46 protein-coding genes and 1 pseudogene are annotated in these 46,618 nt (G+C 72.8%); 21 read left to right on the forward strand and 26 right to left on the reverse strand.

The genetic code is table 11. The features are described from left to right. Together K7862_RS37965 and K7862_RS31350 are read right to left on the reverse strand one after the other, a co-directional pair. On the reverse strand, window positions 1-867 hold an 867-nt coding region (locus tag K7862_RS37965; protein ID WP_504740065.1), incomplete at its 3' end, for a helix-turn-helix domain-containing protein. Between the two features lie 243 nt (window positions 868-1,110). Continuing rightward, entirely contained in the window at window positions 1,111-1,560 is a 450-nt protein-coding gene (locus K7862_RS31350) for an HIT family protein (protein WP_222968259.1), read from the reverse strand. 44 nt (window positions 1,561-1,604) lie between these two features. Between K7862_RS31350 and K7862_RS31355 the strand changes: the two genes are divergently transcribed. Both K7862_RS31355 and K7862_RS31360 read left to right on the forward strand, forming a co-directional pair. Next, entirely contained in the window at window positions 1,605-2,318 is a 714-nt protein-coding gene (locus tag K7862_RS31355; RefSeq protein ID WP_308012294.1) for a histidine phosphatase family protein, read from the forward strand. Window positions 2,319-2,391: 73 nt separating this feature from the next. Continuing rightward, window positions 2,392-2,580: a hypothetical protein gene (locus K7862_RS31360; RefSeq protein ID WP_222968261.1), complete on the forward strand. Its 189-nt coding sequence runs from the start codon at window positions 2,392-2,394 to the stop codon at window positions 2,578-2,580. 45 nt (window positions 2,581-2,625) lie between these two features. On the opposite strand, the gene K7862_RS31365 is transcribed toward K7862_RS31360, so the two are convergent. From K7862_RS31365 to K7862_RS31375, 3 genes are read right to left on the reverse strand one after another with little or no spacing between them, the layout of a single operon-like run. Next, window positions 2,626-3,117, reverse strand: a complete 492-nt coding sequence (locus tag K7862_RS31365) for a nucleotidyltransferase domain-containing protein (RefSeq protein ID WP_222968263.1) — start codon at window positions 3,115-3,117, stop codon at window positions 2,626-2,628. Then, a complete protein-coding gene (locus tag K7862_RS31370) occupies window positions 3,107-3,766 on the reverse strand; it encodes an HD domain-containing protein (RefSeq protein ID WP_222968265.1) in 660 nt (219 codons plus the stop codon). Before K7862_RS31370 ends, K7862_RS31365 begins: the two co-directional genes overlap by 11 nt. Window positions 3,767-3,810: 44 nt before the next feature. Beyond that, window positions 3,811-4,380 carry a TetR/AcrR family transcriptional regulator gene (locus tag K7862_RS31375; RefSeq protein ID WP_222968267.1) on the reverse strand — a complete coding sequence of 190 codons (570 nt, stop codon included), beginning with the start codon at window positions 4,378-4,380 and terminating at the stop codon, window positions 3,811-3,813. Window positions 4,381-4,492: 112 nt separating this feature from the next. On the opposite strand from K7862_RS31375, the gene K7862_RS31380 reads away from it, so the two are divergent. Further along, window positions 4,493-5,362 carry an SDR family NAD(P)-dependent oxidoreductase gene (locus tag K7862_RS31380; RefSeq protein ID WP_222968268.1) on the forward strand — a complete coding sequence of 290 codons (870 nt, stop codon included), beginning with the start codon at window positions 4,493-4,495 and terminating at the stop codon, window positions 5,360-5,362. Window positions 5,363-5,436: 74 nt separating this feature from the next. Here K7862_RS31380 and K7862_RS31385 read toward each other — a convergent pair whose 3' ends face one another. The 5 genes and pseudogenes from K7862_RS31385 to K7862_RS31405 form a co-directional block, all read right to left on the reverse strand. Further along, window positions 5,437-5,895 carry an Asp23/Gls24 family envelope stress response protein gene (locus K7862_RS31385; RefSeq protein ID WP_222968269.1) on the reverse strand — a complete coding sequence of 153 codons (459 nt, stop codon included), beginning with the start codon at window positions 5,893-5,895 and terminating at the stop codon, window positions 5,437-5,439. 414 nt (window positions 5,896-6,309) lie between these two features. Beyond that, window positions 6,310-8,115 carry an ABC transporter permease/substrate binding protein gene (locus tag K7862_RS31390; RefSeq protein WP_222968270.1) on the reverse strand — a complete coding sequence of 602 codons (1,806 nt, stop codon included), beginning with the start codon at window positions 8,113-8,115 and terminating at the stop codon, window positions 6,310-6,312. 13 nt (window positions 8,116-8,128) lie between these two features. Next, window positions 8,129-9,001 (reverse strand): annotated as a pseudogene (locus K7862_RS31395) (quaternary amine ABC transporter ATP-binding protein); the annotation flags it as partial. Between the two features lie 139 nt (window positions 9,002-9,140). Further along, window positions 9,141-10,268, reverse strand: a complete 1,128-nt coding sequence (locus K7862_RS31400) for a PP2C family protein-serine/threonine phosphatase (protein WP_308012295.1) — start codon at window positions 10,266-10,268, stop codon at window positions 9,141-9,143. A 65-nt stretch (window positions 10,269-10,333) separates the two neighbouring features. After that, window positions 10,334-11,053 carry a LysE family translocator gene (locus tag K7862_RS31405; RefSeq protein WP_222968271.1) on the reverse strand — a complete coding sequence of 240 codons (720 nt, stop codon included), beginning with the start codon at window positions 11,051-11,053 and terminating at the stop codon, window positions 10,334-10,336. Window positions 11,054-11,243: 190 nt separating this feature from the next. On the opposite strand from K7862_RS31405, the gene K7862_RS31410 reads away from it, so the two are divergent. Further along, window positions 11,244-11,678 carry a cupin domain-containing protein gene (locus K7862_RS31410; RefSeq protein WP_372461704.1) on the forward strand — a complete coding sequence of 145 codons (435 nt, stop codon included), beginning with the start codon at window positions 11,244-11,246 and terminating at the stop codon, window positions 11,676-11,678. A gap of 75 nt (window positions 11,679-11,753) precedes the next feature. On the opposite strand, the gene K7862_RS31415 is transcribed toward K7862_RS31410, so the two are convergent. Then, the gene (locus K7862_RS31415; RefSeq protein WP_222968272.1) at window positions 11,754-12,248 is read right to left on the reverse strand and encodes a peptidylprolyl isomerase; all 495 of its coding nucleotides are present in this window, start codon (window positions 12,246-12,248) and stop codon (window positions 11,754-11,756) included. A gap of 132 nt (window positions 12,249-12,380) precedes the next feature. Here K7862_RS31415 and K7862_RS31420 point away from each other — a divergent pair, with 132 nt between their 5' ends. The 4 genes from K7862_RS31420 to K7862_RS31435 all read left to right on the forward strand — a co-directional run bounded on the left by K7862_RS31420 (window position 12,381) and on the right by K7862_RS31435 (window position 18,740). After that, window positions 12,381-13,349, forward strand: a complete 969-nt coding sequence (locus tag K7862_RS31420) for a phosphotransferase (RefSeq protein WP_222968273.1) — start codon at window positions 12,381-12,383, stop codon at window positions 13,347-13,349. A 222-nt stretch (window positions 13,350-13,571) separates the two neighbouring features. Beyond that, a complete protein-coding gene (locus tag K7862_RS31425) occupies window positions 13,572-16,001 on the forward strand; it encodes an ATP-binding SpoIIE family protein phosphatase (protein WP_222968274.1) in 2,430 nt (809 codons plus the stop codon). A gap of 132 nt (window positions 16,002-16,133) precedes the next feature. Next, window positions 16,134-18,167: an NADPH-dependent 2,4-dienoyl-CoA reductase gene (locus K7862_RS31430; protein ID WP_222968276.1), complete on the forward strand. Its 2,034-nt coding sequence runs from the start codon at window positions 16,134-16,136 to the stop codon at window positions 18,165-18,167. 36 nt (window positions 18,168-18,203) lie between these two features. Then, on the forward strand, window positions 18,204-18,740 hold the full coding sequence (locus K7862_RS31435; RefSeq protein WP_222968278.1) for a PadR family transcriptional regulator: 537 nt from the start codon (window positions 18,204-18,206) through the stop codon (window positions 18,738-18,740). Window positions 18,741-18,816: 76 nt separating this feature from the next. On the opposite strand, the gene K7862_RS31440 is transcribed toward K7862_RS31435, so the two are convergent. Then, window positions 18,817-20,664 carry a pectate lyase-like domain-containing protein gene (locus K7862_RS31440; protein ID WP_222968280.1) on the reverse strand — a complete coding sequence of 616 codons (1,848 nt, stop codon included), beginning with the start codon at window positions 20,662-20,664 and terminating at the stop codon, window positions 18,817-18,819. A 419-nt stretch (window positions 20,665-21,083) separates the two neighbouring features. Here K7862_RS31440 and K7862_RS31445 point away from each other — a divergent pair, with 419 nt between their 5' ends. Next, window positions 21,084-24,275 (forward strand): lectin, encoded by a 3,192-nt coding sequence (locus K7862_RS31445; RefSeq protein ID WP_222968282.1) that lies wholly within the window; start codon window positions 21,084-21,086, stop codon window positions 24,273-24,275. 107 nt (window positions 24,276-24,382) lie between these two features. On the opposite strand, the gene K7862_RS31450 is transcribed toward K7862_RS31445, so the two are convergent. Beyond that, window positions 24,383-25,366, reverse strand: a complete 984-nt coding sequence (locus K7862_RS31450) for a zinc-binding dehydrogenase (RefSeq protein WP_222968283.1) — start codon at window positions 25,364-25,366, stop codon at window positions 24,383-24,385. 159 nt (window positions 25,367-25,525) lie between these two features. On the opposite strand from K7862_RS31450, the gene K7862_RS31455 reads away from it, so the two are divergent. The 5 genes from K7862_RS31455 (at window position 25,526) to K7862_RS31475 (ending at window position 29,615) form a co-directional block, all read left to right on the forward strand. Further along, window positions 25,526-26,119, forward strand: coding sequence for a TetR/AcrR family transcriptional regulator (locus K7862_RS31455; RefSeq protein ID WP_222968285.1), 594 nt, complete (start codon window positions 25,526-25,528; stop codon window positions 26,117-26,119). Between the two features lie 426 nt (window positions 26,120-26,545). Then, a complete protein-coding gene (locus tag K7862_RS31460; protein WP_222968286.1) occupies window positions 26,546-27,646 on the forward strand; it encodes an LLM class flavin-dependent oxidoreductase in 1,101 nt (366 codons plus the stop codon). 96 nt (window positions 27,647-27,742) lie between these two features. Next, entirely contained in the window at window positions 27,743-28,450 is a 708-nt protein-coding gene (locus K7862_RS31465) for an SDR family NAD(P)-dependent oxidoreductase (RefSeq protein ID WP_222968287.1), read from the forward strand. Window positions 28,451-28,515: 65 nt separating this feature from the next. Beyond that, window positions 28,516-29,157 carry a TetR/AcrR family transcriptional regulator gene (locus K7862_RS31470; protein WP_222968288.1) on the forward strand — a complete coding sequence of 214 codons (642 nt, stop codon included), beginning with the start codon at window positions 28,516-28,518 and terminating at the stop codon, window positions 29,155-29,157. A 20-nt stretch (window positions 29,158-29,177) separates the two neighbouring features. Beyond that, a complete protein-coding gene (locus K7862_RS31475; protein ID WP_222968289.1) occupies window positions 29,178-29,615 on the forward strand; it encodes a GNAT family N-acetyltransferase in 438 nt (145 codons plus the stop codon). Window positions 29,616-29,640: 25 nt separating this feature from the next. Here the strand turns inward: K7862_RS31475 and K7862_RS31480 are convergent, their stop codons facing one another. Continuing rightward, a complete protein-coding gene (locus tag K7862_RS31480) occupies window positions 29,641-30,615 on the reverse strand; it encodes an alpha/beta hydrolase family protein (RefSeq protein WP_222968290.1) in 975 nt (324 codons plus the stop codon). A gap of 257 nt (window positions 30,616-30,872) precedes the next feature. Between K7862_RS31480 and K7862_RS31485 the strand changes: the two genes are divergently transcribed. The 3 genes from K7862_RS31485 to K7862_RS31495 all read left to right on the forward strand — a co-directional run bounded on the left by K7862_RS31485 (window position 30,873) and on the right by K7862_RS31495 (window position 33,814). Continuing rightward, window positions 30,873-31,418: a TetR/AcrR family transcriptional regulator gene (locus K7862_RS31485; RefSeq protein ID WP_262414125.1), complete on the forward strand. Its 546-nt coding sequence runs from the start codon at window positions 30,873-30,875 to the stop codon at window positions 31,416-31,418. 15 nt (window positions 31,419-31,433) lie between these two features. After that, a complete protein-coding gene (locus K7862_RS31490) occupies window positions 31,434-32,048 on the forward strand; it encodes a TetR/AcrR family transcriptional regulator (RefSeq protein ID WP_222968291.1) in 615 nt (204 codons plus the stop codon). Between the two features lie 107 nt (window positions 32,049-32,155). Further along, a complete protein-coding gene (locus K7862_RS31495) occupies window positions 32,156-33,814 on the forward strand; it encodes an acyl-CoA dehydrogenase family protein (RefSeq protein WP_222968293.1) in 1,659 nt (552 codons plus the stop codon). A 32-nt stretch (window positions 33,815-33,846) separates the two neighbouring features. Here the strand turns inward: K7862_RS31495 and K7862_RS31500 are convergent, their stop codons facing one another. Further along, entirely contained in the window at window positions 33,847-34,794 is a 948-nt protein-coding gene (locus K7862_RS31500) for a GNAT family N-acetyltransferase (protein WP_222968295.1), read from the reverse strand. 246 nt (window positions 34,795-35,040) lie between these two features. Between K7862_RS31500 and K7862_RS31505 the strand changes: the two genes are divergently transcribed. Then, a complete protein-coding gene (locus tag K7862_RS31505; protein WP_222968297.1) occupies window positions 35,041-35,862 on the forward strand; it encodes an SDR family oxidoreductase in 822 nt (273 codons plus the stop codon). A 176-nt stretch (window positions 35,863-36,038) separates the two neighbouring features. Here K7862_RS31505 and dxr read toward each other — a convergent pair whose 3' ends face one another. The 9 genes from dxr to K7862_RS31550 form a co-directional block, all read right to left on the reverse strand. Next, entirely contained in the window at window positions 36,039-37,247 is a 1,209-nt protein-coding gene (gene dxr / locus K7862_RS31510; RefSeq protein WP_222968299.1) for a 1-deoxy-D-xylulose-5-phosphate reductoisomerase, read from the reverse strand. 65 nt (window positions 37,248-37,312) lie between these two features. Further along, on the reverse strand, window positions 37,313-37,867 hold the full coding sequence (locus K7862_RS31515) for an HAD domain-containing protein (RefSeq protein WP_222968301.1): 555 nt from the start codon (window positions 37,865-37,867) through the stop codon (window positions 37,313-37,315). A 230-nt stretch (window positions 37,868-38,097) separates the two neighbouring features. Further along, on the reverse strand, window positions 38,098-38,472 hold the full coding sequence (locus tag K7862_RS31520; RefSeq protein ID WP_222968302.1) for a hypothetical protein: 375 nt from the start codon (window positions 38,470-38,472) through the stop codon (window positions 38,098-38,100). Window positions 38,473-38,606: 134 nt separating this feature from the next. Beyond that, window positions 38,607-39,002, reverse strand: a complete 396-nt coding sequence (locus K7862_RS31525) for a roadblock/LC7 domain-containing protein (protein WP_372461705.1) — start codon at window positions 39,000-39,002, stop codon at window positions 38,607-38,609. Between the two features lie 79 nt (window positions 39,003-39,081). Further along, window positions 39,082-39,945, reverse strand: a complete 864-nt coding sequence (locus K7862_RS31530) for a transcriptional regulator (RefSeq protein ID WP_262414122.1) — start codon at window positions 39,943-39,945, stop codon at window positions 39,082-39,084. Beyond that, complete coding sequence (locus K7862_RS31535) at window positions 39,942-40,421, reverse strand: hypothetical protein (RefSeq protein ID WP_262414126.1); 480 nt, start codon at window positions 40,419-40,421, stop codon at window positions 39,942-39,944. The genes K7862_RS31530 and K7862_RS31535 overlap by 4 nt, the downstream gene beginning before the upstream one ends. Window positions 40,422-40,617: 196 nt before the next feature. Then, window positions 40,618-41,550 (reverse strand): ADP-ribosylglycohydrolase family protein, encoded by a 933-nt coding sequence (locus K7862_RS31540; RefSeq protein ID WP_222968304.1) that lies wholly within the window; start codon window positions 41,548-41,550, stop codon window positions 40,618-40,620. A gap of 197 nt (window positions 41,551-41,747) precedes the next feature. After that, a complete protein-coding gene (locus tag K7862_RS31545; protein ID WP_222968305.1) occupies window positions 41,748-42,512 on the reverse strand; it encodes a hypothetical protein in 765 nt (254 codons plus the stop codon). Then, a complete protein-coding gene (locus K7862_RS31550) occupies window positions 42,509-42,820 on the reverse strand; it encodes a PadR family transcriptional regulator (RefSeq protein WP_222968306.1) in 312 nt (103 codons plus the stop codon). The genes K7862_RS31545 and K7862_RS31550 overlap by 4 nt, the downstream gene beginning before the upstream one ends. A gap of 84 nt (window positions 42,821-42,904) precedes the next feature. On the opposite strand from K7862_RS31550, the gene K7862_RS31555 reads away from it, so the two are divergent. Further along, window positions 42,905-43,873: a hypothetical protein gene (locus K7862_RS31555; RefSeq protein ID WP_222968307.1), complete on the forward strand. Its 969-nt coding sequence runs from the start codon at window positions 42,905-42,907 to the stop codon at window positions 43,871-43,873. 36 nt (window positions 43,874-43,909) lie between these two features. Here K7862_RS31555 and K7862_RS31560 read toward each other — a convergent pair whose 3' ends face one another. Further along, complete coding sequence (locus K7862_RS31560; protein WP_372461706.1) at window positions 43,910-44,860, reverse strand: GlxA family transcriptional regulator; 951 nt, start codon at window positions 44,858-44,860, stop codon at window positions 43,910-43,912. A gap of 306 nt (window positions 44,861-45,166) precedes the next feature. Here K7862_RS31560 and K7862_RS31565 point away from each other — a divergent pair, with 306 nt between their 5' ends. After that, window positions 45,167-45,631 (forward strand): DUF2269 family protein, encoded by a 465-nt coding sequence (locus tag K7862_RS31565; protein ID WP_222968310.1) that lies wholly within the window; start codon window positions 45,167-45,169, stop codon window positions 45,629-45,631. 150 nt (window positions 45,632-45,781) lie between these two features. Here K7862_RS31565 and K7862_RS31570 read toward each other — a convergent pair whose 3' ends face one another. Beyond that, on the reverse strand, window positions 45,782-46,072 hold the full coding sequence (locus tag K7862_RS31570; protein WP_222968312.1) for an STAS domain-containing protein: 291 nt from the start codon (window positions 46,070-46,072) through the stop codon (window positions 45,782-45,784). A 277-nt stretch (window positions 46,073-46,349) separates the two neighbouring features. Between K7862_RS31570 and K7862_RS31575 the strand changes: the two genes are divergently transcribed. Continuing rightward, a partial coding sequence (locus K7862_RS31575; protein ID WP_222968313.1) for a helix-turn-helix transcriptional regulator occupies window positions 46,350-46,618 on the forward strand: 269 nt, incomplete at its 3' end.

Consider the following 46,618-nt stretch of genomic DNA (forward strand, 5'->3'; position numbering starts at 1 on the left):
CAGACGCGGCGCTCCCAACCGGGCTTCGGCCAGCGTCCATTCCACGAGCTCGGGCAGCGTCTTCGCCGGGCACTCCAGAACGAGACCGCCCGCGCAGTACAGCGATCCGTCGCCGGCCAGCACGCCGAGGGGGCCGTGGGCGAACCGTGTGTCGTCGGCGGCCCGCTGCTCCGGAGCACGCTCGGCCTGCGCCTGCCGGGAGGACCGCGGCGACCCTGCGGCGGCCGGGCGGCGAACGCTGCCTCTTGCCGCCCGATCGCGGGCGGGACGCGGCATTACGTCCGGTGCGGGTACGGGCACGGGATCGGCCCCTGACAGCGGCACGGGGGCGGCGGGCAACGGCGACTGGTCGTCCTCGGCCGACCGAGCCGGGCCGGGCTCGGCTGCGCGCCCGGTCGACGGCTCCGAACCGTTCGCGGGTGACCATTCGGGCTCGGCCTCCGGCGACCTCCCCGCATCAACTTCGGACCGGAGCCCGGCCACCGGTTCGTGCGCCGATACGACGCTCGCACCGCGCGCCCGCTCCGGACCGGGTTCGGCGGACGTGCCCGCGGGAAAACGGGCCGCGAGTCCTTCCAGCAGGTGCCGGTACGCCTCGCGCTTGTCCCCCGCCGGCTCACTGCGTCCGGCTTCCCAGGCGATCACGCTGGCGGAACGCACCTTGAGGGCCTGGGCCACGGCCGCTTCGGTCAGCCCGGCCGCCTCGCGCAGCCGCACGCGCTCGGCCGGCGGCGGCAGGACGCGGCCGGTCTCGACGGCGTGGAGAAGGGCCTCGACGGCTCCCAGCAGCTCGCCCGAACCACCGTGGCGTGAGCCCGCGTCCTCCGCCGGGCCGCGGCCGGTCCGCTCGGACGGTCGCCGCGTCACCGCCGCACTCCGTCGCCCTGGCTGCGATTCCGGGCCGAGGCCACGGTCCGCGCTCCGCGGTCGCTCACACCCGCATCCTTCTGTTCCCGCACCGGACTTCCCTGTTCACCGCAGCGTATCAACGGCGCCTGACAGTCCCGCCCGCCGCGCCACGGTCGACCCCCGGCCGGCGCGACGGCCCTGGCGCGGCGCGCGCGTCGCGCCCCAGCCGGGTGCCGCGCACCCACAGCGGCGAACCGTGCCTCAGCCGAGGGCGTCCCGCACGGCGAGCGCCACCTCGTCCGCGTGCTCGGGTGTCACCCGTTCCGGCTCCGGCCTGCGCAGCAGCGCGAAGACACGCGCTCCTCGATGTTCCAGGGGCATGTCGTGCATGCGGGGCACGATGTGGAAGTGCACATGTGCGAAGCCTTCGGCCTCCGCGAACTGGACGACGTACGTCTTGGCGCAGCCGGTCACGGCCAGGAGGGCCCGGGACAGCCGGACCTGCCACTGTCCGAGCGCGCCCGCCTCCGCGTCGGTCAGGTCGTGCACCGCTGTCACATGGCGGCGTGGCAGCAGCACCAGCCAGCCGGGAAGCGCGGTGTTGAAGTCGTGGGCCACGCGCCACAGCCCGTCGTGGGCCACCCGCTCGCGCGGGGGAAGGTCGTCGAACAGTGCTTCGTGGCGGCACGCGTAGCAGTCCGAAGGCGTCATGGCCGGGATCCTAGAGCCGTGCCGCCCCTCAGGAAGGTGTCATCGTGACGGAACCCCTGGGCTTTCGCTGCTCGCTGCGGCGGGTCACCGCCGTCCGGCACGGGCAGAGCAGCGCGAACGTCGTGTTCGCGCGGGCCGTCCGGACCGGGGACACCGCGGAGGCGGTGCCCGAGCCGTGCGACGCCGTGGTGCCGCTCTCTCCGCTGGGCGTGGCCCAGGCGCGGGCGGCCGGGCAGTGGCTGGGCGACCTCTACGGCGTGGACCGGCCGACCGTGGTGGTGTGCTCCCCCTACATGCGGGCGGTGCAGACCTGGGAGGTGATGGCCGGGGCGGCCGGGAAGCTCGGCGTGGTCCCCGCCGAGGCGTTGCTGGACGAGCGGCTGCGCGACCGGGAGATGGGCGTGCTGGAACTGATGACGCCACCGGCGATGCGGGCTCACGCGCCCGAGGAGGCGGAACGCCGCGAGCGGGTGGGTGAATGGTTCTACCGGCCGCCCGGGGGCGAGTCGATGGCCGACGTCCTGCTGCGGGTGCGGGACTTCCTCAACGAGGTGTCCGTCAACGCGCCCGGTGAGCACCTGCTGATCGTCGCCCATGACGCGGTGGTCCTGGCGGTGCGTCAGATCCTGGCGGGCATCGGCGCGCCGGTGCCCGGGCTCCTGCCGATCCCCAACGCCTCCGTCTCCCGCTGGGACAGCGACGGTTCCCTCATGCGGATGACGGAGTTCGGCGCGATCGACCACCTCTCACACCTCTGAACCCACCGCATCAAGCCGCTGAACCCCGCCGCGCGAACCGACCGGGCCGGACCTCTTGAGAGGACTTCTTTGCATGGGTGTCATGCCGCCGGCGTCGCTGGGCGCGGGGTGGCTGCTGACGGTCGCGGGCGCGCGCTCGTCGGTGCTCGTGCTGGCGGCGGTCATGCTGGGCTGCGCGGTCGCCGCCTCGCTGAGCCCGGCCGTCCGGCGCGCGCCGGCGCTGCCGGCGGCGGGCCCGCCGGACGCCGGCGGCCGGCCATGACGACCAGCCCGGCAGGGGCACGCCCACGGCCGCGCCACGCCGCTGTCAGAAATGCGTGGCGATGCCGAACCGCTCACGCAGCCGCGCCATGTCGTGCAGGTCGCGGTCGGACGGGTCGTATCCCTGGTGGAAGAACACCTGCTGTTCGGCCGACAGGCACGGCACGGTGGTTCCGCCGATCGTGCCGGTGACGAAGCACGAGGCGGGATAGGCGAACGGCACGCCGGGGTCGAGCGAGGCCTGGAGGGCGGATCCGTCGTCGGCGAAGACGAGCGGGTGCAGATCGATCTCGCGGCCGTCGGGGTGACTGACCACGAAGCGGACCGGGCGCCAGTCGAGCGTCTCGGTGAAACCGGCGGCGGCCAGCGCGGCGACCAGCGCGGATTCCTGCTCCTGACGGTGCATCAGGTCCACGTCGCGGTGCGGGCGGGTCTGCTCGCCGAGCAGGGCGTCGATTCCCCACCCGCCCCCGATCCAGATGTCTGCGCCGGCCTGCCGCGCCACGGCGACGACGGACAGCACGTCCTCAGCGGTCATCACCCGGCGCACGGTAGCGAGCCCTCTCGGCGGGGGCGAGCGAATTCCGCCCCTCCTGCACCGCGTGGCCGTAGGAGCGTGCCAGGCCGTCGAGTTCGGGCTCGCCGAACTTCGCGCGGAGCCGCGCGAAATCCTCCACCTTGTCCTCGCCGAACCGGCGGACGTGCTCGGCGTAGCTGTCGGCGTTGACAAACCGGGGCGGACTGGTCTTGCTGTGGAACTTGTCGGCGTACATGACCAACTGCTCCTCCGTCGTCACGGCGACGTAGTCCCCCTCGGGGAGCGGCAGTTGCTGCACCACGATGTCCTGGCGGGTGAGTCCGACGCCGGTGTGGCAGGAGCAGAACCGGCACAGTTCCTCGGGGAATCCCGCGCCGCGCAGGATCTCGTGGCCGAGCAGCCCGTGGAGCAGGTAGCTCTCGTCGCTCCTGCGGCCGGAGGCGTCGTAGAGGCGGTAGACGCCGATGTCGTGGAGCAGGCAGCCGGCCCGGACCAGGTCGCGGTCGGCGGCGGTACCCGTGGTCTCGGCGAGCTGGTCCGCGATCTTCGCGACGATCTCGCAGTGCGTGTAGACGCTGTCGAAGAGTTCGGGGGACGGGGCGTGGCGCTGGTGGAGCGCGCGGATCTCGTCGGTGGTGGGCAGGCGCATTCCCGTCACCGTACCGGGGTCCGTGCGCGGGCCGGCGTTCGGCGTCACGGTGAGGCGACCAGGGCGGCGACCGCCTCGACGACGACCTGCCGCCGGCGGTCGGCCGTGTCGTCGGCGAGGCGGGCGTCGAGTTCGGGGGTGTGCGAGCTCCAGAAGCCGGAGAGGTGCAGGACCAGGCCCAGCAGCTCGGGTGCGGTGAACCGGGTCGGCAGCAGGCCCTGGCGCTGCGCTGCGGCGACCGCGTCGATCTTCGCGGCGTTGCTCTCCAGGACGATGGGCAGCAGCGTGCCGCTTCCGGCGCGCTCCAGCCGGTACCAGGCGGCGAGCCGCTGCACCCAGGGGCGGGCCTGGTAGGAGTCGAAGAGGCGGCCGGCGTACTCGGGCAGTTTCGCCGGGTCGATGGGGACGGCGTCGAGCGTCTCACGGCACATGAGGTCGAAGACGGCGTCGAAGAGACCGTCCTTGCTGCCGAAGTAGTGGTAGATCTGCGCCTTGTTGCTCGCGGCCGCGGCCGCGATGCGGTCCACGCGGGCCCCCGCGATGCCGTAGGCGGCGAACTCCTCCGTCGCCGCCCGCAGCAGCCGTCGGCGCGTCGCCTCCGCGTCCCTGTTCATGACAGCCACTGTAGCAACTAACCGGATAGTTGACAGCGGACCGTTTCAGGTGTCCCATGGAAGAAAGAAGCTAACCAACCAGTTAGTGGGCTGAGCGGACAGGAGTCCTCACATGTCGTACGTCTTTCTCGTCAGCGGGGCCTCCCGCGGCCTCGGACGCGAGATCGTCCGCGCCGCGGCCCAGGCCGGCCACCGAGTGGTCGCCGGTGTGCGGTCGCCGTCCGCCCTGGCCGACCTCGTGGCGGAGCACGGGGAACGCATCGCGGTCGTCCCGCTCGACGTCACCGACGCGGACCAGGTGCAGGTCGCCGTGCGCACTGCCGTCGACCGGTTCGGCCGACTCGACGTGCTCGTCAACAACGCCGGGTACGCCAACGTGTCCTCGGTCGAGGACGTCCCCTTCGACGACTTCAGCGCCCAGGTGGACACCAATCTCTTCGGGGTCGTGCGGCTGACGCAGGCCGCCCTCCCGCTGTTCCGCGAGCAGCGGTCGGGCCACATCGTCCAGGTGTCCTCGGTCGGCGGCCGGATGTCCACGCCGGGGCTGTCGGCCTACCAGGCGGCCAAGTGGGCCGTCGGCGGCTTCTCCTCGGTGCTGGCCAAGGAGGTGGCGCCGCTGGGTGTCAAGGTCACCGTGCTGGAGCCCGGAGGCATGTCGACGGACTGGGCGGGTTCGTCGATGCGGGTCGACCCCGTGCGGCCGGAGTACGCCCCGACCGTCGGCGCCATGGCGGCCATGCACGGTTCGGGAAGCACCTCGGCCAGCGATCCGGTCAAGGTCGCCCGGCTGGTGCTGGACGTCGTGGCGCTCGACGAACCGCCGGTGCGGCTGCTGGTCGGCCCGGACGCGTACGCCTACGCGACCGCGGCCGGGCGTGACCTGCTGGCCGAGGACGAGCGCTGGCGCGAACTGAGCGAGTCCACCACGGCCGACGGCGCGACGGCGGAGCACATCGACCCGCTCGGGCACTCCGCGCGCTGAGCCGCCGGCCGCCGGGAACGCGGTAGGACGTCGGGGCTTGCCCGGAGGGGCGGGCCCCGGAGGGAAGCCGCGGGTCAGCGGACCCGGACTTCCTCCTCCTCGTCGGTCTCCTCACCGGGGACGTGCACGTCGCGGACGTTGACGTTGACCTCGACGACCTCGAGGCCGGTCATCCGCTCGACGGTACTGGCCACGTGAGAGCGGATCCCGGCCGCCGCGTCCGCTATCTCGGTGCCGTAGAGGACGACGATGTCCAGGTCGATCGCGGCCTGCTTCTCACCGACCTCGACCGACACCCCGCGGGTGTGGTCGGCGGAACGCGCGACCCGGTCGCGGACGGCCCCCATCGCGCGGGTGGTACCGCCGCCCATGGCATAGACGCCCTCCACCTCGCGGGTCGCGATGCCGGCGATGGTGGCGACGACACTGTCGGCGATGACGACTTTTCCGTTGACGCCGCCCTTGTGCCGGTTGGTGTTGGAGGAGTCCGAGGACGTGGACGAATTCGACGAGAACGTGTCCGTGGCTGCCATGGGGAAGGTCCCCTTCGCTGGAGGGTGGTACGGGCGGTGAACCGCCGGGCTCTGGGGCCGCACGGCGGCTCGGGAACCGGCGCCGCGGCGCCGAACCGGCCTGCTGGCCGGGGGCGTGGAACGAACCGGCCTTCCCTGCCACTGTGCAGCCGTTCGGGCGACCCCGCCACTCCACGTCCGGTCCGCGCAGCCGTCCCGCTCGGCCGGATCACCCCGCGTCCGGCCCTCCCCACACCTCCGCCGCGCACCCACCCTCACCGTGCGGTTCAGCTTCACCCTCACCCTTTACCTGAGGTTCCATCTTGGGCCTGGGGAGGCAGCGCAACGGCCCCGCCCGTGCCCGCCGGGTGCGGCGGGACGGGCGGGGCCGTGGAGCGTGACAGGCCGGGTGCGGCCGGCCGCGCGCGGTCCGGGTCAGGAGCCGACCGGCGCCAGCTTGTCGACGATCCCCGGGTTCTGCTTCAACCAGGCGTGCACACCGTCCTGTTCGTGGCCCTGTCCGGCCTTGTGCACGGCGGCCTCGAGCGAGGTCAGCTGCTTGTCCGTGAGGTGGAAGCCCTTGAGCCAGGCCGCGACCTTGGGCTCCTTGGCGCTGAAGCCCTTGTGCGCGAGGGTGTGCACACCGTCGCCGCTGCCCCAGGCGTTCAGCGGGTCCTTCAGCTTCTTCAGGCTGTGGGTGTCGTACGCCCAGTGCGGCGACCACAGCGTCACCACGACCGGCTCCTTCGCCTTGATGGAGCGGTCGAGCTGGGCCAGCATTCCCGCGGTCGAGCCGGCCACGACCTGGTACTGGCCCTTGAGTCCGTACTTGGCCAGCACCGTGTCGTTGAGCAGCTTCATCTCGCCCGCGCCGGGCTCGATGCCGATGATGCGGCCCTTGAACTCGCCGCTCTTGCCCTTGAGGTCGGCCAGCGAGTTGACGTCCTTGACGTACGACGGGACGGTCAGCTCCAGGGACGTCGGGCCGTACCAGGAACCGAGGTCCTCCAGGCTGTCGCGGTACTTCGCCCAGTACGAGGCGTGCGTGGTCGGCAGCCAGGAGTCGGTCTCGAAGTCGATCTTCCCGGTGGACATGCCGGTGTAGAGGGCGCCGACGTCGTACTGCGTGACCTTCGGGTCGAAGCCGCGCTCCTTGAGGATCTCCTGCCACAGGAAGGTGGTGGCGACGCCCTCGTCCCACGGGATGTAGCCCATGTCGATGGAGCGGCCCTTGCCCACGTCGTCCTTGGCGGGGACGGTCGCCTCGTTGGTGCCGCTGCCCGCGAAGACGTTCATGCCGCCGGCCACCAGGGCCAGGGCGACCACGCCGACCACGGCGAGGGACGCCTGCGGCCGGTAGGCGAGGACCCGCCGGCCGGCGCGCTGCGGCAGCGCGGCGGCGGCCCGGCGGCCGACGGCGGTGACCCGGCCGCCCAGCGCACCGGTCATCCGGTCCAGGTACATCGCGAGGATGACCACGGACACGCCGCCCTCGAAGCCGAGGCCGATGTCGACCTGGCTGATGGCGGTGAACACCGACTGGCCGAGGCCGCCGCTGCCGACCATGCCGGCGACGACCACCATCGACAGGCCCAGCATGATGACCTGGTTGACGCCCGCCATGATGGTCGGCAGGGCCAGCGGGAGCTGCACCCGCAGCAGCGTCCTGGCCGGCGGTGTGCCGAACGCCTCGGCCGCCTCGACCAGTTCGGCGTCGACCTGGCGGATGCCCAGCTCCGTCATACGGACGCCGGGCGCCAGTGCGAAGACGATGCACGCGATGATGCCGGGCACGACGCCGACGCCGAAGAAGAAGATGCCGGGGATCAGGTAGACGAACGCCGGCATGGTCTGCATGAGGTCCAGGGCCGGGCGCAGCACGGAGCTCACCGTGCGGTTGCGCGCCGCCCAGACGCCCAGCGGCAGCGCGACCACCAGCGTCACGACGGTGGCGACCAGCACCAGGGACAGGGTGTCCATGGCCTGGTGCCACTGCTGCACCGAGTCGATGAGCGCGAAGCCGGCGAAGGCCAGTACGGCCGCCAGCGGCCCGCGCAGCCACAGCGCGAGCACGGCGAGGATCCCGGCGAGCAGCAGCGGCTGCGGGCCGGTGAGCACGGCGTCCACGCCGTCGTACATCCCCGACACGATGCTCGAGACGACGTCGAAGAGGCCGCTGAAGTGGTCGCGCAGGAAGGAGACGACGTTGTCGGCCCAGTCTCCGAGGGGAATCCTAGGCATGCGCCTTCACCCCCGCGGCGGGACGCCGGTCCGCGAAGGCGGCGCCGCGGTCGACGTCGGCCATGAACGAGGCGACGTAGTCGTCGGCGGGCCGCAGCAGCAGGTCCTCGACGCTGCCGTTCTGCACGATGCGGCCGTCGCGCATGACGGCGATGCGGTCGCCGATGCGGACGGCCTCGTGCGGGTCGTGGGTGATGAAGACGATGGTCTTGCGCAGCGTCCGCTGCAGTTCCAGGAGCTGTTCCTGCATCTCGCGCCGGATCAGCGGGTCGAGCGCGCTGAACGCCTCGTCCATGAGCAGCACGTCGGCGTCGGTGGCCAGGGCGCGGGCGAGTCCGACGCGCTGCTGCATGCCGCCGGACAGCTCGTCGGGCCAGGACTGCTCCCAGCCCTCCAGACCGGTCAGCCGCAGGGCCTCCTCGGCCCGTTCCTGGCGCTCCGGGCGCGGCACGCCCTGCACCTCGAGGCCGTAGGCGGCGTTGTCGACCACGGTCCGGTGCGGGAAGAGCGCGAAGTGCTGGAAGACCATGCTGATGCCGTGGGCCCGCACGTGGCGGAGCTCGGCGGCGTCCAGTGCCGTGAGGTCGCGTCCCTCGTAGTGCACGCTGCCCGCGGTCGGGGGAAGCAGCCCGTTCAGGGTGCGCAGCAGCGTGGACTTGCCCGAGCCGGACAAGCCCATGACGACGAAGATCTCGCCTTCAGCCACCTCGAACGACGCGTCGATCACCGCCGCGGTGTCACCGCTCTCGCGCAGTTCCGTCTTTCCGGCGCCGGCCCTGAGCCGTTGCACCGCTTCCTCCGGTCGTGGCCCGAACACCTTGTACAGATGCTCGACCTGCAGCCTTGACACATACACCTCACGGGTCGCGCGAAGAGCGACCCGCATCCCCCGCGGGCGGATCGCTCACTGTCCAGCCGCCGCTGCCCGTGAAATCTCGATGCAAACTACACCGTGTTCCAGATCACATCCGTCCCGTACAACCAAAGTCGGCACACACGCATCAGGCGGCGGGCGCCGGAGGGCTTCAGACGGCCGTCGCGGGCCCGTCCACGCGGATCACCATCGCGGCGATGTCGTCGTCCAGCGCACCGCGGCTGTAGCGGACGAGCCGGTGGTGGAGGGCGTCCAGGAGGGCGCGGGGCGACGCGGCGTCCTGGGTGCCGGCCCACTCGGCGAGCGGGAAGAACACGCCCGCCCGGTCGCGGGTCTCGGTGACACCGTCGGTGTACAGCAGCAGCCGGTCACCGGCGGCCAGCGGCAGCGTGTCGACGGTGTACGCGTCGCCGATCAGCGCGGCCATGGTGATCGGCGGGGAGGCGTCGGTCGGATCCAGGACGCGGACGCCGCCGTCGTGCAGCAGCAGGGGCGGCGGGTGACCGCAGTTCAGCAGGTCGAGGCTGCGGCTCCCCGGGGGGATCTGGGCGAACACGGCGGTGGCGAAACGTTCCGCGGACGCGGTGGGGTCGTTGCGGGTCTGGCTGTAGCGGGTCATGCAGCGGTCCAGCCGGCGCGCGATCGCGACGAGGTCGGGCTCCTCGAAGGCCGCATCGCGGAAGGCGTTGGTGATGGCGCCGGCCGTTCCCACGGCTGACAGGCCCTTGCCCCGGACGTCACCCATGAGCAGCCGCACCCCGTGGGGTGTGTCGAGAGCCTCGTAGAAGTCGCCGCCGACCCTGGCCTCTTCTGCGGCCGCCAGGTACAGCGTCTCGATGCCGAGGTCACGCAGGCGGTGCGGCATCGGGCGGAGCACCACGGACTGCGCGGCCATGGCGACCGACCGCACCTGGCTCAGCGTGCGTTCCCGCTGCAGGCGCACATGGCCGGCGTAGGCGGCCGCGGCGGTGACGGCGAGGATGGCGGCCGCGGTGAACGAGGTGGCGTCGGGGTTGTAGACGATCTCGATGATCAGCACGACGGCGAGAGCGAGCAGGCCCAGGGCGACGGTCGCGGCCACCGACCACATCGATGCGGCCAGCGCGGGCGCGGCGGGCAGCAGGCGGCTGACCGCGAAGTCCTTCGGCGTCATGAGCGCCAGCCCGCAGATCACCCCGGCCAGCACCAGCGGCGCCCAGAAGGCGCGCGGCCGCGGCTGCCGCCCCGTCCGGGGACGGCGGTGCCAGGGCTCGTCCTCGGGGGGATCGTCGCTCGCCACCAGCCGAGCGTAAACCGGATGATCAGAACATTCCGCCCCAACGGCGCGGCCATACCTCCGTGCTTTCAGCCCTCCACGGCCAGCCGCAGGCCCAGCAGCACCAGCACTCCCCCGGAGATCTGCTCCAGCCGGCGGCGGACCCCGGCCCGGGAGATCAGGGAACGCATCCGCCCCACGAACCAGACGTAGAGCCCGTAGTAGCCGACCTCGAACACCGCCCAGATGGCCGCCAGGGCGATCATCGCCGGCAGTTCGGGGTCCCCTGCGGGCACGAACTGCGGCAGGAAGGACAGCGCGAAGACGGCGGCCTTCGGGTTCGCCAGGTTCAGCAGCAGCCCCGAGCGGTAGGCCCGGAAACCGGCGCGCCGCTCCGGAGGCCTCGACCGGGCGGCCTCCGGGAGCGGATCGCCGCCGGCGGCGGCGTTCGCGCTCACGTTCGCGTTCTCCGCGGCGGGTGCCGCGTCGCCGTCGGAGTGGCGGGCCGCCCGCGCGGCCCGGAGCGTCTGGACGCCGAAGCCGACGAGGACGACCGCGCCGACGATCCGCATCGCGTCGTAGGCGGCCTGGGACGCGGCGAGCAGCGCGGTGAGCCCGCAGGCGGCGACGATGCCCCACAGGAAGACCCCGGTCTCGTTGCCGAGCACGGTGAGGAAGCCCGCGCGGCGGCTGCGCAGCGACTGACGGATGATCAGCATGGTGCTGGGACCGGGCGACGCGGCGATCAGCACGCAGGCGCCGAGGAAGGCGGGGAGGACCGCGAGGAAGGCGGGGACGGTTGCGGGCATGGCGTCATCGTGCGGCCCGGGCGCCGGTCTGTCCATCACGATGTCCCGCCGGATGCCGGCGCCGGCCGCCGGGGGGCGGCTCGCCCGTCCGGACCGCCGGAAAGAACCGCGGCGGGCCCGGGAGAGGATCTAGGATCCTGCGCGGGCGGCGACGCCGTGTCGCCGGCCGGGTACCGGGAGGAGTCACGACGTGCGCAGGTCATGGCGGTCGGGTTGCGCGGTGGCGGCGGGAGTGCTGGCGGTGGTGGCGATGCCGGCGACGGCGCACGCCACTCCGGCCTCGGGGGTGAGCGCGGTCGTCCTCGCCCAGCAGACCGTGGGCGGCAAGGACTACATCCTGCGGGAGATCACGCTCCAGCCGGGCGGCAGCACCGGCTGGCACTACCACGACGGAACGCTGTACGCGTACGTCCGCCAGGGCACGCTCACGCACAGCGACCACACCTGCGCCACCGACGGGACGTACGCGGCGGGAACGGCGTTCGTCGAGCCGAGCGGGCCCGGACGTGTGCACATCGGGCGCAACCTCGGGACGACCCCGGTGGTGCTGGACGTGCTCTACGTCGACCCCGCGGGCAGCCCCTTGTCGGAGGACGCGCCGAACCCGGGATGCCCGTTCCGGTGACGGCCCCGGACGCGGACACGCCGGCCGTTCCCGCCGCGGTGCGCGGTGGGAGCGGCCGGCGTGTCCGGCAGCGGGTCAGGCCGCGACGGTGCCCGACTCGGCGATGACGACCTTGGAGCTGGTGCGTCCGCTCTGCGAGCCCTTGCTCTCGATGAGGCTGACCAGGTCCTGGCCCTCGACGACCTCGCCGAAGACGACGTGCTTGCCGTCGAGCCACGGCGTCGCCACGGTGGTGACGAAGAACTGCGAGCCGTTGGTGTTCTTGCCGGCGTTGGCCATGGACAGCAGGAACGGGCGGTCGTGCCTGAGCTGGAAGTTCTCGTCCGCGAACTTCTCGCCGTAGATGCTCTTGCCGCCCGTGCCGTCGCCACGGGTGAAGTCACCGCCCTGCAGCATGAACTGGGGGATGACACGGTGGAAGGCCGAGCCGGCGTAGCCGAAGCCGTGCTGGCCGGTCGCCAGCTCACGGAAGTTCTGAGCGGTCTTGGGAACGACGTCGTCGAAGAGCCGGAAGACGATCCGTCCGGCCGGCGCGCCGTCGATGGTGATGTCGAAGTACACGTTGTCCATGACCCCCATCCTGGCATCCCCTCCCCGTGTGACCGAATCGCGGCGTGCCCGGGCCGGGCGTTTCGCCGGACTCGGCCGCACACCGGTTATCGCCTGGCCGTGCGCGAGGGGGTTCGGGGATACTCACCGGCCATGAAGGACAGACCCCCGGGTGTCCGCGACGACGACCTCGTCGCCGCGCTGGCGGACGGATGGGGGCTCACCGCGCGGGCGGTCGCGTACCGGCCGGTGGGCTTCGGCAGCCACCACTGGACCGCCGAGGTCGCGGACCCGGGCCGGGGCGGCTCGACGCGCCAACTCTTCGTCACCGTGGACGTGTTGAGCGGCGAGCGCCCGGCCGCCCTGGCACGGCTCACTGCGGCCCTCGACACCGCGCTGGCGCTGCGCCGGGACGCCGGCCTGGAGTTCGTGGTGGCGCCCGTCCCCGACCGGACCGGGGCGACCGTCCGGCTCCTGGGCGAGCGGCACACCGTCGCCGTGTTCCCGCTCGTGGACGGCGTGGCCGGGGACTTCGGCCGGCATCGCCGCGAGGACGTGCCCGCCGTGCTGGACCTGCTGGTCCGGCTGCACGGGGCGGCCGTCGCGAAGGCGCCGCGGGGGGATCTGGTCCTGCCCGGCAGGAACGACCTCGAGGCCGCCCTGCTGGACGTCGGCCGGCCCTGGTCCGGTGGCCCCTTCGCGGAACCCGCGAGGGCGCTGCTGACCCGCCGAACCGACCTACTGCGCACGATGCTCGGCGCGTTCGACCGGCTGGCCGAAGAGGTGCGGGAGGCCTCCGGCACCTGGGTCGTCACCCATGGCGAACCGCATCCCGGCAACGTGATCCGCGGCGCGACGGGCCTGTGCCTCATCGACTGGGACACCGTCCGGCTGGCCCCGCCGGAGCGGGACCTGTGGATGCTCGACGGCGACGCGGAGTTGCTCGCCCGCTACACCCGCGAAACCGGCCACCCCGTCTCCCCCACGGCGCTGGCGCTGTACCGCCTGTGGTGGGACCTCGCCGACATCGCGGTCTATGTGGCCGAACTGCGCGGCCCGCACGAGGCGGGCGAGGACACCACGGCGGCGTGGACGTATCTCCAGGGCCACCTGGCCGGCTGACCCCGGCGGCCGTCAGCGGTCCCGCCCATGGAGGCGGGCGAGGCGGGCCGCCTGGGCTTTCGTCCGCCGACGGGCGCCCTCCGCGCGCCGTCGCGCCACCCCGCACCACCCCATGCCCCTTGCGCCGCCCGGCCGTCGCCGGCCGGGCGGCGCACAGCAGAAGCGTCACATCGTGATAGCCCGTACGGTGAAAGGTGAGGAGGGTCTCAGCCTGGAGGCGCGATGACCGTGTCCAGCCTTGGCGACGGCGCCCTGCCGATCGGTGACGAGGGCCTGGCCGCCGTCGTGGTCGACAGCCGGGGCACCGTACTGCGGTGGACCGCTACCGCGCAGATGCTCACGGGTTTCACCGCCGGTGAGATCTGCGGACGCCATGTGACCGAGCTGCTGGCCGGAAGCAACGGCGGCCCGGGCGCGGCCCCCAGCGCCGAGCAGGCCGTGATCCCGGCGTCCGGGAGGGTGCCGCTGCGGCACCGGCCGGGGGGAACGGTCGACACCGTCTTCCGCGCCACCCCGATGGACGGCCCCGGCGGTTCGCTGATCCTGGCGGCCTCGGCGCGGCAGGTGACCGGCCGTGAGCAGGAGGTCGCGCTCTTCGACGCCGTCTCCGGCAACCGCGGTATCCGCATCGCCCTCCACGACGCCGACCTGGCCGTCGTCCAGACCGGCGCGACGCCCGACGGCGCCTTCGGCCCCCAGTTGCTGCCTGGCAGCCGGCTGGGGGACGTGGCCGTCGCCGAGGACGCCGAACGCGTCGAGAGGCTGCTGCGGCACGTGCTCCACACCGGCGTGCCGATCATGCGGAACAAGGAACGCCTCACATCACGGCACGACCCGCGGCGGGAGTGGGTCCTGTGCTGGTCGGCGCTGCGTCTGGAGGACGAGCAGGGCCGGCCCGCGGGTGTGGCGTCCGTGTTCGTGGACGGCGGGCGGCCGCCCGGCCCCGAGCGGCTGACCGATCTCGTCCGGGAGACGGCCGAGCGCGTCGGGGACTCGCTGGACGTGCCGCGCACCGCGCAGGAACTCGTCGGCGTGCTGGCCCCCGGGTTCGCCGACGCCGCGGCCGTCGACCTGGTGCAGGCGGTCCTCGTCGGCGAGGAGCCGCCGCGGTGGACCGGTGACGGCGAGGGGCTGCGGGGTGTCGCCACGGCGCCCGCGGGCGCCCCCTGGGGACCGCGCCCCGACCAGGGCGACCCGGTGCTGCGGCACCCGGGCTACCTCGGGCTGCGCCACGGCAGGTACGGGGAGGCCGTCTCCCTGACCCGGGACGAGGTGGCGGCGGCGCTGGGCGCGCGCATGGCCGACGCGGTCTTCCCTGACGGCTTCCATTCCGTCGCGGTGGCCCCCATCGCGGCCCGTGGCCTGGTGCTGGGGGCCGTCTCCGCGTGGCGGGTGGGCCCGTCGGAGCCGTTCACCGCGGACGACGCGGCCCTGCTGCAGGCGGCGGCCGCGCGCGGCGCGCTCGCCCTGGACAACGCGCGCCGCTACACCCACGAGCACCGGGCGGCCGGTGTGCTCCAGCAGCGGCTGCTGCCGCCGTCGACGACCGACACGCCCGCGGCCGAGACGGCCGGCGTGTACCTTCCCGCGGGCCGTGGTGCGGCGGTGGGCGGTGACTGGTTCGACGCCATCCCCCTGCCGTCGTTCCGGCTGGCGCTGGTCGCCGGGGACGTCGTCGGCCACGGCATCCAGGCCAGCGCCACCATGGGCCGGCTGCGCACGGCCATCCAGACCCTCGCCGACCTGGAACTCGATCCCGAGGAACTCCTCACGCGGGTGGGTGACCTCGTGCAGCGGCTGGCGCACGAGTCGGAGCCGCACTCGCACGACGTGGTCGGCGCCACCTGCCTGTACGCGATCCACGACGCCGTGACCCGGCGCTGCACCATGGCGAGCGCCGGTCATCCGCCGCCCGTGCTGCTGCGCCCCGGCAAGGAGGCGGAGATCGTCGATGTCTCCCAGGGACCGCCGTTCCCCGTGGCCGGGGCGCCCTACGAATCGGCCACGATCGGGCTCGAACCCGGTGACGTCCTCGCCCTCTACACCGACGGTCTGATCGAGCAGGACGCACAGGGGCGGCTCCTGGCCGACCTCGGCGAGGGAACACGGCGGCTGGCCGCGGCACTGACCTCCGTCTACGACCCGGACCGCCCGCTCGCCGAGACCGGCCGGGCGATCATCGCCGAACTCGGCATCGACGCCCCGCACGACGACGTGGCGCTGATGCTGGCGCGGGCCCGGGCCGTGTCCGAGGACTCGATGGCGAGCTGGGACTTCGCGGCCGATCTGGAGGCGGTGGCGCACGCGCGCGAGGCGACCGCCCGCCAGCTCGCCGACTGGGGTCTGGAGGACCTCGCGTTCACCACCGAACTGATCGTCAGCGAGCTGGTCACGAACGCCGTGCGGCACGCCCGGCCGCCGATCGGGCTGCGGCTGATCAAGAACGGCGTGCTGGTATGCGAGGTCTGCGACGCGAGCCCGACCCAGCCGCGGATGCGGCGGGCGCGCACCACCGACGAGGGCGGCCGCGGCCTGTTCATCGTCGCCCAGCTCTCCTCGCGCTGGGGCTGCCGGTACGGGCGGGACGGCAAGACGATCTGGGCCGAGCAGCCGATTCCGGACGAGCCGGAGGACGGCATTCCGTCCGGCTGACCGGCGAGGGCGATCCGCGGGCTGACCGGGGAGTCACCGGGGCAGGCTTGAGCCGACCCTGGCGCTTCCCCTCTTTTGCACTTAGTTGCATAATGACCGGGCCACGACGCCGCGCCCGAGAGGAAGCCCGCGATGACCCAGGTCGCGACCGCCTACCCCCGTCTGCTCAGCCCGCTGGATCTGGGCTTCACCACGCTGCCCAACCGCGTGATCATGGGCTCGATGCACGTCGGCCTGGAGGAGGCGCCGGACGGCTTCGCGCGGATGGCCGCGTTCTACGCCGAGCGGGCCCGCGGCGGCGTCGGCCTCATCGTCACCGGCGGCATCGCCCCCAACGAGGAGGGGCGCCCCTGGGAACAGGGCGCCAAGCTCACCACCGAGGAGGAGGCGGAAGCCCACCGCGCGGTCACCGACGCGGTGCACGCCGCCGGCGGCCGGATCGCCCTGCAGATCCTCCACTTCGGCCGCTACGCCTACCACCGGGCTCTGGTCGCGCCCAGCCCGCTGCAGGCCCCCATCAGCCCCCACGTCCCCCGCGAACTGACGGCCGACCAGGTGGAGCGCACCATCGAGGATTTCGTCCGCTGCGCGGTGCTGGCGCGCCGGGCCGGCTACGACGGAGTCGAGATCATGGGCTCCGAGGGCTACCTGATCAACGAGTTCGTCGCCGCGCCCACCAACCGCCGCACCGACGCGTGGGGCGGCTCGTACGAGAACCGGATGCGGTTCCCCGTGGAGATCGTGCGCCGGACCCGCGAGCGCGTCGGGCCCGACTTCATCCTGATGTACCGGCTGTCGATGCTGGACCTGATCCCGGGCGGCTCCACGCTCGACGAGGTGACGGCCCTGGCGCAGGCCGTCGAGGCGGCGGGCGCGAGCCTGATCAGCACCGGCATCGGCTGGCACGAGGCGCGCATCCCGACCATCGCCGCCTCGGTGCCGCGCGGCGCGTGGGCGTGGGTGACGAAGAAGCTGATGGGCGCGGTGTCGGTGCCTCTGGTGACCAGCAACCGCATCAACACCCCGGAGCTGGGCGAGCAGTTGCTCGCCGACGGATACGCCGACCTGGTGTCGCTCGCGCGGCCGCTGCTGGCCGATCCGGACTTCGTGGCGAAGGCGGCGGACGGCCGGCCCGAGGCGATCAACACCTGCATCGGCTGCAACCAGGCGTGCCTGGACCACACCTTCAGCGGCAGGATCACCTCCTGTCTGGTGAACCCGCGGGCCTGCCACGAAACCGAACTGGTCCTCTCCCCCACCCGGCTGCGCAAGCGGATCGCCGTCGTCGGCGCCGGCCCGGCCGGTCTGGCCTGCGCGGTGGCGGCCGCCGAACGCGGGCACGCCGTCACCCTGTACGACAGCGCCCCCGAGATCGGCGGCCAGCTCAACCTCGCACGGCGGGTCCCGGGCAAGCAGGAGTTCGACGAGACCGTCCGCTACTACGGCCACCGGCTGCGAACGCTCGGCGTGGACCTGCGGCTCGGTACGCACGCCACCGCCGACGATCTCAGTGCCGCCGGCTACGACGACATCGTGCTGGCCACCGGCGTCACCCCGCGCGACCCCGCGATACCCGGCTCCGACCACCCCAGCGTGCTCGGTTACCTCGATGTCCTGCGCGACAGGGCGGAGGTCGGCCGGCGGGTCGCGATCCTCGGTGCGGGCGGGATCGGCTTCGACGTCGCCGAGTACCTCACCGACCCCGGCCAGGAGACCGCGCTGGACCGCGACGCCTTCCTCGCCCAGTGGGGCGTCGACGGCGCGCACCGCACCCCCGGCGGCCTGGTGGAGCCGGTCCGCCGCGCGGCGCCGCGCACGGTGCACCTGCTGCAGCGCCGGACGACCAAGGTCGGCGCCGGGCTGGGCAGGACCACCGGCTGGATCCACCGCACCGAACTGCGGCACCGCGGCGTCACCATGACCGGCGGTGTCACGTACCGGCGGATCGACGACGACGGCCTCCACATCACCGTCGACGGCGAGCCGCGGGTACTGGCCGTCGACACGGTGGTGCTGTGCACCGGCCAGGAACCGAACCGGGCGCTGGACGCCGAACTGCGGGCGCGGGCGCTGCGCCCGCATGTGATCGGCGGGGCCGACACCGCGGCGGAACTGGACGCCAAGCGGGCGATCGACCAGGGCACCCGGCTGGCGGCACGGCTGTAGAGGGACGGTGATGATCGCGGACCCTAGGATCGCCTCATGTCGCTGCCGCACGCCATCCTGACCGCGTTGCTGGAGAAACCGTCCTCGGGCCTGGAGTTGACGCGGCGGTTCGACAAGTCCATCGGATTCTTCTGGTCGGCGACGCACCAGCAGATCTACCGCGAGCTGAACCGGCTGGAGCGCGACGGCCTGATCCACGCGCTGCCGCAGCCGCCGAGCCGCGGGCAGCGCAAGGAGTACGAAGTGCTGGCGGCCGGCCGGGCGGAGCTGACGCGGTGGGTCGCCGAGAACCAGGACCCCAAGCCGATCCGGGATCCCCTGCTGCTGCGGCTGCGTGCCGCGACGGTGGTCGGTTCCGGCGGTCTTGCCGACGAGCTGCGCCGCCATCTGGGCCTGCACCGGCAGCAGTTGGCGCTGTACGAGGAGATCGAGCGGCACGACTTCCCCGCGGAGGAGGAAGCGGACGAGAACCGGCTGCAGCACCACATCCTGCGGGCGGGGCTCAGCCTGGAGACCTTCTGGGTCGAGTGGCTGACCCGCACCCTGGCCGACCTTCCTCCGGAGGGCGGCTGACAGCCCCGGGCGCTGACGCCGGACGGGACCGGGCGAGTCGTGGGACGCGCCCGGTCCCGTCCGGGACCGGCGGTGGTCAGACGGTGGCCACGCCGTTGGAGTACCGCTTCATGTTGTAGACGGCGAAGCCGTTCTGCACCGGGTCACCGGAGTTGTTGATGCAGTGCAGCATGCCGCCGCCGCCCGGGCCGTTGAGGCAGACGGTCATCAGGTCGGTGAAGACGACACCGGGCCGGTCGGGGACCTCGTAGGTCCGGTCGGTGTAGATGTCCGCGTTGAGGTTGAAGAAGCAGTAGCTTCCCAGGCCCCACGCCAGGTGGTCGCGGACGTCGTCGGCGACCTTGTAGGCCGCGTAGCCCTTGGTGGAGCCGTGGACCCACGCCGACTGGGTGGGCACGTCGTACGGGTTCTCGTTCTGGAAGAAGTAGGTGCGGCCGTGCTCGCCGTTCCACAGCACCTCGTACTTCTGGTAGTGCTCAACGAAGAGCCCGTACGTGGTGACGCGGTCGCCGTTGACGACGATGCCGGTGTCGGCCGGGTTCACCGCCCAGCCCACGGTTCCGTCCAGACCGTGGTCGGCGCGCCACAGCCACAGGTGGTCGCAGATGACGTCGTCGCTGTCGATCTGGAGGCTGACGCCTGCGCCGCCCGCGATCGCGCCGCCGATCCTGGCGAACACGTCGAACAGCACGGTCGGGTCGTTGTCGTGGCGGTGCCCGCCGCAGGCGCCGTCGCCGACCTTGAGCAGCACGGGGGTGTGCGCGGAGGCCGCCTCGATCAGCACGCCGGCGATCGTCACCCCGTCGACGTCCGCGACGTCGATGAGGGTGTTGCCGTGTGTGGAGCGCAGCGTCGTGTAGCCCAGGCCGAGGACGACGGTGCCGGGGCGCGAGACGCGGATCGGCGAGGACAGGTTGTAGATGCCCGGGGTGAACAGCAGGTGCTGGCCCCTGGACAGTGCGCGGTTGATGTCGGAGACCGCGTCCCCGGGCCGGGCCACGTAGAAGCGGGACAGCGCGATGCCGTGGCCCGCCGCCCGGCCGCCGGCCCAGGTGGTGCCGGTGCTGTCGCGGCGCAGGGCGGGCACGAACACCTGGTAGGCGCCGTGCTTGTCCGCGGTCAGGAACGGCTTCTCGCGGACGACCGGGGTGCGGTCGATCGTCGTCATCGGCGGCGTCGGGAAGCTCTGGGCGGGAGCGCCCTGGGTTCCGACGAAGACCATGTTCCAGTTGGAGCCGGTCCAGCTGCCGAAGGTGTCGTTGCGGGACAGCCACTGCTGCTGCGAGCCGGACTCGACATAGCCGTCCACGACGCTGTCGGACAGGAATCCGCCGCTGGACCACCGGTTGCCGGGCGGGCTCGGCCACAGGGTCATGTTGCCCTTGACGTGGACCCGGCGCATCGGCCCGGCCTGGGCGACGGCCCAGCGGTTGAGGCCGTCCGGCGGCACGATCGTCAGGTTCTCGGCGGCGCGCCAGAAGTTCTGGGTGCCGTTGCCGTCGAACCACTGGGCGTCGACGGTGACATGGCCGTTGATCACGACGTCCTCGGGGCTGTCGCCGAGCCCGAGCACGTGGGTGTAGAAGCCGACGTTGATGTCCACGGTGTACGTACCGGGCATGAAGGCCAGTGCGTACCGCTCGTCGCCGAACTGGTTGGACTCCTGCACGGCGAAGACGGCGTCGACCTGCGCCTGGATCGCGGCGTCGCCCATGGACGGGTCGAAGACGATGACGTTCGGGCCCAGGTCGGCGCCCCGCGACGACGGGGACGACGCCGGCGCGGCGGACGACGCGAAGGCTGATCCGGCGGAGATGCTGCCTGCCAGCGGCACCGCGGCGGCAGCGGCCGCACCACGGAGCACGGTGCGGCGAGAGGGAATGACGGACACGGCTCTCCCTGTAGAGATGGATGGAGAGGACATTGCGGCTGGGTCCTCAACCGCCAGAGAGCGCTCTCAGGGGGAGAGTGAATCATCGGGGTCAGGCAGCGTCAATGGAGGAGACGGACCAACTCCGAGCCGCCGCACGCGGGATGGCCGATCCCCATCGCCGACTTATTGACGGGGTCATGACCCCTGGCTACCGTACGCGAGAGCGCTCTCTCGGCTTTCGCACCGCAACCCCGGAGCGCCCCGACCCACCCGGTGCAGATCCTTCACCGGCCGCACCTGACGGGCCGGCGACAGTGGTGCCCACACCTGCCGCCGCACGTCGTTCCGCACGTCGCACCATCACGTGAACCCGTTCCGGATCGGCTCGCCCCGGTTCGACAACGTTGTCAGCCTCTCGCGAGCTGATGCGGTTCACGCCCCCACACCGACGTTCAGGAAGAAGGTTCGCGATGAGAAGACCCGCATGGCTGTGCCGGCCAGGCCCGGCCGCCGCGGTGGTGGCCACCGTGGCGCTGGCCGCCGGAGGGCTGTGCGCTCCCGCGCACGCCGCCGGCCGCGCCGCGCTGGTGAGCGACCCGGGCGCGCTGGTGAACCCGTTCATCGGCACCTCCAACCAGGCCGACGACTTCCCCGGCGCGGACGCGCCGTTCGGCATGGTCCAGTGGAGCCCGGACACCACCTCCCGCCCCGAGGGCGGCGGCTACGAGTACAACGACTCGGCCATCACCGGGTTCAGTCTCAGCCACATCTCGGGGCCGGGCTGCGGCGCCGCTGGCGACGTGCCGGTGCTGCCCACCGTCGGGTCGACGAGCACGTCGGCGACCGCCGCGTTCTCGCACGCGAACGAGTCGGCCTCGGCCGGCTCGTACAAGGTGACGCTCAACAGCGGGATCACCACCGAGCTGACCGCCACGACCCGCAGCGGCATGGCGCGCTTCACCTTCCCCGCGACCAGCCAGGCCGACCTGGTGTTCAAACTGACGGGCAGCCAGAACGGCGCCAGCGCGACGCAGTTCACCAAGGTCTCCAGCACCGAGGTGAGCGGGCAGATCACCAGCGGCCACTTCTGCGGGGCCGGGAACACGTACACCGTGTACTTCGACATGCTCTTCGACCGGCCGTTCGCGTCGCAGGGCACCGCAGCCGCGACCAGGGCCGCCACGTCCGGGGGGAGCACCGGCACCCAGGGCGAGCGGGCCGGCAAGAACACCGCCGAGAAGCCCAACCGGCCGGTGCTGCACGGCACCATGCCCAAGTCGGAGTCAGGGGCGGCGAAGACAGCCGGTGGCGGCGCCACGCCGGCCGCCGCCGCCTCGAGCGGCTACGTCACCTTCGACACGACCTCGAACCCCGTCGTCCAGGCCAAGGTCGGCGTCTCCTACGTCTCGGTCGCCAACGCGGTCGCCAACCGGACCGCGGAGAACGGCGGCTGGGACTTCAACGGAATCCGCGACGCCACCCACGCGAGCTGGAACAGCCTGCTGGGACGGATGCAGGTCGCGGGCGGCACCTCGGCGCAGCAGCAGACGTTCTACACCGCGCTGTACCACTCGCTGCTGCACCCGAACGTGATCAGCGACACCAACGGCCAGTACCCCGGCTTCGACGGCAAGGTCCACACCGTGGACTCCGGGCACCAGGCCGTCTACGCCAACTACTCCGGCTGGGACATCTACCGCTCCCAGGCGCAACTGGAGGCGCTGGTCGCGCCCGCCGTCGCTTCGGACACCGCACAGTCGATGGTCGACTCGTACCGGCAGACCGGGCTGTTCCCCAAGTGGTCGGAGGACAACGGCGAGTCGTACGTGATGGTCGGTGATCCGGCTGCGCCGATCATCGCCGACTACTACGCGTTCGGCGCGACCGGGTTCGACACCGGCAGCGCACTGACCGGTCTGGTGGCCCAGGCCGCGAACGCCAACAACGACCGTCCCGGGCTGAACTACCTGGGCGCGCCCGGATATCTGCCGCACGACGGCAGCTACGGGTGCTGCAACTTCTACGGTCCGGCCGCGACCACCCTGGAGTACGCGACGGCCGACTTCGCGGTGTCCTCCTTCGCCAAGGCCCTGGGGGACGGCGCCGACCACGACACGTACCTCAACCGGGCGCAGGACTGGAGGAACGTCATCAACCCGGCGTCCGGCCTGCTGCAGTCCCGCAACGCCGACGGCAGCTGGGTCGGCGGCTTCGACCCCACCAGCGGCAACGACATGGTGGAGGGTGACTCCTTCATCTACACCGGCATGGCGCCCTTCAACCTGGCCGGCCTGGCGCAGGCACAGGGCGGCAGGACGCAGATGACGCACTACCTCGACACGGTGCTGCGCAGCTTCACCGGCGACAAGGGCTACGCGTGGGTCGGCAACGAGCCGAGCATCGAACTGCCCTGGGAGTACGACTACACGGGCGCGCCCTACAAGACGCAGTCGACCGTGCGGGCCATCCAGGACCAGATCTGGCGCAACACCCCGGACGGCCTGGCCGACGGCAACGACGACCTGGGGGCGATGAGCGCCTGGTACGTGTGGTCGGCGCTGGGGATGTTCCCGGAGACCCCGGGGACGTCCGATCTGGCGCTGGGCTCCCCGCTGTTCACCCAGGCCGTGGTCACCCTTCCGTCGGGGAGCACCCTGACCGTCAACGGGAACGGCGCGGCCGACAACGCGCCGTACGTGCAGTCGGCGACATGGAACGGCGCCGCGTGGAACAACGCCTACGCGCCGGCCGGCGCCGTCGCCGCGGGCGGCACTCTGACGTACTCGCTCGGCACCAGCGCCAACACCTCCTGGGCGTCGGCCTCTTCCGCCGCTCCGCCGTCGTACGCCGGCGACACGGTCGCACCGCCGTCGCCGCGCACCGGGCCGGTGACCTCGGGCGTGTCGTCCAGCCAGTGCATCGACGACGCGGGATCCTCGACCAGCGACGGCAGTCACGTCCAGATCTACGGGTGCGACGGGACCGCGGCGCAGGACTGGACGATCGCGGCCGACGGGACGGTCCGCACGCTGGGCAAGTGCCTGGACGCCGCGAACTCCGGCACCTCCACCGGCACGCTGGTGCAGCTGTGGACCTGCAACGGCTCCGGCGCCCAGCAGTGGCAGCCGGGCGCCAACGGCTCGCTGGTGAACCCGCAGTCGTCGCTGTGCCTCGACGACCCGAACGCCTCCACGACCGAGCGCACCCAGCTTCAGCTGTGGACCTGCAACGGCAGCGCCGCCCAGAACTGGACGCTGCCGGCCGCGACCACCCGCACCGGCTCGGTCGTCGCGGGCGTGTCGTCGTCGCTCTGCCTCGACGACGACGCCAACGCGACCACGGACGGCAACCCCATCCAGATCTGGGGCTGCAACACCAGCGACGCGCAGAAGTGGACCATGGCGTCCGACGGAACGTTCCGCGTTCTCGGCAAGTGCCTCGACGCCGCCGACTCCGGCACCACCAACGGCACGTCGGTCCAGCTGTGGACCTGCAACGGCACGGGGGCGCAGCAGTGGCGCGCCTCGTCCTCCGGCCAACTGGTGAACCGGCACGCGGGACTGTGCCTGGACGACCCCAGCGGATCGACGACAGCCGGCACACACCTGCAGCTGTACACGTGCAACGGCTCGGCGGCGCAGAAGTGGGTTCTGCCGTCCTGACCGCCCGGCTCCGTCCGGCCTGATCCGCTCTCGCCTTCCGGTGTGACGGCGGGCCTGCCGCCTTCCCCCTGCCCTCGGGGGGAAGGCGGCGGCACGCCGGGCACCGGTCACGGCCGGCCGGTGGTGAGCAGGAGCGCGCCGATGTTCCCGCCCTTCTCCAGAACGGTGTGCGCCTCCGCGGCGTCCTCCAGTGCGTAGGTGCCGTGGATGCGGGGTGCCAACTCGCCCGCGGCGGCCGCCCGGAGAGCCCCGGCGGCGTCGGCCCGCCGCTCCCCGTGCGGCTTGGCGAAGGCGATGCCGAGGGCGCCGACGACGCTGATCCCCCGCCGCCCGATCTGGTAGGCGTCCAGTTCGACCCAGCTGCCCGAAGTGAATCCGTAGAGGCCGAACCTGCCGCCCCCGTCGGCGGTGGCCGCCAGGGCTTCGGCGCCCACGGAGTCCCCGACGGCGTCCAGCGTGACGTCCGTGCCGCGGCCGCCCGTGGCCGCCCTCACCTGCTCGGCCCAGTCCTCCGTCCTGTGGTCCACCACCACGTGCGCCCCGAACTCCCGTGCCGCGGCGGCCTTCTCGGCGCTGCCGACCGCGGCGACGACCAGCCCGGCTCCTGCTGATCGTGCGCGCTGGACGAGCAGCGAGCCGATGCGCCCGGCCGCCGCCGTGATCAGCACCGTCTCGCCGCGCCGCAGCCGGATCGCCGACAGCAGGCCGACCGCGACGGCGCCCGCCTGGAAGACGGCCACAGCGCGGTCGAGCGGCAGGTCCCGGGGCACCTCGTGGACATCGCCCGCGGAGGCGAGGGCGCGCTCGGCGTAGCCGCCGGTCATCCCGGTGGTGGTGGCCACCACCCGGCGCCCGGTGAGCGCCGGGTCCACGCCCGGGCCGACGGCCGCGACGATGCCGCCCACCTCCAGGCCGGGCACGTACGGCCGGGGAAAGGGGTAGCGGCCGGACCGCACGATGACGTCGCCGTATCCGACTCCGGCCAGCTCGACGTCCACCAGCACCTCCCCGACCGCCGGGGCCGGCTCCGGGGCCTCTTCGATGCGGAGGACGTCCGGCGGTCCGAACGTGCTGACGCGTACGGCTCTCACGGGTGGGCTCCTCAAGGGGGGTTGACTGACACCACCTCCCGAACGGGACACTGTGTCCCGCACGGGGCGGTCCGTTCGCCGTCCAGCGTCGTCGGACGAGCGAGGACGGCACAAGCAACAGACCGCCCGTGGTGTCCCGTTCGAGACAGGGAGCGCGAAGTGTCCCAGCCGGCTGAGAACCTGCGGGTGCGGCGGACGCGGCGGCTGCTGCGTGACGCGCTCGTCGACCTGACCGAGGAGCGCGGGTTCGAGCGGCTCACGGTGGGCGAGATCACGGGGCGGGCGATGGTGAGCCGGGCCGCCTTCTACCGCAACTACCGGGACAAGTACCAGCTGGCGGAGCAGATCTTCGACGAGGCGATGGCAGAGCTGCTCGGCACCGTCACGGGTGAGGGGGACGGCCGGGCGCCGGCCGAGCGCTGGGTGGCGTTCTTCGAGCACATCGACGTCTACCACCGCTTCTACGGGGTCCTGCTGGGCCGCCGTGGCAGCAGCTGGTTCGCGGACAGGATGCGGGCGTCCCTGACGGACATGGTCAAGGACCATCTGCGGATGCCGGACGGTCCCGGCGCCGTCCGGGATGGTCTGGCCGCCACGGTGCTGGGCGCGATGTTCACCCAGTCCATCACGTGGTGGCTGGAGAGCGGCCGGCCCTGCCCGCCGCGGGAGATCGCGCTGCGGTCGGCGCAGTTGGCGGGGGCGGTCATCCCGGTGGCGAACAGCTGGGCCGAAACGGGGAATTCTGCGAGCTGACGGCCGGGAAGCCGACCGTCCCCGCCGCGCTCGACTTAATTCACCGAGTTGCATTGTTGACCGTGTGGGAATCGGACTCGGAGAATCGCTTCATGGCCGATCCGACACGAGACATGGACCATCGCGCCCCGACAGGGCGCTGTTGTCGTCCTGACATGTGTCGTCGGGCGATGCCGTTCCGGCAGCCTGCGCGCACGATCGGGCTCGTCTGACGCGACGGGCCTGACCTGCCGGGCAGTCTCGTCGTCGCTGCCGGACGCCTGATGCGCGGCCGCGCAATCCGATTCCACCAGCCTTCGCGGACCGCGATGGGGGCGCCGTTTCCACGAGCTTCCGTCTGTCCCTGTGCCCAGCCTTTGGCCGTTGGCAATTCCCCCTGCCCGAGCGGCCTTTCACGCCGTCACCCTTTCCCTGATCGGACCCGTCATGAGCCGGCATTTTCTCTGGTACATCCCCAACACCCTCGAACCCGGTCACCGCGGTGACGACACCGCGACCGGCTGGGGTTCGATCGACTACGCCACGGACCTCGCCCGCTCGGCCGAAGAGCACGGCTGGCAGGGTGCGTTGCTCGGTACCGGGTGGGGACGCCCGGACACGTTCACGCTCGCCACGGCGCTGGCGGCACGCACGGAGACGTTCCGGCCGCTGATCGCCATCCGGCCGGGCTACTGGCAGCCCGCACACTTCGCCGCCGCGGCCGCGACGCTCGACCAGTTCAGCCGTGGCCGCGTGCTGGTCAACATCGTCAGCGGGCTGGACAACCTCGCCGCCTACGGGGACGGCAACGCCGATCCCGCCCAACGCTACGCGCGCACCGAGGAGTTCCTGCACCTCGTACGGCGGCTGTGGACCGAGGAGCAGGTCACCTTCCACGGCGAGCACTTCCATGTCACGGACTCCACCGTCGCGCCGCGTCCGTTCCGCACCGCCGACCGCGCCCATCCGACGCTGTACTTCGGTGGGGCCTCCGAGGCCGCCGAGCGGGTGTCCGCCGCGGAGGCCGACGTCCAGCTCTTCTGGGGCGAGCCGCTCGACGGGCTCGCCGCGCGCATCGACCGGCTGCGGACCCTGAGCGACCGGGTCGGGCGCCGGCACCGGCCGCTGGAGTTCGGGCTGCGGATCACCACCCTGATCCGCGACACCACCGAGGAGGCCTGGCGAGCCGCCGAGGAGAAGGTCGCGCGGATGGCGGCGCGTGGCGCCGACACCCCCTGGACCGGCAACCGCAGGACGGCGGTCGGGCAGCAGCGCCTCCTCGATCTCGCCGCGCGCGGTGACGTGCTGGACACCTGCCTCTACACCGCTCCCGGGCGGTTCGGCGGAGGTGGCGCCGGCACGACCTGGCTGGTCGGCTCCCCGGACGATGTCGCCGCCGCGCTGGACGCCTACCGCCGACTCGGCATCACTCACTTCGTCCTGTCCGACACGCCGTACAAGCAGGAGATCGCGCGCATCGGCGATCAGCTTCTGCCGAGGCTCAGCCGTGCGGAAATGTCCGTCGCCCACCCCACAGCAGGGCGCTGACCTGCGACGACGCATCGAAGTAACCATTTGTTGACTTGACGCCGATTCCGGCGCACCCTGTAACTATCCAGTTAGATATGCAGGAGGACCGGAATCATGACCACCACCCTCATCACCGGCGCGAACAAGGGCCTCGGTTTCGAGACCGCACGGCAGCTGGTGGCCCCCGGGCACACCGTCTACGCCGCGGCACGGGACGCCGAACGCGGGCGCCGGGCCGCGGAGCGGATCGGGGCCCGCGCCATCAGGATCGACGTGACCGACGACGCCTCGGTCGCCGCGGCCGTCAAGACGATCGAGGAGGACGGCGGGCTCGACGTGCTCGTGAACAACGCGGGGATCGAGCCGCGCACCGCCGACGGCGGCTTCGTCGACCCGGCCGGGGTCACCGCCGACGACGTGCGGCGGGTCTTCGAGACCAACGTGTTCGGGCAGGTCCGCATGCTGCACGCGTTCCTGCCGCTGCTGGAGCGTTCCACGGCCCCTGTCGTGGTCAACCTCAGCAGCGGGCTGTCGCTGGCGCGCGAGCTCGCCGACCCCGACTCCCCCACACACTTCTACCCCGACCTCGCCTACCCGGCGTCCAAGGCGGCGGTCAACATGCTCACGGTCCAGTACGCCAAGGCGTACCCGCGGATCCGGATCAACGCGGTGGACCCCGGCTTCACCGCGACCGATCTGAACCACCACGCGGGGACCCAGACGGTCGCGGAGGGCGCCGAGGCGATCGTGCGGATGGCCCGCATCGGATCCGACGGCCCGACCGGCGGCCTGTTCGCCGCGAGCGGTCCTCTGAGCTGGTGAGGGCGGCCGGGCCGGTGCGCCCGACGCCGACTCCCCCGCAGGTCACGTTCAGTAGGGTGTCCCCCATGTCCGAGTCCACGGCCGACCGCAAGCCGCGCCCTCGCAACGCCCAGGCCACCAAGGCCATCCTGCTGCGCGCGGCCACCGCGGAGTTCGCCGCGTACGGGCTGGCCGGGGCGCGCATCGACCGCATCGCCGAGCGCGCCGGCGCCAACAAGCGGCTGCTGTACGTGTACTTCGGCGACAAGATCGCGCTGTTCAACGCGGTCGTGGAGGAGCAGACGACGGCTGTCATGGACGCTGTGCCGATGGGCGACGGCGACCTCTGCGCGTTCGCCGCGGCCCGCTACGACTACGTCCTGGCCAACCCCGAGGCGGGGCGCATCGCCGCGTGGCGGTCCTTCGAGCAGGTCGAGCCCACGCCGGCGGAAGTGGCCGGCTTCCGGCAGCGGGTCGAGGCGGTGACCGCCGCGCAGCGCGAGGGGCGGCTGCGGTCGGACATCCCCGCCGTCGACCTCTTCGCGATCGTGCTGCGCATCACGGAGAGCTGGCTCAGCGCCCCGCCCGCCCTCAAGTCGGTCAGCGGCGCCACCGCCGCCGCCCCCGACCACCGCCTCCGAGAGCACCGCGGCGCGATGCTCGCCGCCGTGCGCAGCCTCGTCACTCCCGATCCGCCCGCCGGTTCGCCGGCCGCGCACGGTTCGTGAACGCGGGCCAGGGGCGGGGGGTGCCGCCGCGGGTCCGGGCGGCGGCCGCGGCCGACGGCGACGGCGTCTTCCGCCTGCTGGCCGGATTCGCGACCAGTCACCGGCCCGACCGTGCCGTGTTCGACGACGTCACGTTCCCCCGCGTGCTGCGAGCCGTGGCGGACGGAAGCGCCGAAGTCCTGGTCGCGGAGCGGGAGACGCGGGTCGTCGGGTACGTGCTGGCCGTGCGGATGCCCACCTTGTTCGCGGGCGGGACGATCCTGGAACTGCTGGAACTGTGCGTGGAGGAGGCCGAGCGCGGCCGCGGAACCGGATCCGCGCTGATCCGGTCCGTGCAGGCCGCGGCCGTCGGGTCGGGCGACGTCGAGGTGACGGTGCCGACGCGCAGGGCCGCCGGCTTCTACGCCGGACTCGGCTTCGAGGAGACCGCCGCGTATCTGAAGTGGCCGGTCGGCTGACCGCGGCCGAGCCGCCGTCAGGCGGTCACTCGCCCTCGACGCGCCCCAGCGGATCCGCCTGCTTGGCCAGCGCATCGCGGGCCTCGGACCACGACGGGTCGCCGGGGAAGAGCGTGTGCCGCAGGTAGGCCGAGGTCAGCCGCTGGATCAGTGCGACGCGCCCGGGGTGCTCGTCCGTGGTCTCCGTGACGCCGTACCCGGGGATGCCGCCCAGCGAGTGCTCTCCGCCGAAGACGGTGAGCAGGCTCTTGCGGCCCTTGCTCAGGTAGTAGGCGTCGGTGAACCAGTCGGGGCCGCGCCCGGACAGCGCGGACTGGTCGTGGTCCCCGGCGACCACCAGGGCCGGAGTGGTCATCTGCGCGAAGCCCGGGTTCATGAAGGGGAAGTGCTCGGCGGCGAACGGGGTGAGGTCGCTGCCGCCACGACCCGCCGCCGCCAGCAGCACACCCGCGCCGACGCGCGGATCGGACAGATCCTCCCCCGGCGTGCCGTCGGCGTCGAGCACCCGTGCGCCCAGCAGCATGCCGGCGGTCTGCGCACCCCAGGAGTGTCCGGCCGCGGCTATCCGGTCGTGGTCGAGGCGCCCGGCGAGGCCCGGGACGGCGGCCTCCAGGACGTCGAGTCCGTCGAGGACGCGGGTGAGGTCCTCGACGCGGATGCGCCAGATCAGCGGCGTCCGCGGGTCCTCGGGCGGCAGACCGAGGGTCCGGGAGTCGAGGTGGGTGGGCTGGACCACGACGAATCCGTGGGCCGCCCAGTTGTCGGCGAGCGGGGCGTAGCCGTCGAGTGAGCTGCCGAAGCCGTGCGAGAAGACGACGACGGGCAGCCCCTCTCCGGTCATGGGCGCGGTGATCCGCACCCGCAGATCCTCGCCGCGGCCCGGCGCCGGCAGTGTGACCGGCTTCACCGAGACGACGGGGACGGGTGTACCCGCGGCGGGCGCGGCGGTTCCGGACGCGCCGGAGAACGGCGCGCGGGGCGCGGTGTGCGGTTCGGACATGGGGAGGTCCTCCAGCTCTGGCATGATGAGCACAAACGGAACGCTGTCCCGATTAACGATACGGAACACCGTCCCGTTTAGCAAAGAACGTCGAGGAGCGGAGCTGCGCGGTGAGCGGGAACGGGCGAGTGGACGACGGCGGCCAGGCGTCGGGGGCCGGGGACGGCGGTGGCCGGGAGACCGGATCCGGGCCGGGCGGCGGCGGCCGGCAGGCGGCCCGCCCCAAGCGGGCGGACGCGCGCCGCAACGAGCGGACGCTGCTCGACGCGGCGGCCGCGGCCTTCGTGGCGTCGGGCGTGGAGGCTCCCGTGCGGGACATCGCGGCCAGGGCGGGCGTCGGGACGGCCACCATCTACCGGCACTTCCCGACGCGCGCGGACCTGATCATCGCCGTCTACCGGCACCAGGTCGAAGCGTGCGCCGAGGCCGGACCCGCCCTGCTGGCGTCCGCCGCCACCCCGCACGCCGCGCTCGGCTCGTGGATCGACCGGTTCGTCGACTTCCTGGTCACCAAGCACGGCCTGGCCGCGGCGATGCAGACCGACGCCGCCGGATTCGAGGCGCTCCACACCTACTTCCTCGACCGGCTCGTGCCGGTGTGCGGGCGGTTGCTCGACGCGGCGGTCGGGGCCGGCGAGATCCGCGCCGACATCGACGCCTACGCCCTCATGCGCGGCGTCGGCAATCTCTGCATCGGCGCCGAGAACGACCCGCGCTACGACGCCCGCCACCTCGTCCGCCTCCTCGTCGCGGGTCTGCGCGGGACGGGGCCGGAGGGGGCCATGGCGCATAACTCTGAATGATGCTTCACTTCTTATATGCCCTACCGCAAGACACCCGCCGAGCTCCGCCGGCTCGAGGCCGCCAAGGAGCATCTGGTGAGTCGCGCGACCGCCGTCGTCGCCGAGGTCGGCTGGTCGCAGGCGTCCGTGACGGCGGTCGCCGACGCCGCCGGGATCGCGGCCGGGTCGGTGTACCAGCACTTCCCGTCCAAGGCCGCGCTGGCCGTCGAGGTGTTCCGGCGGGCGGCCGGGCGGGAGGTGGAGGTACTGGGCCACGTACTGAACGAGCCGGGCGATCCCGTGGAACGGCTGAGCCGCGGTGTCGCGACCTTCGCCCGGCGGGCACTGGAGAACCGCGGTCTCGCCTACGCCCTGCTCGCCGCTCCCGCGGAGCCGGCGGTCGGCGCCGAACGCCTCACGTTCCGCCGCCGCTACCGCGCGCTGTTCGCCGAGGTGGTCCGGGACGGCATGGCCAAGGGCCTGCTGCCGGAACAGAACGCGGAGGTCACGGCCGCCGCTCTGACCGGGGCGATCGGCGAGGTCCTCGTGGACCCGCTCGCCGCACCCGACGCGGCCGGAACCGACGCGCTGCTGGCCGACCTGAAGGCCATGACCCTGCGGTGCGCCGGCGCCCCTGCCCCGGTTCCCTAGCCGACGCCGTCACCGACCGGCAGAGGGCAGGGCCACCTCACACCCCGGCCGCCACCGTCCCGGACCGCCCACCCCATCCGCGCCGACCCGCACATCCGGAGGAACCCGTGTCCGCAACCGCCGTCCCGCGCAGCCACCCCAGCGCCGTCACCCACGAAGTGACCAACCAGGCAACGCCGTTGACCGGGTACGACGCCGCGGACGACCCCGTGCTATTGGAAGGCGTGAGCCGCGAGGGCGCCGGCTGGCACCTCGACGAGCTCCACAGCATGGGCCGGTTCGTGGGCAGCGAGGAGGCACAGCACTGGGCGGACCAGGCCAACCGTCACGAGCCCGAGCTGAGGACGCACGACCGCTACGGCCACCGCATCGACGAGGTCGAGTTCCACCCCGCGTACCACCACCTGATGGACGCCTCGGTGAGCGCGGGCCTCGCCGGAGCCGCTTGGGCGGACGCCCGTTCCGGCGCCCATGTGGCGCGTGCCGCGAGTTTCATGCTGGCGACGATGCTGGAGCCGGGCCATCTGTGCCCGGTATCCATGACCTACGCCGTGGTCCCGGCACTGCGCCGATCCCCCGACCTGGCCAAGACCTACGAACCGCTGCTCACCGGCCGCGTCTACGACCCGGGGCTGCGGGCCCCCGCCGACAAGCGCGGCCTGCTGGCCGGAATGGGCATGACGGAGAAGCAGGGCGGAACGGACGTACGCGCCAACACGACCGTGGCCACCGAACAGGGCGACGGCACATGGCGGCTGCGCGGCCACAAGTGGTTCACCAGCGCGCCGATGAACGACCTGTTCCTCGTTCTCGCCCAGGCGCCGGCCGGTCTCTCCTGCTTCCTCGTACCCCGCGTCCTGGCCGACGGCAGCCGGAACACCTTCCGCATCCAGCGGCTCAAGGACAAGCTCGGCAACCGCTCCAACGCCAGCAGCGAACCGGAGTTCGACGACACGGTCGCGTGGCTCGTCGGCGCCGAGGGCAAGGGTGTGCGCACGATCATCGACATGGTGACCATGACACGGCTGGACTGCGTGCTGGGCTCGGCGGCCGGCACCCGCGCGGCCCTCGCGCAGGCCGCCCACCACGTGCGCCACCGCGCCGTGTTCGGCGCCAGGCTGATCGACCAGCCGCTGATGCGCAACGTGATCGGGGACCTCGCCCTGGAGTCGGAGGCCGCCACGACGCTCGCGCTGCGGCTGGCGGGTGCCGCGGACCGCGCACAGCGGGGCGACGAGTCGGAGCGCGCCTTCCTGCGGCTGGCGACCGCCGTGGGCAAGTACTGGGTGTGCAAGCGGCAGCCGGCCGCCGTCGCGGAGGCGCTGGAGTGTCTCGGCGGCAACGGCTACGACGAGGCGTCGGGCATGCCGCGCCTGTACCGCGAGGCTCCGCTCAACGGGATCTGGGAGGGCTCGGGCAACGTCAACGCCCTCGACATGCTGCGGGCGCTGGCGCGGGAACCCGCGTCCCTGGAGGCGTTCCGCGCGGAGGTCACGGCCGCAGCCGGAGCCGACAGCCGGCTCGACGCCGCGTGGCGCGAGCTCCAGGGCGATCTCGTGCTCACCGAGGACGCGCCGCTGCGCGCCCGCCGGGTCATCGAACGCGCCGCCCTGGTGCTGCAGGGGTCGCTGCTGGTGCGCCACGCTCCGGCGGCCGTGGCCGACGCGTTCTGCGCGTCACGCCTCGCCGGCGACCGTGGCCTGGCCTTCGGGACCCTGCCGCCGGGGACCGGATTCGACGCGCTGCTGGAGCGGCTTCCGGTCTGACCTGGGCGTTGGGCCCGCGGCCTCGACGACGCTCAGGCCCCGGACTTCACGAGCGGGGCGTCCTGGGTGAACTTGCGGAAACCGACGCTGTAGTAGAGGCCGCGTGCGGCCCGGTACCCGGGCGCGCCGAGGCACGCGACGGTCATCTGCCGGGCTCCGGCGTCGCGCGCCAGACGCATTCCGTGCAGCAGCATCGCCCGGCCCAGCCCGCGGCGCCGGTGACCGGGGTGCGTTCCGACGGGCTCGAACTCCGCGGTGCGGTTCGCCTCGTCGAGCCACATGATCGTCGACGCGGCCATGGTGCCGTCCGGTGCCTCCACGAGGACGTGCAGGTCGCCTCGGTACGGCGGGGCCTGCCTGACCCCCTCGTAGGCCTCCGCCGAGTAGGTCGAGGGGGCCCAGGCGTCCAGATGCGCCTGGACCGCGGCCCGCGCCCCGGCCTCCTCAGCCGTGCGGAAGCGGTAGCCGTCGGGCAGCACCGGCGCTTCGAGCTCGTCGAGATCGCGCTGGTTGAGCTGCGTCCAGGAGGCGGTGTCGCCGAGCGAGGACGGATCGGTCAGGTAGCCGTGTGCCGCCCAGCGCTCCAGGCCGAACGTGTCGCCGGAGCATGGCAGGACGGTGCGTTCGCTGCCGGCCGCGACCGCGTCGTACCACTCGATCACCTCGTCCACCAGCTCGCTGTGGCCGGGATGCACCTGATAGGCCAGACCGGCGCCGGTGACGTCCTTCACCGACCCGTCGCTGCGGGAGACCCGGTGGGGCAGACAGGCCCAGCCCCACGCCGCCACCTCACCGGCCGCGAACCACAGTTCGCGCCGCCAGCTCCCGCCTTCGCTCATCCGGCCCTTGCCCCAGCTCCAGGCGAGCTCGCCGTACGACGCGCCGCTGCTCACCAGATCGGGACGGAGCGCCGTGACCTGCTGCGCGAGCCCCTGCATCAGCCGCACGTCGGCGGCGGTCACGTGAACCGAGTCGTCCATGGTCGGCCACTGTGCCAGGGCCCCGCGCACGTGTCGCCCCAATTTCCGCCCTCCTTTGACGCCCGGCGCCGCAGACCACGAGAGCGCCCGCGTCTCCGGCTCGCCGGGTTCCGGCCCCGGCAGTGCGCTGCCGTGGTGATGGCGTGCGCCCCGCCGGTGCGCCGCACGCGCCGCTGCGGCGCCGGTTCGGCCTCTGCCACGATCGGGCCGAGCGTGCCGGGAACGTCATGGATCGTGGGGGAACGCATGGGACGCAGCTGGCTGGTGACCGGATGTTCGTCGGGGCTGGGGCGCGCGCTGGCCATTGCCGCGGCGGAGGCCGGCGACCTGGTGGTGGCCTCGGCACGCCGCCTGGGGGACGTCGAGGAGCTGGCGCGGGCCTACCCGGGCCGGGTGTCGCCGGTGGCGCTGGACGTGTGCGACCCGGAGCAGTGCGAGGCGGCCGTCACCCACGCGGTGGAGCGCTTCGGTGGCGTGGACGTCCTGGTCAACAACGCGGGAGGCGGCCTCCTCGGCGCGGTCGAGGAGGTCTCCGACGACGAACTGCGCTCCCAGCTGGACGTGTTGGTGGTCGCTGCCTGGCGGCTGACCCGTCTGGTCCTGCCGCACATGCGGCTCCGGGGCGCGGGCCACGTCGTCAACGTGTCCTCGCTCGCGGGCCGGATGGCCCTGCCGGGACTCTCGGCGTACGTGACGGGCAAGTACGCGCTGGAGGGCATGAGTCAGGCGCTGGCCAGCGAGGTGGCGGCGTTCGGCATCCGCGTGACCGTGGTCGAGCCCGGGGCGTTCGCCACGCGCTACGGCGCGTCCCTGGTGCCGGCCGCGGCGGAGATCGACGCGTACACCGAGGTGACCAGGGCGACCCGCGAGGGCATGCGGAGTCTGCAGGACAACCCGGCGTTCGGCCGGCCCGAGGTCTTCGCGGCGCACGTGCTGCGGCTCGTGGCGGCGGAGCAGGCGCCCGCCCTGCGGGTGCCGATCGGTGAGGACGCGTACGCCTTCACCGAGAGCGTGGAGAAGGCCAACGCCCGTGAGTTCGAGGCCGCGAGGGCGTTCATCGTGGGCTGAGACCGGTGCGGGGCTTCCCCTTGCCCGGTCCCCGCGGCGAGGTCGCGTCACGGTCCACCCTCACCGAGGGGATCCGGGCCGTGTCCGTGCCCGGTCGACGTCAGCTCGCGGCGGTGCGGCTCGTCCGGCGCTCGCCGGCCGGACGCCGCCGCCGGCCGACGGGGGGCGAACCGGCGTCAGCCGAGCGACAGTTCACGTGCCCGCCGCCGCGCCCACCGCTCGGCGTCGGCCACGGCCTCCAGCGTCATCGCGTCACCCGGCACGAGGTCGTGCTCCCCGACGACCTTCGTGAGCGTGTCCACGATGCCGAGGAACGGCAGCCGGCCGGCGACGAACGCCGCCACCAGCTCCTCGTTGGCGGCGTTCAGCACGGCCGGCATGGTGCCGCCCGCGCTTCCCGCCTCGTACGCCAGCCGCAGGCCGGGGAAGATCTTGTCGTCGACGGGGAAGAACTCCCAGGTCGACGCCTTCGTCCAGTCGCAGGACGGCGCGGCGTCGGGCACCCGGTCGGGCCAGCCCAGCCCGAGGGACAGCGGCAGCCGGATGTCGGGCGGGCTGACCTGCGCCAGCGTCGACCCGTCGGTGAACTCGACCATGGAGTGGATCATCACCTGCGGGTGGATCACCACCTCGATGCGGTCGAAGGGGATGTCGAACAGCAGGTGCGCCTCGATGACTTCGAGACCCTTGTTGATCAGGTTGGCGCAGTTGATCGTGATGACCGGTCCCATGCTCCACACCGGATGCGCGAGCGCCTGCTCCGGCGTCACGTCGGCCATCTCCTCGCGGCTGCGGCCGCGGAAGGGGCCGCCGCTGGCGGTCACCACCAGCTTGCGCACCTCCTCCGCCTTGCCCCCCTGCAGGCACTGGAACAGCGCCGAGTGCTCGGAGTCGACCGGGATGATCTGGCCCGGCGCCGCAAGCCTCTTGACCAGCGGGCCGCCGATGATCAGCGACTCCTTGTTGGCCAGGACGAGCCGGCTGCCGGCGCGCAGCGCCGCGAGGGTCGGCTCCAGGCCGACGGCGCCGGTGATGCCGTTGAGCACGGCGTCGCACTCCAGGGCGGCCAGCCGCGTCGAGGCGTCCGGGCCGTCGATCACCTCGGGAAGACGGACCGCCTGGCCCTCGGCCGTGCGCCGTTCGGCCTCGGCGCGCAGCAGCGAGCGGAAGTCCTCGGCGGCCCGGCTGTCCGCCACACCGACCATCTCGACGTCGAGATCCAGCGCCTGACGGGCCAGCAGCGGGAGGCTGCCGCCGCCCGCGGACAGCGCCTTGACCCGGAACCGGGAGGGGTTGCGCTCGATCACGTCGATCGCCTGCGTCCCGATGGAACCGGTGGATCCCAGCAGGACGACGGTGCGGGGCTCGCTTGGGTAAGAGATCATCAGCGCAGCCTACTCGGCGCACACGTCCGATTACGGTCACGTACCGTTCGCGGCGGCGTGCCGGATCAGGCGTTCGCTCCGGGGTCGTTGAGGGACCGCTCGAACTCCGCGAGGACGCCGAAGTCGTCCTCCCGCATGCCGACGCGCGGGTCGACGTGCCGCAGCAGTGCGGGGGCCGGGTGCTGGGCCGCCACGTAGGCGTGGTCGGCCTCGCTCTGTTCGTCGTCCACCCACGCGAAGGGCCGCCCCGCGGCGTAAGCGACGAGTGCCTCCGTCTTCCAGTGCACCTCGTCCGGCCGCTGACTCAGCAGTGCCGTGCCGAAGTCGACGAACGGCAGCTCCGGCAGCCCCAGGACGGGTGCGATCCACTCGTTCGCCGCCCCCATCCAGGTGGTGGCCCAGCACAGGTCGTACTCCAGTGCCAGCAGCGCCGTCCCGTGCTCCGGGTTCAGCCATACCCGCAGCGGCGTCGTGCGGCCCATCACCGTCGCGGTCTGCGGACCCATGATGCTCGCCCACGGCACCCGGATCGTCACATAGCCGTCCGGCCGCCGCTGCGCGGGGGCCGCATAGGGGTTGAGCGGCCCGTCGACGTCGAGGAAGAGCAGGGGTGGCCTCATGATCACCAGTATTCCCGCGCGGACCGCGGGCTTCACCCCGTGCGTGCGTCCGTCCCGGACCGGCATCCCCACGCGCACCGGCACCGGCACCGGCATCCGCACCGGCAGCGCTCCGGCCCCGGATCGCCGCGCGGCCGCCGCCCGCGTCGCGCATCGGCGTGGGCCGTGCGGGTGCGGGCGGCGGCGGGGACCGGTGGTGCCGTGCGACAGGGTGCGCCGTGCGGAGGGTGTCAGACCTCCAGGTCGGCCTCGATGGCGCGCAACTGGTGCCGGGCCATCGCCAGGTTCGCCCGGCTCTTGTCCAGGGCGAGGTAGAGGAAGAGGCCGTTCTTGCCGCGTCCCCTGAGGAGGCGGATCAGGTGGTACTGGGTGCCGAGCGTGATGAGGATGTCCTCGATCTCGTCCTTGAGGCCGAGGAGTTCCATCGTGCGCACTTTGGCGCGGACGACGTCGGTGTTGCCCGCCGCGGCCACGTTGAGGTCGAGTTCCTTGCCTCCGCCGAGCGTGCCCAGGGCCATGCCGCTGGTGTAGTCGACGAGGGCGACGCCGATGACTCCTTCGATCGAGGTCATCGCGTCCTTGAGGGCGGTTTCGGTGTTGGCCATGATGCGGTTGCTCCCTTGCTGGGCTGCCGGTGTCCCCGGCGCTTCGGATCGGTCGGTTTGGTGCGTGGTGTGGGGGGTTCGCGCGTGCGCGGCGGCACCGCGCGCCCTCGGCGGGCGGGGGGTGGTCATGGTGGTCAGCTGTCCTCCAGTCGTACGGCCTCGCCGTCGAGCAGTTCGGCCACGCGGGCGCCGGCGCGGCGGGCCTCCATGTGCAGACGGCCGACGTTGACGCGGGGGCCGGCCAGGACGGTAAGGACGCAGGCGGGTCCGGCGGCGTAGGTGGCGACGTATCCGTTCTCGCCGTGGACCAGCAGTTCGCGGAACGCGCCCCGGTCGGTGGTGTCGGCGAGCCGCAGCCCCACCCCCAGGGCCGCCGCGGTCAGCGCGGCGATGCCCTCGGCGTCGGCCACCGGAGGATCGGCGGCCAGCACCAGACCGTCCACACTGGCCGCCACGGCCGCCGTCAGGTCGGCGGTGCGCGTGCGCAGCCGGGCCAGTACCTCACGCACCTCGGCCTCGTGCGCCATCATTTTCCTCCTCTCGGCGCGTTGTCTGAGCCCGCGCCTCATCACGGCGCGGACCGTGCCCCGGTGGTGGCGGCAGACGGATTCACAGACGGGCCTCCAATGCGTCGCGGACCCTGAGCAGTACGGCCACGTCGGGGGCGCCACCGGTCAGGTCCGGTGGCAGGACCGGAGCGAGCGACGCGCCCGGGGCGGTCCGGGCGGTGGCCGACGTCGTCGCGGCCGGGCCGGACCCGGCGGACGCCGCGGTGGCCGTACGTGTGCCGGGCGCGGTCGCCGTGGACCGGTCGGACGTCCGCACCCCGGTCTCCAGGTGCCCGGCGGCCGCCAGACGGCGGATGTCCACCAGCGTGTGGAAGGCGGGACGGCCGAGTCGCGTCGCGATCTGGCCCGGGGTGCGCCGTCCGTCGGCGAGGTCGAGCACGTCCTGCTGGCGCCGGGTCACGGGCGGCAGCGGGGCCGCCCTCACCCGCACCGGCGGGGCGGCGTCCAGATGGGAGTGCGGCCACAGGTCGTCGAGGTAACGGCGCCGCCGCCGCGTCTCCCGCACGACGTCCGCGACGCCGACCGGACGGACCCGGCCGAACCAGTGGACGGCGCCGTGCCGGAAGCGGGAGGGGCCACCGTCGGGCGCGAGGGCGAAGTAGGCGGCGTCGTAGAGGGCGCTGAGGTGCCGGATCTCGAGTTCGCCCCCGGACATCCGGCGGTGGTCGAGCAGGTAGCCGGCGATCCGGCACGCCGCGCCCGCCTCGTCCACGGCCTCACGCCACAGTTCCGGTCGCAGTCGCCCACCCGCGGTGAGCAGGACGTCGATGCCGGGTGCGGCCGGGCTCTCGGCGTGGACGACGGCGCCGTCGGCCAGGTACAGCACACCCGTGTCACGTAACAGGGCGCCGGTGGCGCGGCGTTCGGCGAGGCGCACGAGCATCGAGGGAACCTGCGCGGTCATTCCAGCACCAGCCGTTCCGACAGGTCGCGCATACGCATCAGGGACAGGGCGAGGTTGGCCTGCGCACGGTCCAGCCACAGGTGCAGGAACACCCCGCCCTCGTAGGGGGCTTCGAGGAAGCGCAGCAGGTGGTAGCCGGTGCGGGCCACGACGATGACATCCTCCACAGGCGGTTCCTTGTCGGCGGGCGCGATGCGGTGGTCGGTGCCGGCCGGTGACCCGGCCGGATCGACGGCGCCGTTCGCCTCCCCGGTGCCGCTCGGGGCACCGCGACCTTCCGGCTCGTCGGCGCCGGTCCGGTCCATCGCTCCCTCCGTGCGGCTGAAGACAGGGAGTTCCGCGGCGTTCCGTGCGAACTCGGCCGCTTCCGCCGCCATCGCCTCGTGGTCGCCCCCCGGTGCCTCGCCCACGACACCGAGTGCCAGCCCGCTCACCCATTCGACCAGCGCGGCCCCCCGGGCGCCGGGCAGCCTCATGGCCTCGAGCAGGCATTCGTCGATGCCGGACACACAACCCCCTTGCCGATCGGCCTGGTCGAGCCGCTCCTCAACCGCACGAGTGAGCGAGACGTTACCCAACGTTGTGTCGGTCGAGGGGAGTTCTGGCATTTTCCAGTGGCACAGGCGCCCGGTTCGCTAGGGTGCCCCGCGCTCTCGCTGAGAAATCGCACCACTACTGGCTGAGACGGACCGCCAGTTCGGTCAGCTCCGCACGTCGCAGGACCCGGTCGCCGAAACCCGGCAGCGGTACGTGCAGCGGCATGGTCCACCGCTCGGGGATCGCGTCGGCGCCGTAGCGGGCTCCGGCCAGTCCCCCGGTGACGGCCGCGACGGTGTCGGTGTCGCCCCCGAGGTCGATCGCGGCACGTAGCGCGTCCTCGAACCCGGCGGTGCCGCGCAGTGCCCAGACCGCCGAGCCGAGGCATGGCCACACGGCGCCGTTGAACTCCGTTGCACGGTCCGGTGTCCAGTCAGGATCGAGTACGGTCGCGTACCGGTCCCGGTGCTCGGGATGGATCGTGTCGAGCACCTCGGGGATCGCGTCGAGCGGGTCGTCGCCCAGCATTGCCCGGCGCACCAGTTCATGGAAGACGGCGGTTCCCTCCCAGGCGGCGCGGTCGCCGTGGGTGAGCGCGGCGATGCGCCGGGCCGCGTCCATGGTCGCCTGCCGCCCGGCCCGGGCGAAGTGCACCGCGGACGTGGTGGCCCGCATCAGCGAACCGTTGCCCGCCGCACGCAGGTTGGTCGCGAAGTGCGCGGCCGCGGCCCGGTCCCAGGGCATGCCGTTGGTGAGCACGTCCTCCGTCTGCAGGCCGATGTCCTTGGGGTCGGCCGCGGCCCACCGCCGGAAGCGGGCGAAGATGCCGGGCAGGTCCAAGCCGGCGCGCTCCAGGAGGGACTCGGCGACGAGGACCGCCATCTGCGTGTCGTCGGTGGCCTCGCCGGGGTCCCACCCCGCTCCCCCGCACATCTCCCCGCCGGACCCGGTTCCCCGCGGGAAGCGGCCGGAGAACGCCCCGGCGGGACCGAACTCGAAGGGAGCGCCGAGGGCGTCGCCGACGGCCGACCCGATGACCGCGCCCACGGCCCGTTCTGTCCGGTCCATCGCGGCACGCTATCTCACCCGGCCACTCGACGAGGGTCGGTGAGATCAACGCCCTCACGGCGGAGGTGCGATGCGAGCATCAGGGCTGGGCGGCACGGGGCTGAAGCACGCGCTGACGTCGCACCAGGACGACAGCGATGTCAACCGGCGCCCGGTCTGCCGCGGGTGGGGATGTCGGGGGCCGCAGGCGTGCGGCCCTACGCCGGCCCGCGCCGGAGGTCGTGGCCGGCGCTGACGGTCGTGGCGGCGAGGAGCGCCAGGGCGAGGCCCTGCGCGAGGGCGCCGGGGTGGAGTCCGGTGGTGGCGGCGGGGAGCAACCGCTGGCCCGCGCCGAAGGCGAGGCCGGTGCCGGTCAGCAGGAAGGCGGCACGGAGCCGGCGGGGCGTCGGCGGGGTCGTGGCGCCGCCGGCGCGGGCGACGAGGGTGCACATGCGGAGCGCGGCGAAGCCGAGGGTCAGCCAGTAGGCGAGGACCAAGGCCGCGTCGGGGTACCCGGTGACGTTCCGGGCCACCCCGCTCCAGGCCGTGACGACGAGGGCCGCCCCGACGGCCGCCGGGGCGGCGAGTGTGCGGACCGCGGTACGGGCCAGCCGCACGAGTGAGGCGCTGCGGAGGGGCGGGAGCGGTGCCGCCAGCAGGACGCCGAGGAGGAGGGGCGCGAGCCACAGGCTGGTGACGGGGTGCCGGATGTCGGCCGTCATCGTCGCGGAAGGGGCGACGGAGCGCAGCAGCAGCGCGGTCGAGGCGACCACGCCGGCCAGCGCGACCGTCAGGTCGTGCCGGGCGCGCTCGGTTCGCGAACCGGGCCAGTCGCTGGGGTGGAGCCACAGCCGTACCGCCCCGGCGACGGTGTCGGGCCAGCACCGGACGCCGGACGCGGAGATCTCGCGGGTGAGTTCGTCACCCCACTGCTCGCGGACCGCGGGCGGATAGAGCCGGGTGAGCAGGCCGGCGGGTGTCATGCCGGTCCCAGCCCGAGGGCGCGCAGTCCCGCGGCGGAGATGCGGGCCATCTGCTGGAGTTCGGCGCGCAGTTGGTGGCGTCCCGTGTCGGTGATCCGCATGGTGCGGTGGCGTTCACCGGGCTCGGCGGGCTGGTCCGTGGGAGCGATCAGCTCGCGCGCCTCCAGCCGGGACAGCGCACCGTAGAGGCTGCCCGGGCCGAGGCGGCTGCCGGTGAGCTCCTCGATCGCGGTGTTGATGGCGTAGCCGTGCAGCGGCCCGTCCGCCAGGACGGTGAGCACGAGTACCTGGGCGTCGTTGCTGTGCATCCGTCGTCTCCCTGCCTCGCTCTCAGCATAGTACGCGACGCGATACTCCTTGACGCGTACTACGTAGCGCGTACTATGACGGTCATGCGACGGGTGACCAGAAGCGACGACGCGGCGTGGACCGCGGTGTGGGCGGCCCTCGGGGCGGCGACGGCATTCGAGGCACAGGCTCTGCTGGACACGCAGAGCAGAACGGTCAGAGCCGCGAGTCCGTGGCAGGACGACCCGTACCACTCCGTGGTCTTCCTCGCCGCGCTCGCGGTGCCGGTGCTCGCCGCGGCCGTCGCCGCACGGCTGCTGCTCTGGCGGGCGCCCGGCGGCCCGGACCGGGCGCGGCAGACGGCACGCGCGGCGGCGACGGCGATCGTGCTGGTGACACTGGCCCTCGGTTTCGAGTGGGCGGCGTTCCTCGGGCGGCGGCACCACGCCGTGTGGTCCGCGTGGACCTGGGTGCTCGTCGCCGGGGCGGCCGCGGCCTCCGTCCTCACCGTGCCCGCCGGGGTGCTGCTGGCGCGGTGCCGGCTGCCGCGTGCCGACCGGGGTCCGTGGCGGCACGACTGGCTGGACGACGCGATCGCCCTAGGCGGCCTGGTCCCCGGGTTGCGGCACCGGGCGACTCCGGAGGCCGCGGCCTGGGTGCGGCGTCACGCGACGGGCCTCATCGTGGCGCTGAGCACGCTGGCAGCCGCGGCCGGCGTCACCGCGCAGGCCGTCGGCGAGGACTGGACGGACCCGCTGCTCATCGGCTGGGCGCTGGTGGCGCTCACGGCTTCCAACGTGGCCCTGTGCGCGGTCGCCAACGCGGTCGCCGGATTCGTCGCCCGCCCTCCGCGCAGCCGGAACGGGCGGGTCGCCGAGGTGTCCCTCGTCGCGGGCTGCGTGGCCGTGCCCGTCGCGGTCGCCTTTCACGGCGCGCTGTGGTCCGCCGTCGGCCACGGCGCCCTGACGTCGGTCCCCGCCCTGGCCGCCCTCACTCTCGGCGCCGGCACGGCGACGTCCGCGCTCACGGCGGGAGTTCTGCTCATCGGGTTCCGGCGTACCGCCCGGGGGTGAAGCGTGCGGCGGGCTGCGGCGACCCGGCGTGCGACCTCAGGCGGCCCGTCCACGGAAGGCCGAACGGTAGGCGTAGGGCGTGGTACCGGTGACCCGTTTGAAGCGCTCGCGGAACGCCGTCGGCGAGCCGAACCCCGCCTGGTCCGCGATGCGTTCGACCGTGTGGTCGGTGTTCTCCAGCAGGAACTGAGCCCGGCGCACCCGGGCCCGCAGCACCCACTGCAACGGCGTCGTCCCGGTCTGCTCGCGAAACCTGCGGCCGAGGGTGCGTTCGCTCATCTCGGACCGCCTGGCAAGACCGGCGAGGGTGAGCTCCTCCCCCAGGTGCTCCTCCATCCAGTCCAGCAGCGGTTCCAGCGCCGAGCCGCGGGGGACCGGCGGCTGCTGGTGGACGATGAACTGCGCCTGGCCGCCCTCCCGTTCGAGGGGCATGACGGACAGCCTGGCCGCGTCGGCGGCCACCGCGGAACCCCAGTCCCGTCGGATCATGTGCAGGCACAGGTCCAGCCCGGCCGCCGCACCCGCGGACGTGAGCAGGTGCCCGTTGTCGACGTAGAGCACGTCGGGGCGCAGGTCGACCTTCGGAAAGAGCCGGGCGAAGTGGTCGGCCGCCACCCAGTGGGTCGTGGCGGCCAGGCCGTCGAGCAGCCCGGCCTCGGCCAGGACGAAGGCGCCGACGCAGATGGACGCGATCCGCGTCCCCCGGGCGGCTGCCTCGCGCAGCGCCTCCAGCACCTCGGGGGTGGGCGGGGCGGCGCCCTCCGCACACCCCGGCACCATGATCGTGTCGGCGTCCCGCAGCGCGTCCAGTCCCCGGTCCGCCCTGATCGTGAATCCGCGGCTGCGGATCTCGGGCGTCGGCGCGCACACGACCACCCGGTAAGGACGGCTGCCGTCGGGCAGCCGCACCCGGGCGAAGACCTCCAGCGGGGTGGACAGGTCGAAGGGGATCACCCGGTCCAGTGCCAGGACGGCGACAGTGTGCACGTGTGACTCCGCACTCATCGAGATCCGGCCAGGTTTCTGACCTGGAACATTATCTCCCGTGGGCCATCGGCACCGGTCAAGGGGGTTGGCGGAAATCCGTTGCCATCTGGCGTTCCCGCCCATGGGAGTGCGGTCGCCGGGACCCTAGCGTCGGTGCGGGTCCCGGAGGCGGCCGGTCCGGCCGCCACGACCTCTTGTTTCGACAGTCACGGGAAGTCCCCTCGAAATCCGCCCGAAAGGTGCCTCATCCGCCATGCCCCGCACGACCCTTCACCGGCTCCGGCCCCCTGCGAAAGGACCGGTCAGGTGACCAAGTTCCTGCTCGCCCTGCACGTCCTCGCCGCCATCGTCGCGATCGGTCCGGTGACCGTCGCCGCCAGCATGTTCCCTGCCGCGGTACGCGGCGTCCGGACCGCCGAAGGGCAGGGGCCGGCGACCGCCCGGACGTTGCACGGCATCTGCCGGGTCTACGCCTTGGTCGCCGTCGCCGTCCCGCTGTTCGGGTTCGCCACAGCGAGCGCCCTGCACGTGCTGGGGAGCCCCTGGCTGATCGCCTCGATCATCCTGACCACCGTCGCGGCGGTGGTCCTCGGCGTGCTGGTCCTGCCGCTCCAGCACGAACTGCTGTCGGTCTCGTCGACGCCGGACGACGAGCCGCTCCCCCGTTCGGCCACCGCGCGCCTGGCCATGTTGACCGGCGTGTTCAACCTGCTGTGGGCGGCCGTCACCGTGCTGATGATCGTCCGCCCGGGGTCCACGACCGGAGCCTGAGCCACGACCGGAGCCTGAGCCATGGCCGGAGCCTGAGCCATCACCGGCCGGTCACCTTCACCGGACCACCCGCGCCGGGCCACCCGCCCGGTTTCATGGGCGCGGGTGTGTCCGGCCGTCGCACCGCCCGGCGGGCGCGAGCAGGGCAGGTCAGGCGAACAGCGCTGCGGAGCCGGTGAGTTCGAGGACCCGCCGGACCACCGGCGACATCCCCGTGACCTTCATCGAGAGGCCGGCTTCCACGGCGTCCGCTCGCACCCGCAGCAGCACGTTCAGGCCTGAGCAGTCCAAGAAGTCGACGCCCAGCAGGTCGACGTCCAGTCCCCCGGGCGCCCCCCGCAGGGACTCGCGCAGGACGCGTTCGAGGAGGGGCGCGCAGTCGAGGTCGATCTCCCCCGCGACGGCGGCCCGGGCGCGACCGGCTGCCTCGGTCAGCCGCACTTGGAGTCCGGACCGCAGATCCCTGACCAGGCGACCCGCCGGAGGCGGCGCCGCAGGCCCGGCCGGCTCCGGAAGGCACGTCGGTGCCCCACACCCTGCGGGGACGCCCACGTCGGGGACGAGTTCGAAGCCGATCATCACACCGTTCCCCCCTTGGGACAGCAGCCGTTCGCCTGGGTCACACCAGCATGCGCACGAGAACCTCACCCGTCAAGAAATGCATGAAAAGTGGTTCACGTATGTGCTGACGTGAATCATACGCCGTACGATGTGCTGCATGAACGATGCCCTGCACCCTCGAACAGGATGGACTTTCCTGACCAACCACGCCCGCGTGCTGGCCACCATCGCCCGCGACCCGGGCGTCCGCGTCCGGGACATCGCCGCGCGCTGTCTGCTCACCGAGCGAGCCGTGCAGAAGATCATCACGGACCTGGAGACCGACGGTTATCTGACGCACACCCGCAGCGGGCGCTCCAACCACTACGAGATCCCGGAAGGGACCGTCCTGCGGCACCCCGCGGACGCCGGTCCCACCGTCGCCGA

The sequence above is a fragment of the Actinacidiphila acidipaludis genome, assembly GCF_019890725.1.
GTDB classification, from domain to species: domain Bacteria; phylum Actinomycetota; class Actinomycetes; order Streptomycetales; family Streptomycetaceae; genus Actinacidiphila; species Actinacidiphila acidipaludis.

What these genes read in the sequence shown, in the direction of transcription:
- K7862_RS31350 (WP_222968259.1), bottom strand. Translation starts at nt 1,560, where the DNA reads ATGACGCCTTCGGACTGCTACGCGTGCCGCCACGAAGCACTGTTCGAC.
- K7862_RS31360 (WP_222968261.1), top strand. Translation starts at nt 2,392, where the DNA reads ATGGGTGTCATGCCGCCGGCGTCGCTGGGCGCGGGGTGGCTGCTGACG.
- K7862_RS31365 (WP_222968263.1), bottom strand. Translation starts at nt 3,117, where the DNA reads ATGACCGCTGAGGACGTGCTGTCCGTCGTCGCCGTGGCGCGGCAGGCC.
- K7862_RS31370 (WP_222968265.1), bottom strand. Translation starts at nt 3,766, where the DNA reads ATGCGCCTGCCCACCACCGACGAGATCCGCGCGCTCCACCAGCGCCAC.
- K7862_RS31375 (WP_222968267.1), bottom strand. Translation starts at nt 4,380, where the DNA reads ATGAACAGGGACGCGGAGGCGACGCGCCGACGGCTGCTGCGGGCGGCG.
- K7862_RS31380 (WP_222968268.1), top strand. Translation starts at nt 4,493, where the DNA reads ATGTCGTACGTCTTTCTCGTCAGCGGGGCCTCCCGCGGCCTCGGACGC.
- K7862_RS31385 (WP_222968269.1), bottom strand. Translation starts at nt 5,895, where the DNA reads ATGGCAGCCACGGACACGTTCTCGTCGAATTCGTCCACGTCCTCGGAC.
- K7862_RS31390 (WP_222968270.1), bottom strand. Translation starts at nt 8,115, where the DNA reads ATGCCTAGGATTCCCCTCGGAGACTGGGCCGACAACGTCGTCTCCTTC.
- K7862_RS31405 (WP_222968271.1), bottom strand. Translation starts at nt 11,053, where the DNA reads ATGCCCGCAACCGTCCCCGCCTTCCTCGCGGTCCTCCCCGCCTTCCTC.
- K7862_RS31415 (WP_222968272.1), bottom strand. Translation starts at nt 12,248, where the DNA reads ATGGACAACGTGTACTTCGACATCACCATCGACGGCGCGCCGGCCGGA.
- K7862_RS31420 (WP_222968273.1), top strand. Translation starts at nt 12,381, where the DNA reads ATGAAGGACAGACCCCCGGGTGTCCGCGACGACGACCTCGTCGCCGCG.
- K7862_RS31425 (WP_222968274.1), top strand. Translation starts at nt 13,572, where the DNA reads ATGACCGTGTCCAGCCTTGGCGACGGCGCCCTGCCGATCGGTGACGAG.
- K7862_RS31430 (WP_222968276.1), top strand. Translation starts at nt 16,134, where the DNA reads ATGACCCAGGTCGCGACCGCCTACCCCCGTCTGCTCAGCCCGCTGGAT.
- K7862_RS31435 (WP_222968278.1), top strand. Translation starts at nt 18,204, where the DNA reads ATGTCGCTGCCGCACGCCATCCTGACCGCGTTGCTGGAGAAACCGTCC.
- K7862_RS31440 (WP_222968280.1), bottom strand. Translation starts at nt 20,664, where the DNA reads ATGTCCTCTCCATCCATCTCTACAGGGAGAGCCGTGTCCGTCATTCCC.
- K7862_RS31445 (WP_222968282.1), top strand. Translation starts at nt 21,084, where the DNA reads ATGAGAAGACCCGCATGGCTGTGCCGGCCAGGCCCGGCCGCCGCGGTG.
- K7862_RS31460 (WP_222968286.1), top strand. Translation starts at nt 26,546, where the DNA reads ATGAGCCGGCATTTTCTCTGGTACATCCCCAACACCCTCGAACCCGGT.
- K7862_RS31465 (WP_222968287.1), top strand. Translation starts at nt 27,743, where the DNA reads ATGACCACCACCCTCATCACCGGCGCGAACAAGGGCCTCGGTTTCGAG.
- K7862_RS31470 (WP_222968288.1), top strand. Translation starts at nt 28,516, where the DNA reads ATGTCCGAGTCCACGGCCGACCGCAAGCCGCGCCCTCGCAACGCCCAG.
- K7862_RS31480 (WP_222968290.1), bottom strand. Translation starts at nt 30,615, where the DNA reads ATGTCCGAACCGCACACCGCGCCCCGCGCGCCGTTCTCCGGCGCGTCC.
- K7862_RS31490 (WP_222968291.1), top strand. Translation starts at nt 31,434, where the DNA reads ATGCCCTACCGCAAGACACCCGCCGAGCTCCGCCGGCTCGAGGCCGCC.
- K7862_RS31500 (WP_222968295.1), bottom strand. Translation starts at nt 34,794, where the DNA reads ATGGACGACTCGGTTCACGTGACCGCCGCCGACGTGCGGCTGATGCAG.
- K7862_RS31505 (WP_222968297.1), top strand. Translation starts at nt 35,041, where the DNA reads ATGGGACGCAGCTGGCTGGTGACCGGATGTTCGTCGGGGCTGGGGCGC.
- dxr (WP_222968299.1), bottom strand. Translation starts at nt 37,247, where the DNA reads ATGATCTCTTACCCAAGCGAGCCCCGCACCGTCGTCCTGCTGGGATCC.
- K7862_RS31515 (WP_222968301.1), bottom strand. Translation starts at nt 37,867, where the DNA reads ATGAGGCCACCCCTGCTCTTCCTCGACGTCGACGGGCCGCTCAACCCC.
- K7862_RS31520 (WP_222968302.1), bottom strand. Translation starts at nt 38,472, where the DNA reads ATGGCCAACACCGAAACCGCCCTCAAGGACGCGATGACCTCGATCGAA.
- K7862_RS31525 (WP_372461705.1), bottom strand. Translation starts at nt 39,002, where the DNA reads ATGATGGCGCACGAGGCCGAGGTGCGTGAGGTACTGGCCCGGCTGCGC.
- K7862_RS31530 (WP_262414122.1), bottom strand. Translation starts at nt 39,945, where the DNA reads ATGACCGCGCAGGTTCCCTCGATGCTCGTGCGCCTCGCCGAACGCCGC.
- K7862_RS31535 (WP_262414126.1), bottom strand. Translation starts at nt 40,421, where the DNA reads ATGAGGCTGCCCGGCGCCCGGGGGGCCGCGCTGGTCGAATGGGTGAGC.
- K7862_RS31540 (WP_222968304.1), bottom strand. Translation starts at nt 41,550, where the DNA reads ATGGACCGGACAGAACGGGCCGTGGGCGCGGTCATCGGGTCGGCCGTC.
- K7862_RS31545 (WP_222968305.1), bottom strand. Translation starts at nt 42,512, where the DNA reads ATGACACCCGCCGGCCTGCTCACCCGGCTCTATCCGCCCGCGGTCCGC.
- K7862_RS31550 (WP_222968306.1), bottom strand. Translation starts at nt 42,820, where the DNA reads ATGCACAGCAACGACGCCCAGGTACTCGTGCTCACCGTCCTGGCGGAC.
- K7862_RS31555 (WP_222968307.1), top strand. Translation starts at nt 42,905, where the DNA reads ATGCGACGGGTGACCAGAAGCGACGACGCGGCGTGGACCGCGGTGTGG.